Source organism: Bacillus sp. EU52 (genome assembly GCF_037964975.1).
In the GTDB taxonomy this organism is placed as follows: Bacteria; Bacillota; Bacilli; order Bacillales; family Bacillaceae; genus Bacillus; species Bacillus subtilis.
This window is the reverse complement of the sequence record NZ_CP150177.1, coordinates 1,017,107-1,073,920: the sequence shown is the minus strand read 5'-3', so window position 1 is coordinate 1,073,920 and position 56,814 is coordinate 1,017,107. Positions and strand designations below refer to the sequence as shown.

At 44.9% G+C, this 56,814-nt stretch carries 59 protein-coding genes and 1 pseudogene (2 of these 60 only partly in view); 27 read left to right on the top strand and 33 right to left on the bottom strand.

Going from position 1 to position 56,814, the window contains the following annotated elements; all coding sequences use genetic code 11:
- Both NSU05_RS05550 and NSU05_RS05545 read left to right on the top strand, forming a co-directional pair.
- On the top strand, positions 1-31 hold the end of the coding sequence (locus NSU05_RS05550; protein WP_003224377.1) for a DUF3311 domain-containing protein. The gene continues 170 nt to the left of window position 1, outside the view; only the last 31 of its 201 coding nucleotides appear in the window; its start codon lies beyond the left edge, outside the window; the stop codon is at positions 29-31.
- Entirely contained in the window at positions 28-1,497 is a 1,470-nt protein-coding gene (locus NSU05_RS05545) for a sodium:solute symporter (protein ID WP_029726292.1), read from the top strand. Before NSU05_RS05550 ends, NSU05_RS05545 begins: the two co-directional genes overlap by 4 nt.
- A gap of 43 nt (positions 1,498-1,540) precedes the next feature.
- On the opposite strand, the gene NSU05_RS05540 is transcribed toward NSU05_RS05545, so the two are convergent.
- The gene (locus tag NSU05_RS05540) at positions 1,541-1,810 is read right to left on the bottom strand and encodes an excalibur calcium-binding domain-containing protein (RefSeq protein ID WP_029726293.1); all 270 of its coding nucleotides are present in this window, start codon (positions 1,808-1,810) and stop codon (positions 1,541-1,543) included.
- Positions 1,811-2,026: 216 nt separating this feature from the next.
- On the opposite strand from NSU05_RS05540, the gene NSU05_RS05535 reads away from it, so the two are divergent.
- Entirely contained in the window at positions 2,027-2,926 is a 900-nt protein-coding gene (locus NSU05_RS05535) for an SDR family oxidoreductase (RefSeq protein WP_003245421.1), read from the top strand.
- A 46-nt stretch (positions 2,927-2,972) separates the two neighbouring features.
- On the opposite strand, the gene comK is transcribed toward NSU05_RS05535, so the two are convergent.
- Positions 2,973-3,551: a competence transcription factor ComK gene (gene comK, locus NSU05_RS05530; protein ID WP_029317573.1), complete on the bottom strand. Its 579-nt coding sequence runs from the start codon at positions 3,549-3,551 to the stop codon at positions 2,973-2,975.
- Between the two features lie 292 nt (positions 3,552-3,843).
- Here comK and NSU05_RS05525 point away from each other — a divergent pair, with 292 nt between their 5' ends.
- On the top strand, positions 3,844-4,077 hold the full coding sequence (locus tag NSU05_RS05525) for an IDEAL domain-containing protein (protein ID WP_003233142.1): 234 nt from the start codon (positions 3,844-3,846) through the stop codon (positions 4,075-4,077).
- A gap of 27 nt (positions 4,078-4,104) precedes the next feature.
- On the opposite strand, the gene NSU05_RS05520 is transcribed toward NSU05_RS05525, so the two are convergent.
- Entirely contained in the window at positions 4,105-4,962 is an 858-nt protein-coding gene (locus NSU05_RS05520) for an SDR family oxidoreductase (protein ID WP_003245662.1), read from the bottom strand.
- 111 nt (positions 4,963-5,073) lie between these two features.
- Between NSU05_RS05520 and NSU05_RS05515 the strand changes: the two genes are divergently transcribed.
- The 6 genes from NSU05_RS05515 (at position 5,074) to phoE (ending at position 11,924) form a co-directional block, all read left to right on the top strand.
- Positions 5,074-6,603: an FAD-dependent oxidoreductase gene (locus NSU05_RS05515; protein ID WP_038428744.1), complete on the top strand. Its 1,530-nt coding sequence runs from the start codon at positions 5,074-5,076 to the stop codon at positions 6,601-6,603.
- A gap of 138 nt (positions 6,604-6,741) precedes the next feature.
- Positions 6,742-8,040: a heme-based aerotactic transducer HemAT gene (hemAT, locus tag NSU05_RS05510; protein WP_003245216.1), complete on the top strand. Its 1,299-nt coding sequence runs from the start codon at positions 6,742-6,744 to the stop codon at positions 8,038-8,040.
- 134 nt (positions 8,041-8,174) lie between these two features.
- Positions 8,175-8,735 (top strand): biotin transporter BioY, encoded by a 561-nt coding sequence (locus tag NSU05_RS05505; RefSeq protein WP_052124598.1) that lies wholly within the window; start codon positions 8,175-8,177, stop codon positions 8,733-8,735.
- Between the two features lie 6 nt (positions 8,736-8,741).
- The gene (locus NSU05_RS05500; protein ID WP_038428743.1) at positions 8,742-10,181 is read left to right on the top strand and encodes an acyl-CoA synthetase; all 1,440 of its coding nucleotides are present in this window, start codon (positions 8,742-8,744) and stop codon (positions 10,179-10,181) included.
- Positions 10,178-11,272 carry an acetyl-CoA C-acyltransferase gene (locus NSU05_RS05495; RefSeq protein ID WP_038428741.1) on the top strand — a complete coding sequence of 365 codons (1,095 nt, stop codon included), beginning with the start codon at positions 10,178-10,180 and terminating at the stop codon, positions 11,270-11,272. The genes NSU05_RS05500 and NSU05_RS05495 overlap by 4 nt, the downstream gene beginning before the upstream one ends.
- 70 nt (positions 11,273-11,342) lie before the next feature.
- Positions 11,343-11,924 (top strand): phosphatase PhoE, encoded by a 582-nt coding sequence (gene phoE / locus NSU05_RS05490; protein WP_003233157.1) that lies wholly within the window; start codon positions 11,343-11,345, stop codon positions 11,922-11,924.
- A 31-nt stretch (positions 11,925-11,955) separates the two neighbouring features.
- Here phoE and NSU05_RS05485 read toward each other — a convergent pair whose 3' ends face one another.
- The 3 genes from NSU05_RS05485 to NSU05_RS05475 all read right to left on the bottom strand — a co-directional run bounded on the left by NSU05_RS05485 (position 11,956) and on the right by NSU05_RS05475 (position 14,658).
- Positions 11,956-12,927 carry an ABC transporter substrate-binding protein gene (locus NSU05_RS05485; RefSeq protein WP_003233159.1) on the bottom strand — a complete coding sequence of 324 codons (972 nt, stop codon included), beginning with the start codon at positions 12,925-12,927 and terminating at the stop codon, positions 11,956-11,958.
- A gap of 217 nt (positions 12,928-13,144) precedes the next feature.
- The gene (locus tag NSU05_RS05480; protein ID WP_003233163.1) at positions 13,145-14,137 is read right to left on the bottom strand and encodes an acryloyl-CoA reductase; all 993 of its coding nucleotides are present in this window, start codon (positions 14,135-14,137) and stop codon (positions 13,145-13,147) included.
- A 71-nt stretch (positions 14,138-14,208) separates the two neighbouring features.
- Complete coding sequence (locus NSU05_RS05475; protein ID WP_038428740.1) at positions 14,209-14,658, bottom strand: GNAT family N-acetyltransferase; 450 nt, start codon at positions 14,656-14,658, stop codon at positions 14,209-14,211.
- A gap of 433 nt (positions 14,659-15,091) precedes the next feature.
- Here NSU05_RS05475 and aprE point away from each other — a divergent pair, with 433 nt between their 5' ends.
- Positions 15,092-16,237 carry a subtilisin AprE gene (gene aprE, locus NSU05_RS05470; RefSeq protein ID WP_015715621.1) on the top strand — a complete coding sequence of 382 codons (1,146 nt, stop codon included), beginning with the start codon at positions 15,092-15,094 and terminating at the stop codon, positions 16,235-16,237.
- A gap of 38 nt (positions 16,238-16,275) precedes the next feature.
- On the opposite strand, the gene NSU05_RS05465 is transcribed toward aprE, so the two are convergent.
- On the bottom strand, positions 16,276-17,556 hold the full coding sequence (locus NSU05_RS05465) for a M48 family metallopeptidase (RefSeq protein WP_038428738.1): 1,281 nt from the start codon (positions 17,554-17,556) through the stop codon (positions 16,276-16,278).
- 148 nt (positions 17,557-17,704) lie between these two features.
- Here NSU05_RS05465 and NSU05_RS05460 point away from each other — a divergent pair, with 148 nt between their 5' ends.
- Positions 17,705-18,100, top strand: coding sequence for a hypothetical protein (locus tag NSU05_RS05460; RefSeq protein ID WP_003245187.1), 396 nt, complete (start codon positions 17,705-17,707; stop codon positions 18,098-18,100).
- Between the two features lie 38 nt (positions 18,101-18,138).
- Here NSU05_RS05460 and lcfB read toward each other — a convergent pair whose 3' ends face one another.
- From lcfB to NSU05_RS05440, 4 genes are all read right to left on the bottom strand, one after another.
- Positions 18,139-19,680, bottom strand: a complete 1,542-nt coding sequence (lcfB, locus tag NSU05_RS05455) for a long-chain-fatty-acid--CoA ligase LcfB (protein ID WP_038428737.1) — start codon at positions 19,678-19,680, stop codon at positions 18,139-18,141.
- A gap of 116 nt (positions 19,681-19,796) precedes the next feature.
- Positions 19,797-20,441, bottom strand: coding sequence for an SDR family oxidoreductase (locus tag NSU05_RS05450; protein ID WP_038428735.1), 645 nt, complete (start codon positions 20,439-20,441; stop codon positions 19,797-19,799).
- A 64-nt stretch (positions 20,442-20,505) separates the two neighbouring features.
- Positions 20,506-21,501 carry a lipoate--protein ligase LplJ gene (gene lplJ, locus NSU05_RS05445; RefSeq protein WP_038428734.1) on the bottom strand — a complete coding sequence of 332 codons (996 nt, stop codon included), beginning with the start codon at positions 21,499-21,501 and terminating at the stop codon, positions 20,506-20,508.
- Positions 21,502-21,513: 12 nt separating this feature from the next.
- Positions 21,514-22,248, bottom strand: coding sequence for an MBL fold metallo-hydrolase (locus tag NSU05_RS05440; RefSeq protein ID WP_003233185.1), 735 nt, complete (start codon positions 22,246-22,248; stop codon positions 21,514-21,516).
- Between the two features lie 157 nt (positions 22,249-22,405).
- Between NSU05_RS05440 and yhfH the strand changes: the two genes are divergently transcribed.
- Positions 22,406-22,540: a protein YhfH gene (gene yhfH / locus NSU05_RS05435; RefSeq protein WP_003244802.1), complete on the top strand. Its 135-nt coding sequence runs from the start codon at positions 22,406-22,408 to the stop codon at positions 22,538-22,540.
- A gap of 270 nt (positions 22,541-22,810) precedes the next feature.
- Complete coding sequence (gene gltT / locus NSU05_RS05430) at positions 22,811-24,100, top strand: glutamate/proton symporter GltT (protein WP_003245579.1); 1,290 nt, start codon at positions 22,811-22,813, stop codon at positions 24,098-24,100.
- A gap of 36 nt (positions 24,101-24,136) precedes the next feature.
- Here the strand turns inward: gltT and NSU05_RS05425 are convergent, their stop codons facing one another.
- The 4 genes from NSU05_RS05425 to NSU05_RS05410 form a co-directional block, all read right to left on the bottom strand.
- Positions 24,137-24,544: an ASCH domain-containing protein gene (locus NSU05_RS05425; RefSeq protein WP_003233192.1), complete on the bottom strand. Its 408-nt coding sequence runs from the start codon at positions 24,542-24,544 to the stop codon at positions 24,137-24,139.
- A gap of 11 nt (positions 24,545-24,555) precedes the next feature.
- On the bottom strand, positions 24,556-25,596 hold the full coding sequence (locus NSU05_RS05420) for a M42 family metallopeptidase (protein ID WP_038428732.1): 1,041 nt from the start codon (positions 25,594-25,596) through the stop codon (positions 24,556-24,558).
- A 133-nt stretch (positions 25,597-25,729) separates the two neighbouring features.
- Positions 25,730-25,948 carry a hypothetical protein gene (locus NSU05_RS05415; RefSeq protein WP_170948348.1) on the bottom strand — a complete coding sequence of 73 codons (219 nt, stop codon included), beginning with the start codon at positions 25,946-25,948 and terminating at the stop codon, positions 25,730-25,732.
- Between the two features lie 59 nt (positions 25,949-26,007).
- Positions 26,008-26,784, bottom strand: a complete 777-nt coding sequence (locus NSU05_RS05410) for a YhfC family intramembrane metalloprotease (RefSeq protein WP_038428730.1) — start codon at positions 26,782-26,784, stop codon at positions 26,008-26,010.
- Positions 26,785-26,912: 128 nt separating this feature from the next.
- Between NSU05_RS05410 and fabHB the strand changes: the two genes are divergently transcribed.
- A complete protein-coding gene (gene fabHB, locus NSU05_RS05405) occupies positions 26,913-27,890 on the top strand; it encodes a beta-ketoacyl-ACP synthase III FabHB (RefSeq protein WP_038428729.1) in 978 nt (325 codons plus the stop codon).
- A gap of 41 nt (positions 27,891-27,931) precedes the next feature.
- Here the strand turns inward: fabHB and NSU05_RS05400 are convergent, their stop codons facing one another.
- From NSU05_RS05400 to NSU05_RS05375, 6 genes are all read right to left on the bottom strand, one after another.
- Entirely contained in the window at positions 27,932-30,259 is a 2,328-nt protein-coding gene (locus NSU05_RS05400; protein WP_038428727.1) for a YhgE/Pip domain-containing protein, read from the bottom strand.
- Between the two features lie 70 nt (positions 30,260-30,329).
- Complete coding sequence (locus NSU05_RS05395; protein ID WP_038428726.1) at positions 30,330-30,905, bottom strand: TetR/AcrR family transcriptional regulator; 576 nt, start codon at positions 30,903-30,905, stop codon at positions 30,330-30,332.
- Between the two features lie 146 nt (positions 30,906-31,051).
- Entirely contained in the window at positions 31,052-32,464 is a 1,413-nt protein-coding gene (gene hemY / locus NSU05_RS05390; protein ID WP_038428725.1) for a protoporphyrinogen oxidase, read from the bottom strand.
- A 14-nt stretch (positions 32,465-32,478) separates the two neighbouring features.
- Positions 32,479-33,411 (bottom strand): ferrochelatase, encoded by a 933-nt coding sequence (gene hemH / locus NSU05_RS05385; protein ID WP_339204535.1) that lies wholly within the window; start codon positions 33,409-33,411, stop codon positions 32,479-32,481.
- Positions 33,412-33,482: 71 nt separating this feature from the next.
- On the bottom strand, positions 33,483-34,544 hold the full coding sequence (gene hemE, locus NSU05_RS05380; RefSeq protein WP_038428723.1) for a uroporphyrinogen decarboxylase: 1,062 nt from the start codon (positions 34,542-34,544) through the stop codon (positions 33,483-33,485).
- A 121-nt stretch (positions 34,545-34,665) separates the two neighbouring features.
- Entirely contained in the window at positions 34,666-36,810 is a 2,145-nt protein-coding gene (locus NSU05_RS05375) for a transglycosylase domain-containing protein (protein WP_038428721.1), read from the bottom strand.
- A 121-nt stretch (positions 36,811-36,931) separates the two neighbouring features.
- Here NSU05_RS05375 and hmoB point away from each other — a divergent pair, with 121 nt between their 5' ends.
- The 4 genes and pseudogenes from hmoB (at position 36,932) to sndC (ending at position 40,514) form a co-directional block, all read left to right on the top strand.
- Positions 36,932-37,432 carry a heme-degrading oxygenase HmoB gene (hmoB, locus tag NSU05_RS05370; protein WP_038428720.1) on the top strand — a complete coding sequence of 167 codons (501 nt, stop codon included), beginning with the start codon at positions 36,932-36,934 and terminating at the stop codon, positions 37,430-37,432.
- 44 nt (positions 37,433-37,476) lie between these two features.
- A pseudogene (locus NSU05_RS05365) lies at positions 37,477-37,794 on the top strand (hypothetical protein).
- Positions 37,795-37,859: 65 nt separating this feature from the next.
- Positions 37,860-39,251 (top strand): hypothetical protein, encoded by a 1,392-nt coding sequence (locus NSU05_RS05360; RefSeq protein ID WP_082200937.1) that lies wholly within the window; start codon positions 37,860-37,862, stop codon positions 39,249-39,251.
- Between the two features lie 72 nt (positions 39,252-39,323).
- Entirely contained in the window at positions 39,324-40,514 is a 1,191-nt protein-coding gene (sndC, locus tag NSU05_RS05355) for an N-acetyl amino acid acetylase SndC (RefSeq protein ID WP_038428715.1), read from the top strand.
- A 17-nt stretch (positions 40,515-40,531) separates the two neighbouring features.
- On the opposite strand, the gene NSU05_RS05350 is transcribed toward sndC, so the two are convergent.
- From NSU05_RS05350 to ecsA, 3 genes are read right to left on the bottom strand one after another with little or no spacing between them, the layout of a single operon-like run.
- Positions 40,532-41,242 carry an EcsC family protein gene (locus tag NSU05_RS05350; RefSeq protein WP_038428713.1) on the bottom strand — a complete coding sequence of 237 codons (711 nt, stop codon included), beginning with the start codon at positions 41,240-41,242 and terminating at the stop codon, positions 40,532-40,534.
- 19 nt (positions 41,243-41,261) lie between these two features.
- Positions 41,262-42,488: an ABC transporter permease EcsB gene (ecsB, locus tag NSU05_RS05345; RefSeq protein WP_017695369.1), complete on the bottom strand. Its 1,227-nt coding sequence runs from the start codon at positions 42,486-42,488 to the stop codon at positions 41,262-41,264.
- Positions 42,481-43,224 (bottom strand): ABC transporter ATP-binding protein EcsA, encoded by a 744-nt coding sequence (gene ecsA, locus NSU05_RS05340; protein WP_038428711.1) that lies wholly within the window; start codon positions 43,222-43,224, stop codon positions 42,481-42,483. Before ecsA ends, ecsB begins: the two co-directional genes overlap by 8 nt.
- 487 nt (positions 43,225-43,711) lie before the next feature.
- Between ecsA and NSU05_RS05335 the strand changes: the two genes are divergently transcribed.
- The 3 genes from NSU05_RS05335 (at position 43,712) to trpP (ending at position 46,018) form a co-directional block, all read left to right on the top strand.
- On the top strand, positions 43,712-44,149 hold the full coding sequence (locus NSU05_RS05335; RefSeq protein WP_003233231.1) for an HIT family protein: 438 nt from the start codon (positions 43,712-43,714) through the stop codon (positions 44,147-44,149).
- A 146-nt stretch (positions 44,150-44,295) separates the two neighbouring features.
- Positions 44,296-45,375: a 3-phosphoserine/phosphohydroxythreonine transaminase gene (gene serC / locus NSU05_RS05330; RefSeq protein ID WP_038428710.1), complete on the top strand. Its 1,080-nt coding sequence runs from the start codon at positions 44,296-44,298 to the stop codon at positions 45,373-45,375.
- A gap of 124 nt (positions 45,376-45,499) precedes the next feature.
- Positions 45,500-46,018 (top strand): tryptophan transporter TrpP, encoded by a 519-nt coding sequence (gene trpP / locus NSU05_RS05325; RefSeq protein ID WP_003233236.1) that lies wholly within the window; start codon positions 45,500-45,502, stop codon positions 46,016-46,018.
- A gap of 72 nt (positions 46,019-46,090) precedes the next feature.
- Here the strand turns inward: trpP and NSU05_RS05320 are convergent, their stop codons facing one another.
- Positions 46,091-46,282 carry a hypothetical protein gene (locus NSU05_RS05320; protein WP_014476318.1) on the bottom strand — a complete coding sequence of 64 codons (192 nt, stop codon included), beginning with the start codon at positions 46,280-46,282 and terminating at the stop codon, positions 46,091-46,093.
- 129 nt (positions 46,283-46,411) lie between these two features.
- Between NSU05_RS05320 and NSU05_RS05315 the strand changes: the two genes are divergently transcribed.
- Both NSU05_RS05315 and NSU05_RS05310 read left to right on the top strand, forming a co-directional pair.
- On the top strand, positions 46,412-46,768 hold the full coding sequence (locus NSU05_RS05315) for a YtxH domain-containing protein (protein ID WP_003245875.1): 357 nt from the start codon (positions 46,412-46,414) through the stop codon (positions 46,766-46,768).
- A gap of 177 nt (positions 46,769-46,945) precedes the next feature.
- Positions 46,946-47,557 (top strand): HTH-type transcriptional regulator Hpr, encoded by a 612-nt coding sequence (locus NSU05_RS05310; protein WP_003239501.1) that lies wholly within the window; start codon positions 46,946-46,948, stop codon positions 47,555-47,557.
- Here the strand turns inward: NSU05_RS05310 and NSU05_RS05305 are convergent.
- A complete protein-coding gene (locus tag NSU05_RS05305; protein WP_009966921.1) occupies positions 47,554-47,895 on the bottom strand; it encodes a YhaI family protein in 342 nt (113 codons plus the stop codon). The two genes, NSU05_RS05310 and NSU05_RS05305, sit on opposite strands and share 4 nt — an antisense overlap.
- Before the next feature lie 207 nt (positions 47,896-48,102).
- Here NSU05_RS05305 and NSU05_RS05300 point away from each other — a divergent pair, with 207 nt between their 5' ends.
- Together NSU05_RS05300 and NSU05_RS05295 are read left to right on the top strand one after the other, a co-directional pair.
- On the top strand, positions 48,103-48,621 hold the full coding sequence (locus tag NSU05_RS05300; RefSeq protein ID WP_003245590.1) for a DUF3267 domain-containing protein: 519 nt from the start codon (positions 48,103-48,105) through the stop codon (positions 48,619-48,621).
- Positions 48,622-48,728: 107 nt separating this feature from the next.
- On the top strand, positions 48,729-48,911 hold the full coding sequence (locus tag NSU05_RS05295) for a hypothetical protein (protein WP_024571667.1): 183 nt from the start codon (positions 48,729-48,731) through the stop codon (positions 48,909-48,911).
- Positions 48,912-48,963: 52 nt separating this feature from the next.
- On the opposite strand, the gene yhzE2 is transcribed toward NSU05_RS05295, so the two are convergent.
- The gene (yhzE2, locus tag NSU05_RS05290; RefSeq protein WP_003155248.1) at positions 48,964-49,050 is read right to left on the bottom strand and encodes a sporulation protein YhzE2; all 87 of its coding nucleotides are present in this window, start codon (positions 49,048-49,050) and stop codon (positions 48,964-48,966) included.
- Positions 49,051-49,174: 124 nt separating this feature from the next.
- Positions 49,175-49,261, bottom strand: coding sequence for a sporulation protein YhzE1 (gene yhzE1, locus NSU05_RS05285; RefSeq protein WP_003327753.1), 87 nt, complete (start codon positions 49,259-49,261; stop codon positions 49,175-49,177).
- A gap of 159 nt (positions 49,262-49,420) precedes the next feature.
- Here yhzE1 and prsA point away from each other — a divergent pair, with 159 nt between their 5' ends.
- Entirely contained in the window at positions 49,421-50,296 is an 876-nt protein-coding gene (prsA, locus tag NSU05_RS05280; protein WP_038428708.1) for a peptidylprolyl isomerase PrsA, read from the top strand.
- 41 nt (positions 50,297-50,337) lie between these two features.
- Here prsA and yhaL read toward each other — a convergent pair whose 3' ends face one another.
- From yhaL to NSU05_RS05255, 5 genes are all read right to left on the bottom strand, one after another.
- Positions 50,338-50,550, bottom strand: a complete 213-nt coding sequence (gene yhaL / locus NSU05_RS05275; protein ID WP_003233252.1) for a sporulation protein YhaL — start codon at positions 50,548-50,550, stop codon at positions 50,338-50,340.
- A 124-nt stretch (positions 50,551-50,674) separates the two neighbouring features.
- A complete protein-coding gene (gene yhaM / locus NSU05_RS05270; protein WP_003245698.1) occupies positions 50,675-51,619 on the bottom strand; it encodes a 3'-5' exoribonuclease YhaM in 945 nt (314 codons plus the stop codon).
- 73 nt (positions 51,620-51,692) lie between these two features.
- Positions 51,693-54,584, bottom strand: coding sequence for a DNA repair/recombination ATPase SbcE (gene sbcE, locus NSU05_RS05265; protein WP_082200999.1), 2,892 nt, complete (start codon positions 54,582-54,584; stop codon positions 51,693-51,695).
- A gap of 4 nt (positions 54,585-54,588) precedes the next feature.
- Entirely contained in the window at positions 54,589-55,815 is a 1,227-nt protein-coding gene (locus NSU05_RS05260; RefSeq protein ID WP_038428705.1) for an exonuclease SbcCD subunit D, read from the bottom strand.
- Positions 55,816-55,921: 106 nt separating this feature from the next.
- Positions 55,922-56,814: the 3' portion of an ABC transporter permease gene (locus NSU05_RS05255; protein ID WP_003244912.1), read on the bottom strand. Its footprint extends 367 nt past the window's final position; 893 of the gene's 1,260 nt are visible here — the last part of the coding sequence; its start codon lies off the right edge, out of view — the gene reads right to left on this strand; its stop codon occupies positions 55,922-55,924.

Here is a 56,814-nt window from a genome sequence, read left to right as displayed (position 1 = left end):
CAAGGAAAATAAAAAGGAGGAAGCAGAATGAATGCAGCTCTCATCATCATTTTCGGTGTCCTGCTCTTGAGTATTTTTCTCGGTATACGCGCCCAAAAAGGAAAAGACATGAACCTGGAGCAGTGGACGGTCGGAGGGCGCGGCTTCGGAACTGTTTTCGTCTTCCTTTTGATGGCAGGCGAAATTTATACTACTTTTACGTTTCTCGGCGGCAGCGGCTGGGCCTACGGAAAGGGCGGTCCAGCCTTTTATATCATCGCCTACGGATGTCTGGCCTACATCCTTTCTTACTGGCTTCTTCCAGCAGTTTGGACGTACGCGAAACAGCATAAACTAATGTCGCAGTCTGATTTTTTCACAAAAAAATACAACAGTCCGCTGCTTGGCATTCTCGTTTCACTGGTCGGCATCGCCGCACTCATTCCCTATCTTGTACTGCAGCTGAAAGGCCTCGGGCTGATTGTATCGGAAACCTCGTACGGCAAAATCACCCCGACCGCTGCCATCTGGATCGGCGCTGTTTCCATCACGGTTTATGTTATGGTTTCAGGCATTCACGGGTCTGCCTGGATATCGGTTGTGAAGGACATCATGATTCTGGTTGTCGTTCTGTTTTTAGGTGTGTATTTGCCAATTCATTACTACGGCGGATTTCAAGACATGTTTCAGCAGATTGAAACGGCAAAGCCTGGCTTTCTTACGCTCCCCGAATCGGGACAAAGTGTGGCCTGGTTCAGTTCAACCGTACTCTTGACAGCGCTTGGTTTTTACATGTGGCCTCACACGTTTTCCGCTTCGTATTCAGCCGAAAACCCAAAAGTCTTTCGTAAAAACGCCATCATCATGCCTTTGTACCAGCTGGTCCTGCTCTTTGTCCTTTTCGTCGGCTTCGCGGCTATCCTGCAAGTTCCAGATCTGAATGGCGCAGACGGGGATTTGTCGCTTTTGAGACTGTCTCTGCAAGCATTTGACCCTTGGTTTGTCGGAATTATCGGTGCTGCCGGACTGCTGACAGCACTTGTGCCAGGGTCTATGATCTTAATGTCCGCCTCCACACTGTTTGCAAAAAATGTGTACAAGGTAATCGCGCCCCGCACGACAGAACAGCAAGTATCGGCTCTTGCTAAGTTTTTAGTGCCGGTGATTGCGTTGATTTCGGTGTATTTTACCTTCAAAGGCGGGAATACCATCGTTACGCTGCTTTTGATGGGCTACAGCCTTGTCACACAGCTTTTCCCCGCCCTTTTGTTCAGCCTGTTCAAGCATAATATGGTGACAAAGCAAGGAGCCTTCGCCGGCATTATTGCAGGTGTCGGAGCAGTTACTTATATTACAATGACGGAAACGACGATCGGCACTTTATTTCCGGCTCTGCCGCAATCCGCAAAAGACTTGAATGTCGGCATCGTCGCCCTGCTTTTGAATATCACGGTCATGATGGCAGTCAGCCTTATGACAAGGAAGGCGAAAAGTGCTGCGGCCGATCAGGCGGCTTAAGCAATAGAAAAAGCAATCTGGTCATCAGATTGCTTTTTCTTGTTTACCGTTCACAGGCGATAAGATCTTTATCGCGGTCTTTATTTTTATTGGCATCATAAAGGTCCTTAGAGACGTAAGGCTTGTACTTCGTTTTTCCGCCTTTGTTTTTCACCTTCGATGTGCGGGCCACTCCGCCTTTGTATACTTTGTTTAACTCCTTGCAGTTCTTATAGACCTTCACCTTTGTTTTGGCTTCCGCCACATGGTCAGCTCCGCATGAAAAACCGAAAACGAGACCGAGTGACAGCAAAACCGCCGCCGCTTTTTTCATGACGATTCACTCCCCCAACACCCAATATTTAGTTGATTTATAGCTCGAATTTATCATAATTCATATAGTCTTATTTGACAAGATAAATATGGAAGAAGGCTTTGTTTTTTCTTGTTTTCTTTTTCCTTCACTATTCAAACTGCCAAAACATGTTTTTCTGCTTATGCTCAGGGGTACACATACGAATGTACACCAAACAGAAAAGGAGCGTTGCTGATGTCTGATTCAAATCTTACGAATCCTATAAAAGCATTTTTTCATGATGAATTTCCCGAACAATATCAAGAACCGCCAGGCCTGCAAAAGAACATGAAGCCTGTCCCTGATTGCGGAGAAAAAAGCTACAAAGGATCAGGTAAACTAACGGGTCGAAAAGCGCTTGTCACGGGCGGCGATTCCGGTATCGGCCGCGCTGCCGCGATTGCTTACGCCAGAGAAGGTGCCGATGTGGCCATTAACTACTTGCCCGAGGAACAGCCAGATGCTGAAGAGGTAAAAGAGCTAATTGAAGCAGAAGGCCGAAAAGCAGTGCTGATCCCCGGAGATTTGAGCGACGAATCCTTTTGCCAAGATCTAGTCAAACAGTCGCATCACGAACTCGGCGGACTTGATGTGCTAGCGCTCGTTGCAGGCAAACAGCAAGCGGTCGAAAACATCGAAGATCTGCCTACTGAACAAATCTATAAAACATTTGAAGTGAACGTCTTTTCCCTTTACTGGGTTGTAAAAGCGGCGCTTCCGTATTTGCCGGAGGGAGCTTCAATTATCACAACTACCTCAGTTGAAGGCTATAATCCAAGCCCGATGCTGTTAGATTACGCAGCAACGAAAAACGCCATTATCGGCTTTACCGTCGGACTGGGAAAACAGCTTGCTTCCAAAGGCATCAGAGTAAATTCAGTTGCGCCCGGACCAATTTGGACACCGCTGCAAATTTCCGGCGGACAGCCGACGGAAAACATCCCGAAATTCGGACAAGGCACGCCGCCAGCTCCATTAAATCGCGCTGGACAGCCAGTGGAATTGGCCGATGTTTATGTATTTCTAGCTTCAGAGAATTCAAGCTATGTGACATCTCAGGTATATGGAATCACCGGAGGAATTCCGACGGCATAGGTTTATGAAAGGAGCTGCCCTGTTCGGTCAGCTCCTTCCTATTTTTCTAATACCGTTCCCCGAGCTCACGCAAAATAAAATCATAAATCATCTTCGTCCGCTCTTCTTTCGGGTACAGCATAAATTCCTGTCTTTTCGGCACGCGGTGGTCGATTCTGTCTTGGAATTTGGTTCTGAGCCACGCTGTTCGGTATACCTGGTTCTCGAACGAATTATAAGAGATCGGCAGCTCCATCGTTTTCCCATTTGAAAACGTCACTTCCGTATCGTCAAATTCAGTCGCTTTGAATTCTTTTACATGCACATGGGAAATCCAGCCGCATTGGGGTCTTGTCGAAGAAAGTGTAGGGAATAAAAAGATTTGGTTCGAAGGGTCCACCATGATCGGCGGCTTGTGTGAAATTTTTGTCACTTCATAAGTTCCTGCTTTTCTTCCCGCATAGCTTGATCCAAAAAATCGGCAGCTTCTGTCGACAATTTGCAGCGGCTTCATGTTTACATAAAACACGCAATCTTTTTCAATAATTCTGGAACAGATTTTGCCGTCTATTTCTTCTGGCAGCACGGCAATTGTTGCGCCGTTCACTTCATACGATTCTAAAGGTGCGTCTGTTTTCTGACTCATATTATGGCCTCCATCCTTTTTCTGCAAAATTTATACTAATAATCTATCATCTGTTTTTGTAAAACGACAGGTTTTTTTAACATTTAAGATAAAATCATCTTTTAATGATATTTAATGGTACTAAATAACTAGTAATAAACCGATTTTACTTTCATAAGACTTGCCGGTTTACGGCATTTTGCAGGATATGTCGATAGATTGCCAAGTATTAGTTGTCTAAAAATTATAAAAATTTATTGATTTTTTCGACCGTTATCCATATACTATAAAAAAGGCATTGGGGGGATTCTTTATGAAAGAGAAAAAATCGTACACTGAGCTCATGAAGTCCCGCAACACGCAAAAAACAAAAGAATTCGATGTCACAATGACGGATATTTACATTCAAATGGTGCTCGATGAATCCTTGTATAACCGTCGGCTTGCCATGCTGACGGACCAAATTAACAAAGCCTTGGACGAAAAAGATAAAGATGCGTTTCTTACGCTCTCTAAAGAATATGCAGCGCTCAAGCAGAGCGAATAAGCCAATCCTTCAAGGATTGGCTTTTTATTATCCGTTCACAATTGTTCCGCCATTGACGTGAATCGTCTGCCCTGTGACGTATGTGGAATCGTCGCTGGCAAGGTATAGATAGCTTGGCGCCACTTCGACCGGCTGTCCCGGGCGTTCCATCGGCACGTCTGAACCAAACACTTCCACGTCTTTTGCGGCAAAGCTGGCCGGGATAAGCGGTGTCCAAATGGGACCCGGTGCCACTGCATTGACCCGTATGCCCTGCTGAACAAGCGACTGGGAAAGGGACCTTGTAAACGTAACGATCGCGCCTTTTGTCGCTGAATAATCGATCAGCGTTTTATTGCCTTTATAGGCGGTAATTGAAGCGGTATTAATAATAGAGCTCCCTTTTTTTAAATGAGGCAGCACTGCCTTTGTTAAGTAAAACATGGAAAAAATGTTTGTTTGGAAGGTTCTGATCAGCTGGTGGCTGGTGATTTTTTCAATGCTGGGCTGGACATGCTGCTCAGCTGCATTGTTAACCAATATATCAATGGATGGAAACACTTGGCTTGCCTGCCCGACCACATCATTGCAAAACGCTTCATCCCCAACATCTCCTGCAATCAGCAGGCATTTTACCCCTTCCTTTTCTACATACTGCTTTGTTTCCTCGGCGTCCTGATGTTCATTCAAATACACAATGACCACATTAGCTCCTTCTTTTGCGAATAACACCGAGACAGCGCGTCCAATCCCGCTGTCTCCTCCAGTAATAATAGCGGTTTTGCCCTCTAATTTTTTCGCTTTCTTCGGCTTATCAAAAACCGGACGCGGGTCCATCAGATATTCAAAACCAGGCTGCTGGTTCTGGTGCTGAGGCGGTAATGTTTTCTTTTTTTGATTCGCCAATGAAATCACTCCTTTTCAACCTTATTATGTTATGAACAATGCCTGCTTCCTATGTATGAAAAGATAGAATATGGAAAAATTAAGAATAAATCTGATTGGAGGTATAACGGCTTGGCTAATCAACATTTTGCAAAGGAAGCACCTGAAACATACTGGAAAACATCAACTGACCTGCCTTCTTTTCCTGCGCTTCAAGAGGACACTGAATGTGACGTCACCATTATCGGAGGCGGGATTACAGGAATCACAACGGCATATGAACTTACGAAGAGAGGCTTCCGTGTCGTTTTGATTGAAGCAAATCAGGTTCTTAACGGAACCACTGCGCATACAACTGCTAAAGTTACCGCACAGCATGACATGATATACGACGAATTTATCCGCCATTTCGGATTAAACCATGCGAGGCTTTATTATGAAGCAAACCAAAACGCAATTGATTACATAAAAGGCATTGTGGATGAACATCAAATTGATTGTGAATGGATCGAGCAAGACGCATATCTTTATACGGCAAATGAAAACGCTGTTCAAAAAATCCGCACCGAGCATGAGGCATACACAAAGCTCGGAATTGAAAGAGACCTTATCAAGGATCTTCCAATTCCCTTAGGTTCTAAGCTGGCGCTTGTCATGAAGAATCAAGCTCAATTTCATCCGCTTCAATACTTAAAAGCGCTTCTGGAGCAAATTGTTCAAAAAGGCAGCCGAATTTATGAAGAGACCGTTGCGCTTGATATCAAAAAAGGCGAAAGGCCCGAAGTGGTAACAAAAAGCCGGCACGCCATTAAGAGCCGCTTTATCATATGCTGTTCCCACTTCCCTTTTTATGACGGAGGCGGATTATATGCTGCGAGAATGTACTCCGACAGATCTTATGTCCTTGCCATCAAGCCGAAGATCGAGTATCCCGAGGGCATGTATTTGAGTATCGATCAGCCGTCAGTGGCGCTCCGCTATACGGTTGTAAACGGTGAAAAGCTGATTCTCTTCAGCGGAGTAAGCCATAAAACAGGCCAGGGAAAAGCCATGTCTACACATTATGAAACACTGAGACAACTGGCCGAAAGCACCATCGGCATCGAAAGCATTCCATATTATTGGTCCACACAAGATCTAGTGACGATCGACAAAATCCCGTTTATCGGACCGATGTCGGAAAATGAGGACAATATTCTAGTAGCGACCGGGTTCAAAAAATGGGGCATGACGTCCTCAGCAGTCGCAGCCACTCTATTGTCAGACCTTGTGGAGAAAAAAGACAATCCATACGAAAGCATTTTCACTCCGTCCCGTTTCCATCTGAATCCCGGGTTGCAGAAAGTGATTTCCTACAATGCCGATGTCGCCAAGCATTTGATTAAAGGAAAGCTTGAAAAGCCTGATGTCCAATTTGAAGACATTTCGCCAGGAGAAGGGAAAGCCGTCTCCATAAACGGCAGGCGAGCGGGAGCATTTCGGGATGAGACAGGCTGCCTCCATCTCGTTGATACGACTTGTACCCATTTAGGCTGCGAGGTCGAGTGGAACGACAGTGAGCATACGTGGGATTGTCCGTGCCACGGATCACGCTTTAAGCCATCTGGCGAAGTTGTAGAGGGTCCGGCCATTAAACCATTAAAACAAATAGATCTCGATTAAACCGTTCATTTTAATGAACGGTTTTTCAAATATTTTTCATCTGCAGCTTCATTCATGTTTCTCTTGGCCGATAAAAAAGAAAAAGGCTTAAAAAGCCAAAAAGTAAAAATTATATTTTTCCCAAGGGGGATCATTGTATTGTTATTTAAAAAAGACAGAAAACAAGAAACAGCTTACTTTTCAGATTCAAACGGACAGCAAAAAAACCGCATTCAGCTCACAAACAAACATGCAGATGTCAAAAAACAGCTCAAAATGGTCAGGTTGGGAGATGCTGAGCTTTACGTGTTAGAGCAGCTTCAGCCACTCATTCAAGAAAATATCGTAAATATCGTTGATGCGTTTTATAAAAACCTTGACCATGAAAGCTCATTGATGGATATCATTAATGATCACAGCTCAGTTGACCGCTTAAAACAAACGTTAAAACGGCATATTCAGGAAATGTTTGCAGGCGTTATCGATGATGAATTTATTGAAAAGCGTAACCGAATCGCCTCCATCCATTTAAGAATCGGCCTTTTGCCAAAATGGTATATGGGTGCGTTTCAAGAGCTTCTTTTGTCAATGATTGACATTTATGAAGCGTCAATTACAAATCAGCAAGAACTGCTAAAAGCCATTAAAGCAACAACAAAAATCTTGAACTTAGAACAGCAGCTTGTCCTTGAAGCGTTTCAAAGCGAGTACAACCAGACCCGTGATGAACAAGAAGAAAAGAAAAACCTTCTTCATCAGAAAATTCAAGAAACCTCTGGATCGATTGCCAATCTGTTTTCAGAAACAAGCAGATCAGTTCAAGAGCTTGTGGACAAATCTGAAGGCATTTCTCAAGCATCCAAAGCCGGCACTGTAACATCCAGCACTGTTGAAGAAAAGTCGATCGGCGGAAAAAAAGAGCTAGAAGTCCAGCAAAAACAGATGAACAAAATTGACACAAGCCTTGTCCAAATCGAAAAAGAAATGGTCAAGCTGGATGAAATCGCGCAGCAAATTGAAAAAATCTTCGGCATCGTCACAGGCATAGCTGAACAAACAAACCTTCTCTCGCTCAATGCATCTATTGAATCCGCCCGCGCCGGAGAACACGGCAAAGGCTTTGCTGTCGTGGCAAATGAAGTGCGGAAGCTTTCTGAGGATACGAAAAAAACCGTCTCTACTGTTTCTGAGCTTGTGAACAATACGAATACACAAATCAACATTGTATCCAAGCATATCAAAGACGTGAATGAGCTAGTCAGCGAAAGTAAAGAAAAAATGACGCAAATTAACCGCTTATTCGATGAAATCGTCCACAGCATGAAAATCAGCAAAGAGCAATCAGGCAAAATCGACGTCGATCTGCAAGCCTTTCTTGGAGGGCTTCAGGAAGTCAGCCGCGCCGTTTCCCATGTGGCCGCTTCCGTTGATTCGCTTGTCATCCTGACAGAAGAATAACCATCAAAAACCGGTCTGCCATACGGCCGGTTTTTTTGCGTTCATTATGTAAACTTAAATTAAAAATCAGTTGACATAATAATTGCCTGCATTTATTGTATAACCATATTTGATTACTGTTTGGAGGATTTCACATGCTGAAATTAATCGACATGATGCATATTGCGATTTTCACCGCGCTGATGGCAGTGCTCGGCTTTATGCCCCCTCTCTTCTTATCCTTTACACCCGTTCCGATTACATTGCAAACGCTTGGTGTCATGTTGGCAGGCAGCATTCTCAGGCCAAAGTCTGCTTTCTTAAGCCAGCTTGTCTTTTTGCTGCTCGTCGCCTTCGGAGCGCCGCTGTTGCCCGGCGGACGAGGCGGTTTTGGTGTGTTTTTCGGACCGAGCGCAAGCTTTTTGATTGCTTATCCCCTCGCTTCATGGCTGATCAGTTTAGCCGCTAACAGGCTGCGGAAGGTGACAGTATTGCGTCTCTTTTTCACTCATATCGTATTCGGCATCATCTTTATTTATCTGCTTGGTATACCGGTACAAGCTTTTATCATGCATATTGATTTGTCACAGGCCGCCTTCATGAGCCTTGCATATGTGCCTGGTGATTTGATAAAAGCGGCTGTATCTGCATTTCTGGCGATAAAAATCACTCAAGCCTTGTCTCTTTCTGATACGATGTTTACAAAAGGAGGATGACACTACATGACAATTACCCATACCTATTCATCTACCGCCGAAACATCGCCCGGCCGTGTAGCGATCCAGACTGAATCGGAGCAAATCACGTACCAAGATTGGGATCGGCTTGTCTTTCAAACCGCAAATTGGCTGCGGTCACAGCCGAGCATGCCGAATCGTGTGGCGATCCTGCTCCCAAATAGTCTGGCGTTTTTACAGCTGTTTGCCGGAGCCGCAGCGGCTGGATGTACGGCAATTCCCATCGACACACGCTGGAGCGCGGCAGAATGTAAGGAGCGGCTGTCCATAAGCAATGCGGATCTTGTGGTTACTTTAGCCTTTTTCAAAAACAAACTGACAGATAGCCAGACACCTGTTGTATTGCTGGATAACTGTATGGCAGATATTTCTGAGGCAGCCGCTGATCCCTTGCCTACCATTGATCCGGAGCACCCTTTTTATATGGGATTTACGTCGGGCTCGACAGGAAAACCGAAGGCCTTTACGCGATCTCACCGCTCATGGATGGAGAGCTTTACCTGTACGGAAACAGATTTTTCGATTTCATCAGATGATAAGGTTCTGATTCCCGGAGCGTTAATGTCCTCTCACTTCCTATATGGGGCTGTCAGCACCTTGTTTCTCGGAGGAACCGTTTGTTTGCTGAAAAAGTTTTCTCCTGCCAAAACGAAGGAATGGCTGAGCCGTGAATCCATCAGTGTTCTCTATACCGTACCGACGATGACAGACGCCCTCACAAGGATTGAGGGTTTTCCCGACAGTCCCGTCAAAATCATTTCATCCGGCGCAGACTGGCCGGCAGAATCCAAGGAGAAGCTTGCCGCTGCATGGCCTCATCTCAAGCTGTACGATTTTTACGGCACATCAGAGCTAAGTTTTGTTACGTTTTCTTCACCGGAAGACAGCAAACGGAAGCCTCATTCAGCGGGCCGCCCTTTTCATAATGCCCGGATCGAAATCCGCAACGCTGGAGGAGAACGCTGTCAGCCAGGGGAAGTCGGAAAAATATTTGTCAAAAGCCCGATGCGGTTTTCCGGCTATGTGAACGGCAGCACACCAGATGAATGGATAACAGTGGATGATATGGGCTATGTTGATGAAGAGGGCTTTCTATACATATCAGGAAGAGAAAACGGGATGATCGTGTACGGAGGATTAAATATTTTCCCAGAAGAAATTGAACGTGTGCTTCTCGCCTGCCCAGAGGTTGAAAGCGCGGCTGTCGTTGGCATTCCCGACGAGTATTGGGGAGAAATCGCTGTAGCTGTCATTCATGGAAACGCTAATGCCAGAACACTGAAAGCCTTGTGTAAACAGAAATTAGCCTCCTACAAAATCCCGAAAAAATGGGTGTTTGCAGACAGCTTGCCGGAAACGAGCAGCGGAAAAATTGCCCGTTCCAGAGTGAAAAAATGGCTGGAAGAGAGTATACAGTATAAATGAATGCGGTTATTGTTGATGCAAAACGAACGATCTTTGGAAATCAAAACGGACTGCTGAAGCCCTTCCTGCCGGAGGATTTGTCAGCTCCCATCATCCGCTGTCTCAGCCAAAAGCTAGAGGATCAAGTTGACGAGGTCATTCTCGGAAACGCTACCGGCAGAGGCGGCAACCTCGCCAGACTGTCAGCCCTTCAAGCCGGACTGCCTTTATCGGTTCCCGGAATGACAATTGACAGACAGTGCGGCTCCGGCCTTGAAGCTGTGCGCTATGCCTGCAGCCTTATTCAAGTGGGAGCCGGCACGATGTATATCGCGGGCGGCTCAGAAAGCGGCAGCCAATCCCCTTTTTCAGAACGGGCCCGCTTTTCTCCAGATGCCATCGGCGATCCAGACATGGGCATTGCGGCAGAATATACGGCTGCACGCTATTCCATCAGCAGAAGCATGCAGGATGAGTACGCCCTTCTCAGCCATCAACGCAGCAGGAACGCGCATGATGGAGGATTTTACCGTGAAGAAATTGTTCCTCTCGGGGAATTGGAGACGGACGAAGCATTTTTGAAAACGCGGCCAATAGAAGCGATTATTCCCCGTGCAAAGCCGGTTTTCGACACCAGCTCCGGAACAGTCACAGCAGCCAACAGCAGCGGCATAGCAGACGGAGCAGCGGCTCTTTTGGTAATAGAAGAAGAAAAAGCGGCAGCCCTGGGACTTAAGCCTGTGCTCCGGTTTATCGGCAGCGCAGTCAGTGGGATTCACCCCAACTTTCCGCCCGCGGCACCGGTTGATGCGATCCGTAACCTCTTACATACACACGATGTAACACCTGAGGATATCGGTTTATTTGAAATCAATGAAGCCTTTGCCGTCAAAATTTGTGTCTGCTCGCAAGAACTCGGCATTCCCTTTTCAAAAATCAATGTGCGCGGCGGTGCCTTAGCTCTTGGCCATCCGTACGGTGCATCAGGTGCAGCTCTGGTAACCAGATTGTTTTATGAAGCGAAAAGACGGACAGACTGTCAATATGTGGTTGCAGCCATCGGAAGCGGCGGCGGAATTGGACTTGCTTTATTATTTGAAGTTCTTGCATAGGCTTTTTCATAGGACACACGCTTTCGATTTAGTATAATAGCGATATGAATAAAGTCAGGAAGGGGATTTTATGACAGCCGTTTGTTTAGTAAGACATGGAGAAACCGATTGGAACCTGCAGCAAAAATGCCAAGGCAAAACCGATATTCCGCTAAACGCAACAGGTGAACGCCAAGCAAGAGAAACCGGAGAATATGTAAAGGACTTTTCTTGGGATATTATTGTGACGAGCCCGCTGAAAAGAGCGAAAAGAACCGCGGAAATTATTAATGAATATCTGCATCTTCCGATAGTCGAGATGGATGATTTTAAGGAACGCGATTACGGCGACGCGGAGGGCATGCCGCTGGAGGAACGGACAAAGCGCTATCCAGATAACATCTATCCGAATATGGAAACCTTAGAAGAACTCACTGACAGGCTGATGGGCGGTTTGGCAAAAGTGAACCAGGCGTATCCAAACAAGAAGGTGCTGATCGTGGCGCACGGTGCGGCAATTCACGCCCTGCTGACGGAAATATCCGGCGGTGACCCGGAGCTTCAAAGCACCCGTCTCGTCAACGCCTGCCTCAGCAACATTGAATTTGCAGAAGAAAAATGGCGGATAAAAGACTATAATATTAACAGCCACTTATCCGGCTTTATCAAATAAGAAAAAGACAGGCGTTTGCCTGTCTTTTCTTTTATTTCTTAGCAGCCGGCATCTCTTTTTGAAGCTCGTCCAAAATGGCATTCGCCCCGTCTACACTGCGGCGTAGAGACCACACCGCACGATCCACGTGGTATACATGCCCGTTTTTCACTGCCTTCAGTTTTTTCCAAAGGACATTCTTTTCGATCGGGCGTTTACCGTCGGCGTCGAGGTCATCTGTTTTTCCTGTCATCAGGATGATCACATCCGGATCTGTTTTCAGCAGCTGCTCCAGTGTCATTTTCATATTCACAGAGTCGCCGCCATTGCTTGAATCGCTATTACCTGACGTACTGATTGCATATCGATAGCCGACCTGTGTTAAAAGTCTTGATGTAAAGAAGTTTTCATCCCTGGCCATAATCGTATCATTTGTATTTCCGATCAAAAGCACGGACTGGCTGTTCGCGCTGATTTTCTGCTTTGTCTCGCTAAGCTTTTCTTCATGCGCCGTCAGCTTTTTCTCCATTTCCTTCTCCTTGCCGACTGCTTTTGCAATCGTAAGTGAAGCGTCAATTGTATCCTGATAATCAGCATTTAAATTATTAAGCGCAATCGTCGGCGCTATTTTTTTCAGCTGATCGTACACCTTCTTATGCCGGGTCGTGTCAGCAATAATTAAATCGGGTTTTAATGAAGCGATTTTTTCCATGCTTGGCTGTGAGCGAGTGCCGACAGATGTGTAGCCGTCAATTTTCTTCAGCACATCCTTGTTGATCAGCTGCTTCGCTTTGTTGTCATCGGCAACCCCGACAGGCGTAATGCCGAGATCAAGCAGTGTATCAATAAAACCAAGCTCAAGAACAACAACCCGCTTCGGATGCTCAGGCACATTTGTCTTCCCTAAATCATGTGTTACCGCCACTTTATGTTCTTTACTGTTTTGATTGCCGCTTGAAGACGAGCAAGCAGCCGTTAAGACAGAAAGAAGTAAAACTGTAAGAATAATCAGTGTTTTTTTCATATGTTCCAGTCTCTCCTGTTGGTAGTTTCTATGGTTAAGATGTCCAAGAGTAGTATAACACGGAATGAGAATCATTATCACCAATTATTTTTTAAAATGAGAAGAGAAAGTTCCGCTTACATGAAAATCTTGTTTCGCGACACAGCAGTCCAGCAGCTGATCATCCTGTCCACAAAAAAGCTTGCAGAAAAATAACATTCTCTGCAAGCTGATCCTGTTAAAGCTTCACAATCACTCTTCCTTGAATGCGATTTTGCAAAATATCTTTTAACGCACCCGGCGTTTCTTCCAATGATACTTCCCTGTCCACGATGGTCAGCAGCTGATCAGGCTTGAGATCAGAAGACATGCGCTCCCAAACAGCGGCTCTGACGTCCATCGGACAGTATACTGAATCGATTCCGAGCAGGCTTACTCCGCGAAGAATAAAGGGATACACCGTTGCCGGAACTTCTCCTCCGCCGGTTAAGCCGCTCACTGCGACAGATCCACCGTATTGAATTTTGCTTAAAAGCGAGGCAAGCTGTTTTCCGCCGACTGGATCAACCGCTCCCTGCCATTGCTGCTTGGACAGCGCCTTAAGCGTTCCGTCATAGACATCTTCCCTGCTGATTACTTCGCTTGCACCGAGCTGTTTCAAATAATCAGCCGCCTCCCGGTTTCCGGTGCTTGCCACCACATCATAGCCCCGCTTGTTCAGCATCGAAACCGCAATTCCGCCGACACCGCCGGTTGCTCCTGTGACTAGCACGCTGCCTTTTTCCGGAGACAGACCGTTCTGTTCAAGCCGATGCACTGATAACGCCGCAGTAAATCCCGCCGTTCCGTACACCATCGCTTCTTTTAACGAAAGATTCTGTGGCAAAGGCACCAGCCAGTCACCAGGCACCGAAGCGTATTCACTTAATCCGCCATCACGGGAGACACCGAGCTCATAGCTTGTCGCGATCACCTCATCCCCCTCCGCAAAACGCGGATCATTGGAAGAGACGACCGTACCCGCAGCATCAATGCCTAAAATAAGCGGATACTCTCTGACGATATTGCCTCCTGCTTTTCCGGCCAGACCATCTTTGTAATTAATGCCGGAATAAGCAACTTTAATCAGGACACCATCCTTCGGCAAATCCTCTGTTGATATGGTTTTCACATGGACTGAAACATCATCGGCATTTTTTTCTGCCTGCAATGCTTGAAATAACGTTGACATTCGGCACACTCCTTTTCATTTATATCGTAACCGAAGAACGTTCAAAAAACCAAATCATCAAGCCGCCATTTTCACTTCGCCGGCACATTGAGAGAATAATGGACAAATGCGGTATCCTCTTCATAGCCGTTTTGCTCATACAAGCTTCTTGCCTTCCGGTTGTGGTGCTCAGTCTGAAGCGTTAAACATTTTGCCCCGTTTTCCCCTGCATAATCCTTTGCGGCAGAAAGCAGCCGGCCGCCGGCTCCCTTTGTACGCGCATGAGGAACGACAAATAAGTCATTTAATATGTAGATCCTTTTCATTGACACAGAAGAAAACGTTGGATAGAGCTGGGTAAAGCCTATGAATTCTCCATTTTCTTCTGCTAAAAAAATAACAGACTCGTGATTTTCCAAACGAGCTTTCAAAAAAGCCTCCGCCCCTTGCAAATCGGATGCCTGTCTATAAAATTTCCGATATTGATTAAACAACGGCGCAATGGCGGCCGCATCTGATGTCTTTGCTTGGCGAATGTTCATCTTATTTCTTCCTCCCTCTCAATAATTTTTTCATTCTATCCCTTTTCTGTAAAGTTTATTTTTCAGAATACTTTTATCATCATGCTTTGAAAAAATATCACGATAATATCCATTGTTCTCACGGAAGCACACGCAGGTCATTCGAACGAATTTTTTCGACAGGAATTTGCCGGGACTCAGGAGCATTTAACCTAAAAAAGCATGACATTTCAGCATAATGAACATTTACTCATGTCTATTTTCGTTCTTTTCTGTATGAAAATAGTTATTTCGAGTCTCTACGGAAATAGCGAGAGATGATATACCTAAATAGAGATAAAATCATCTCAAAAAAATGGGTCTACTAAAATATTATTCCATCTATTACAATAAATTCACAGAATAGTCTTTTAAGTAAGTCTACTCTGAATTTTTTAAAAGGAGAGGGTAAAGAGTGAGAAGCAAAAAATTGTGGATCAGCTTGTTGTTTGCGTTAACGTTAATCTTTACGATGGCGTTCAGCAACATGTCTGCGCAGGCTGCCGGAAAAAGCAGTACAGAAAAGAAATACATTGTCGGATTTAAGCAGACAATGAGTGCCATGAGTTCCGCCAAGAAAAAGGATGTTATTTCTGAAAAAGGCGGAAAGGTTCAAAAGCAATTTAAGTATGTTAACGCGGCCGCAGCAACATTGGATGAAAAAGCAGTAAAAGAATTGAAAAAAGATCCGAGCGTTGCATATGTGGAAGAAGATCATATTGCACATGAATATGCACAATCTGTTCCTTATGGCATTTCTCAAATTAAAGCGCCGGCTCTTCACTCTCAAGGCTACACAGGCTCTAACGTAAAAGTAGCTGTTATCGACAGCGGAATTGACTCTTCTCATCCTGACTTAAACGTCAGAGGCGGAGCAAGCTTCGTACCTTCTGAAACAAACCCATACCAGGACGGCAGTTCTCACGGTACGCATGTAGCCGGTACGATTGCCGCTCTTAATAACTCAATCGGTGTTCTGGGCGTAGCGCCAAGCGCATCATTATATGCAGTAAAAGTGCTTGATTCAACAGGAAGCGGCCAATATAGCTGGATTATTAACGGCATTGAATGGGCCATTTCCAACAATATGGATGTTATTAACATGAGCCTTGGCGGACCTTCTGGTTCTACAGCGCTGAAAACAGTCGTTGATAAAGCCGTTTCCAGCGGTATCGTCGTTGCTGCCGCTGCCGGAAACGAAGGTTCGTCCGGAAGCTCAAGCACAGTCGGCTACCCTGCAAAATATCCTTCTACTATTGCGGTAGGTGCGGTAAACAGCAGCAACCAAAGAGCTTCATTCTCAAGCGCAGGTTCTGAGCTTGATGTGATGGCTCCTGGCGTATCCATCCAAAGCACACTTCCTGGAGGCACTTACGGTGCTTACAACGGCACGTCCATGGCGACTCCTCACGTTGCCGGAGCAGCAGCGTTAATTCTTTCTAAGCACCCGACTTGGACAAACGCGCAAGTCCGTGATCGTTTAGAAAGCACTGCAACATATCTTGGAAACTCTTTCTACTATGGAAAAGGGTTAATCAACGTACAAGCAGCTGCACAATAATAGTAAAAAGAAGCAGGTTCCTCCATACCTGCTTCTTTTTATTTGTCAGCATCCTGATGTTCCGGCGCATTCTCTTCTTTCTCCGCATGTTGAATCCGTTCCATGATCGACGGATGGCTGCCTCTGAAAATCTTCACAAGCACCGGAGGATCAACCTGGCTCAGCCCCGTCACGGCCAAATCCTGAAACGTTTTAACAGCGGCTTCTCTGTTCTCTGTCAACTCGATCCCATACTGGTCAGCCTTATTCTCCTGATAACGTGAGACAGCATTAGAAAAAGGCGTCACCGCAAAGCTCAAAACAGAAAACAAAAGCAATAACAGCGGAAGTGCCGCAAGATCATGCCGCCCTTCTAAATGAAACATGCTGCGGGTTAGGCGAACCGTCCGCTTGTAAAGCTTATCAATGACATAAAATCCGGCGAGCGACACGAGCAAATAGCCAGCCAGACCGATGTAAACGTGCTTCATGACATAATGGCCCATTTCGTGGCCCATAATAAACAGAATTTCTGAATCGTCAAGTTTGTTCAGCGTCGTATCCCACAATACAATCCGTTTGTTGGCCCCGATTCCTGTAACATAGGCATTCAGCGCATTTGTTTTTTCTGACATGTTCACTTCATATACATGGTCAGCCGGAATATTGGCTTCATCTGCCAGCTCTAAAATTTTGCTTTCAAGCTCTTTGTTTTTCAGCGGATAAAAATCATTGTATAAAGGATCGATAATGACCGGCTGAATAAAAAACAGAAACAGCGAAAACGGCACTGTTAACAGCCAGGCGTATAACCACCATTTTTTTTCATGCCTTTTGATCAGCCAATAAAATACGAGAACGCAAAGCGTAAAGATTGGAAAGCTGATCCAAAAGCTGATAACCTGATCCTTAGCCCAGCTGGCCGTAGTCTGTGTGGAAATGTTATAGTCAAGCGATACTTGATAGCCTATCCAATCTAAAGGCAGCGTCACCAATGTTGTAATCAGCGAAAGCACAAACACAAAACCAACGGTCTGCAAAAAGCGAAAAGGCACGGCCGCTTCCATCCATTTCTTGATTTTCTTTGAAACACCGCTGACCAGCAGAATAAAAAACAGAAACCAATCAAGTGGTACCCCGATAAAAAATAAAAAATTCTTGACATTCGAATACTGCTCGGCCACTGCCAACTCAGACGGCTTCATGAAAGAAGCCGGATCAGCCTGCGTCCCTTTCACGGCTTCCGGTATTGCAGAATCACCCGACAGGAAAAAATACCAATAAAAAAACAGCCCGTACAGCACGTAAGCAAGTCCTGCTGCCGCAATCCACTTGCGCATAACGCCTCACTCCTCACATCAACCCGTTACTTCTATTGTAATCATAAATTCAAATTCTTAGAACCAAGCTGTGTTCCGCACTTTTCCATCCTTTTAAGCATGGAAAGCCCGATCGCTGGGAAAACTAACAATGTTTGGAGTGATGCAAATGAAAAAAATAGTGGCAGCCATCGTGGTAATCGGTCTTGTGTTTATAGCATTTTTTTATCTTTACAGCCGATCAGGCGATGTGTATCAATCAGTAGACGCGGATTTGATCACACTGTCTTCAAGCGGCCAGGAAGATATCGAGATTGAAAAAAGACAGCACGTCAAAGATATGCTGGATATTATGAATCAGGGAAAACAGGTGAAGACAGAAAAAACATCAGCCCCTGATTACGAAGGGACAATCAAGTTTCATAAAGACCGGTATGACTCATTCAGACTATGGATTGACGGCAGCCAGCAAGCCGTTTTTTTGAAGGATGGCACATACTACAAATTAAGCAAAAATGATACAAAGGCGCTGCTAAATATTATTAAAAAAGAAGCAAAGGATTGAAAATGAAAAAGCGAAGCTAACCGCTTCGCTTTTTCATTTTATTGGGGCAAAATATCTCTCAGTGCCCGTCTGAGCATTTTCCCCGTCGCATTTTTCGGAATATTGTCAAGAAACGTAATGGCGGCAGGCCGCTTGTATTTTGCCAGATGCTTTTCGCAGTGCTGCATGATGTCCTCCTCTGTTACCCCAGAGCGTTTCGGCACCACATATCCCTTTACCGCTTCCCCGCTTTGGGGGTCCGGCACGCCGATGACAACCGCCTCCTTGACGTCCGGATGGCTGTACAGCACCTCTTCCACCTCCCGCGGATACACATTGTATCCTCCTACAATGATCATGTCTTTTTTCCGGTCAACAATGTAAAAATAGCCGTCCTCATCCCGTCTTGCCAAGTCCCCCGTATAAAGCCACCCGTCTTTTAATGCATGCTCTGTTTCCATCGGCATTTTATAATAGCCCTTCATCACATTGGGGCCTTTCACGATCAATTCGCCTACCTGGTGAGCGGGCAGCTCGCGTCCGAGCGGATCTACGACCTTGTTTTCGACATGTAAGATACTTGTCCCGATGGAGCCCGGCTTTCTGCCCCTGTCAAACGGGTTAAAGCACGTGACGGGTGATGCTTCCGAGAGCCCGTAGCCTTCCAAAATGGTAACACCGAATTTTTCTTCAAACGCCGTCAGCAACGCGACTGGCATGGCCGCTCCTCCCGAAATGCACAGCCTGATCGAAGAAAAATCATCTTTCTTTCCGTTTTCATGCTGAAACAAGTAGTTATACATTGTAGGCACACCGGCAAAAATGGTCGCCTGCTGCTGCTTAACAAGCTTAAAAACAGATGCCGGACTGAATTGAGGCTCAATCAAGACAGTTGCGCCGCTCATCAGCGGTGCATTCATGCAGACGGTTAAACAAAACACGTGAAACATGGGAAGAGCGCAGACCACATTGTCCCTCTCATCCATTCCCAAATAGCCTGCGACATCGTTGGCATTGCTGTACAAATTCTGATGAGTCAGCATCGCGCCTTTCGGTTTTCCAGTCGTTCCTGACGTATATAGAATAACCGCGGTATCATCAGGGACAAGTTCTTGGTTTTGTTTAGCGGCAGATGTCGGCCGCAATATTTTTGCAAACGTTGTCATTTTCATCCTGACCTCTGGGTCCGCAGCTTCCGGCTCGGCCTCCCCCGTCTGGCATAAAATGACGAGCTCAACCTTTGGCAGCGATTCATGCATGCTCTCATAAAGCGGCAAAAGCTGGCTAACGCCCACGATTGCCTTTACATCGCCATTTGTCAGCATATAACCAATTTCTGTCGGCGTGTACAACGGATTGATGGGAACAACTACGATCCCAGCTTTTAAAGCGCCAAAAAACGCGATGATAAAATCAGGCGAATTGCCAAGCAGCAAAGCTAAATGGTCCCCTTTCTCCATACCGGCTTCCTGAAGGCCGTCCGCAAATCGCTGAATATATTCATTCAGCTCTTGATACGTCATCATGTGATCTTTAAACCTGCATGCGATGCTGTCGGGCTTCTCAGATGCTGTTTCTTCCAATTTTGAAACAAGATTCATTCTCCCACCCCTTAAGTGAATGAATAGTCATTCATTATTGAAGCCAAGCTTTCTTCTCCATTATAGAGAAACAGAAAAAAACACTCAAGAGCAAAAAGCCCTGAGTGTCAGTACTGTCATAGTTTCTTCAATGCTTCGGCAATCGGCGTATCTCCTTCTGTCAGATCAAAGGCCCGATTTTCCGTATTCTTCTCATCTAAAGAGGCAATGACCGTTTTTGCAACGTCCTCACGGGAAATAAATCCCCGCTCCAGATCCTTCGCTGCTGAAACAGTTCCCGTTCCAGGCTCATTGCGAAGGCCTCCCGGACGGATAATCGTATAGGTTAAACCGCTCGCTTCCAGAATTTTATCAGCATAATGCTTGGCCACATAATAAGGCTTGAGTGCCTCATTCCAATTTTCACGGTTATGGGCTTGCAGGGCGCTGACCATAATAAACCGTTTGATTCCGGCAATGGCCGCAGCTTCAATGGCTTTTGCCGCTCCATCAAGATCCACCAGCAGTGTTTTATCATAGCCTGTGCTGCCGCCGGAACCGGCTGTGAAAATGATCGCGTCACAGCCTTTTGCCGCAGCGGCGATTTCTTCCGGGCTGCCCTCCAGATTCGCAAGCACAGCTTCTGCACCGGCAGCTTCAAGAGACGCTTTCTGTTCTTCTTTTCTGACCATCGCTCTGATGGAATGATCAGGATTATCTTGGAATAAAGAGACGAGTCTTTGCCCGATTTGTCCGTTCGCTCCGATTAAAAACACTTTCATGTGAATCCCTCCTGCCTCCATTATTTCAAAAACACAACCGCTCTTTCAAACGATGTGTTTTGCCTTAGTAAATCAGATCAAGGAAATCCTCTTTCGTAATGTTCCCAAAGTAATGCTTGAGATTCACACCTTCGAGCACATCAGCGATGACGCTGCGTTCGTATTGTTTTCCGACCAGCAGGTTTTCAATTTCAGATACATCACCGACACCGAAGAAATCTCCGAAGATTTTGCAGTCCTCGATTTTGCCTTTCTTGACTTCCAGGCGCAAATCGATCGATCCAACCGGATAACGCTTCGAATGATTAAGGTTAAATTTTGGTGAGCGGCCGTAGTTCCAATCCCAATTCTGATAGCGCTCTTTCGAAATTTGATGAATGGTCTCCCAATCTTTTTCCGTCAGCTTATACTCCGGCACGTTTCCAACGTCGTTTGTGTTAAAAATATGGCGAAGCAAATGGCTACGGAATTCTTCGGTGGTCATTTTATCATCGAGAAACTCACTGATGTTTGCCACTCGGCTTCTGATCGATTTGATGCCTTTTGATTCAATTTTATCCTTTTTCACCTTTAATGCTGATACAACATGATCAATGGCTGAATCAAACATGAGGGTGCCGTGGCTGAAAATACGGCCTTTCGTTGCAAACTGAGCGTTTCCGGATATTTTCCGGCCATCCACTACAATGTCGTTCCGGCCGCTTAATTCAGCTTCAACCCCAAGCTGATGTAACGCCTGAATCACCGGCTCAGTGAATTTTTTAAAGTTATGAAAGCTGTCCCCGTCATCCTTGGTAATAAAGCTGAAGTTCAAGTTCCCCAGATCATGGTACACAGCTCCCCCGCCTGATAAACGGCGGACGACGATAATCCCGTTTTCCTCTACATATTTTGTATTGATTTCTTCTATTGTATTTTGGTTTTTCCCAATGATAATAGACGGTTGATTCACATAAAAGAGCAAATATTGCTGTTCAGGGTCTAAATGCTTTACACAGTACTCCTCGATAGCAAGATTGATCCGCGGATCATTGATATTTTGATTATCTATAAATAACATGGTGCTCCTCCTTTATCCTTCCCACACAAAACCTGATTTCGCAATATTCACTTCTCCGTTAAAAACGGTTTTCGCTTCTTTGCGAAGATTGTCATGCACGCCAAAATGCGGCAAATGTGTCAGCAGCAGTTCTCCCGCTCCCGCTTCTTTTGCAATGCGCCCCGCTTCCAGGCTGTTCATATGGCCTGCACTTGTTCCGTCTTGATCGGCATAAAAATTGCATTCCGAGATCAATAAATCAGCATCTTTCGAAAACGGTATAAATGAATCCTGATAGCTGGAATCAGCAGTATAAACGACAGTGTGGCTGCCGTCAGTAATCCGCATGGCATAGCACGTCACCGGGTGAATCGTTTTTAAAAAGGTGATCGTAAACGGACCTGCAGTCAGCGGCTGATCCGGCTGATAGGCGATCCCTTTTGTATGTGTTTTATATGTAAGCTTTTGAAACTGTTCTATATCAGCATCATGTCCGTAAATCGGAAGCGTATGCTCTCCTTTGCCGAGAAACGAACCGACTTGCTTGGCAAATTGCAGCGGCCCGATATCAGCGATATGGTCATGGTGATAATGAGACAGAACGACTGCATCCAGCTTTTCCGCCGGCACATATCCGAACAGCTTAGACAAAACGGCACTGCCGCAATCAACAAGCAGAGAGTAATCACCTGACTGAAACAAATAGCCTGACGTCGCTTCATTTGCGGCCGGAAAACCGCCATAGCATCCGATAACTGTAACTTTCATAATGTCCTCCTATCTTTTCAAAAAAATTGATCCTCCTTCAATATACCCATTTTTCTTGAAAAAAGCATGTTTTAAACATTGTATCAAAACAGTTATTGATTTTTGTGATCTGTTATATTACAATGAAATCACTACAAAGGGGAAAGAGGGATTGGTTATGCTGGGGAAAATCACAGAATTTTTTAGAAACCTGCCTTCGAAAAAGTGTGCGGAATGCGGAAAAAAGATAGAAGAGCAGCATGAGTGCTATGGTAATATCTGCAATGACTGTATAAAAGTAAACGATTTGTAATGAGCGAAAATCCCGCGCCTTACGCGTGGGATTTTCTTATTTTTTCACATATCTCTTAATTTTGAAATAATAGTCAGGTTAGGTCAAAGCTCACCTGTTTTTAGATAATTCTGGTGATTATCATAATGTCATTGAATATTCTTTATTTTCGAAATATAATTTACTATAGACGAATTGATTTCTTATCTATTATAATTTGATCTAATAGTGAGATTAAATATATGTCTATTCATGATATATGTTGATACTTTGTTTTTTGGGAGGTAATCTATGAAAAGAATTAAGTTTGGATTAGCCACACAAATATTCGTTGGACTTATTCTAGGTGTCATTGTTGGCGTCATTTGGTATGGCAACCCAGCATTGCCTACTTACCTGCAGCCAATCGGGGATCTCTTTTTACGCTTAATCAAAATGATAGTGATTCCTATTGTTGTCTCCAGCTTAATCATCGGTGTAGCCGGTGCAGGAAATGGAAAGCAAGTCGGTAAATTAGGCTTCAGAACGATTCTGTACTTCGAGATCATCACGACTTTTGCCATTATTCTCGGACTAGCCCTTGCAAACATCTTCCATCCGGGTACAGGAGTTAATATACACGAAGCTCAAAAATCGGACATCAGTCAATATGTTGAAACTGAAAAAGAACAAAGTAATAAATCAGTGGCGGAAACGTTCCTCCATATTGTGCCGACAAACTTCTTCCAGTCATTGGTCGAAGGGGATCTTCTAGCCATCATCTGCTTTACAGTACTATTTGCATTGGGTATTTCCGCGATCGGTGAAAGAGGCAAGCCTGTATTAGCCTTTTTTGAAGGTGTATCCCATGCCATGTTCCACGTTGTAAACCTTGTGATGAAAGTGGCGCCATTCGGCGTTTTCGCTCTTATCGGAGTGACTGTGTCTAAATTCGGACTCGGTTCTCTTATCTCTCTCGGAAAGCTCGTCGGATTGGTTTATGTCGCGCTTGCTTTCTTCTTAATTGTTATTTTCGGGATTGTCGCAAAAATTGCCGGCATCAGCATCTTCAAGTTCCTTGCTTACATGAAGGACGAAATCTTACTGGCGTTCAGTACGTCCAGCTCTGAAACGGTTCTTCCGCGCATCATGGAAAAAATGGAGAAAATCGGATGTCCAAAAGGCATTGTTTCATTTGTCATTCCGATCGGTTACACGTTTAACTTAGACGGTTCCGTTCTCTATCAATCGATTGCCGCACTCTTTTTAGCACAGGTATATGGCATTGATTTGACGATTTGGCACCAAATTACGCTTGTGCTCGTCTTAATGGTGACATCCAAAGGGATGGCTGCCGTACCTGGTACTTCTTTTGTTGTCTTGCTTGCAACGCTTGGCACCATCGGCGTTCCGGCTGAAGGACTTGCCTTTATTGCCGGCGTAGACCGCATCATGGATATGGCACGTACAGTTGTCAACCTGACTGGTAACGCGCTTGCTGCCGTTGTGATGTCTAAATGGGAAGGCATGTTTAATCCTGCGAAAGCAGAAACTGTTATGTCCCAATCGAAAACAGAACAAAACGCAACCATTTCTGGTTAATGAAAAGCCTGCGGGGGTCTTGCCCCGCAGGCTTTTTTAATCTTTAACAAGCACAAACAGTTCTGTAATCAAAACAGTATCCTCATTCAGCTCCAGTTCACCGCTTTTGATCAGTTCCGCCCATGCCATCCGATGATCCTCTTGAAACTCCTCAATTCGGTCTCCATTGCCCTCTCCTTTGACTAACCTCATATCAGGCGCACCAAAGGTGGTTTCAAAGACATCTGTCACTTTTATATTGCATCTTGGATTGTCATGTTTATCATAAACGGTAACAAGCTGACCCGCTGTTTGATAAACGTCCCTCAATTCATCTTTTGAATACAATGATTTCGGCGCGCACGTGGCGGTTTTTTCTCCGGCAAGGATCTGCTGAATCAGCTGTTCTCCCAACCCGTCATCACCTTCCCAACCGAATGTGCTTTTCAGCTTATAAATCTTCATTGGTCCCCCCCTTATACCATTGGTGACTGTACATAGTAATACAGAAGCTTAGCGGTATGGCGAAGAGATGATTTATGGGTGCGTTCAAATGCATGGGAAGCGTCAATTCCCGGCCCTATGAGGCCATGCACAATATCATGCCCGGATTTGATCGCTGCTGACGCATCAGACCCGTAGTACGGATATATATCAAGCTTATAGTCGATATGATGCTTCTCGGCTAATTGAACTAAATGCTTTCTGAGCTGATAATGATACGGCCCGCTCGCATCCTTCACACAGATTGATACTGAATATTCATCAGTCGCCTGCCCGTCACCGATAGCCCCCATATCAACCGCCAAATATTCAACTGTTTCTGGAGGAATATTCGAATTCCCGCCGTATCCGATTTCTTCATTATTGGAAATAAGAAAATGGGTTGTATACGGCAGCTCAATGTCTTCCGTTTGAATTTGATGAATTAAGCGGAGCAATAAGGCGACGCTTGCTTTGTCATCCAAATGGCGCGATTTAATAAATCCGCTTGATGTGATCTCGACACGTGGATCAAACGACACAAAATCTCCGACACCAATGCCAAGCTCCTCCGTATCTTTTCGGCAGTGAACAGGTTCATCTAGGCGGATCTCCATATTCTCTTGATTCCGCTCAGCCTTTCCCGCGTCTTTGTATACGTGCACAGACGTTTGATGCATTAAAATGGTGCCTGTGTACGTTTTTCCCGAGGCGGTTTCAATTTGGCAATACTCTCCCTCAATCGAGTTGTAGCGAAACCCGCCGATTAAGTCGATTTTCAGCCGGCCGTCCGCTTTAATCTCCTTCACCATAGCGCCGAGGGTGTCAACGTGCGCTGTCAGCATGCGATGCCGGGATGTGTCGCGTCCTGGAAGCGTTGCAATTAAGCCGCCCTTGTGGTTCCGAACCGTTTCTACCTTCCATTCTTTTAAAAGGCTTTCAATATAATTGATCACCTCATATGTATTTCCTGTCGGGCTTGGGATCGATACAAGTTCTTTAATGAGCTCCATCGTTTTACGTACGGACGTCATAGGGCATTCCTCCTTTTATTTTCTACTTAAAATATACTCTTTTCCCGAGGGACCCGTCCAATCTTTTCCTATCAATCTCTCATATGCTGTAGAGAGCATGGGAAGAGGAGGGATTTCTATGTGCTGTCGTCATTCACATGAACAGAAATGTCGTTGTCACGATTGGTTCGATGATTTTTGGTTCTTTGACGAGTGGTTCGATAAAGATTTCCACGACCATTGCAAGAAAAAGAAAGAATGCCATGACCCTTGCGAGAAGAAGAAAAAGAAACACCATTGTTTCTCTTGTAAAAAACACAGACATTCTTGCTGTCATTGTAAAGACTGAATCAGAAATATTCTGATGACCCATGCTTAATGAATATTTCCATTCACATTTTTCCAAGCGGGCATTGCTGCTGCTTGGACCTTTTATTGAAACACCCTTTTTGCTTTTACAATCCAATAAACTGATAAAGCCGCTATAAGAGCAACAATGATTTCAACAGCTGCAGCATGCTCTATGATTCCTCTCTGATATAAAACCGCCGGTACATTAAACAGTGCATGTAAAAGAATAGAATACAACAAAAACAGCGGCCGACGGCTTTTAACAGCGTACAAAACAAGCAGAGACAGACCAATCTGGACGGCAATGGCACTGATTCTTTCTATTCCGCCCAGCATCCATTCATACGAAGGAGTATGCAGCAGCTGCTCCTGTATCGGCAAAAGCGCCTGTTTGACGTCGCCATTGACCAAAAGCTGTTCAAACGTCCCGCTATTGATTGCAAATGCATATACAATAAGTGAGATAGAGGACAAGCCTGTAATCAAGATGGCTTCAAGCCCGCCATGGCCTGCCCCGAAAGCCAGACCATCTGCCCAAGTATGATGGCGCTTCATAAAAAATCGCATCATCATATACCTTCCGCACTCCTCAAAAATGCCGGCCATCAAGCAGCCGTAAATGCCATACCATAATGAATGCTGCATCGCTTCTTTCGTCATTTCATTCACTTGCAGTACATAAACATGAACGCCGCCTTCCAGCAGCTGAGCGAAGACAAAAAACGTGAGAGCGCCAATAAAAAACACTTTAAGCGAGGCGCCATACTTTCGCTTAAACCATACAATCAGCCCGATTGGCAACAGAAACGCAATAGCCCCGGATAATGCCAAAAAGACTACTGTTTCTTGACTGACCATTTTTCAGCCTCCTTTTTCTTTTTCATAGATTCCCTATTCTACACTTCTCTTTTTTTGTAAAAAAACCTTCTTTTTAGTACCAGATGCTAATATCTAGTGTTATAATCTGACCATAAGGAGTGATTCATATGTCAAAAGCAAAAATTACAGCTATCGGCACCTATGCGCCGAGCAGACGTTTAACCAATGCAGATTTAGAAAAGATCGTTGATACCTCTGATGAATGGATCGTTCAGCGCACAGGAATGAGAGAACGCCGGATTGCGGATGAACATCAATTTACCTCTGATTTATGCATCGAAGCGGTGAAGAATCTCAAGAGCCGTTATAAAGGAACACTTGATGATGTCGATATGATCCTCGTTGCCACAACCACATCCGATTACGCCTTTCCGAGTACGGCATGCCGCGTACAGGAATATTTCGGCTGGGAAAGCACCGGCGCGCTGGATATTAATGCGACATGCGCCGGGCTGACTTACGGCCTCCATTTGGCAAATGGATTGATCACATCTGGCCTTCATCAAAAAATTCTCGTGATCGCCGGAGAGACGTTATCAAAGGTAACGGATTATACCGATCGAACGACATGCGTTCTGTTCGGCGATGCCGCTGGTGCGCTGTTAGTGGAACGAGATGAAGAGACGCCGGGATTTCTTGCGTCTGTACAAGGAACAAGCGGGAACGGCGGCGATATTTTGTATCGTGCCGGACTGCGAAATGAAATAAACGGTGTGCAGCTTGTCGGTTCTGGAAAAATGGTGCAAAACGGACGCGAGGTATATAAATGGGCCGCAAGAACCGTCCCTGGCGAATTTGAACGGCTTTTACATAAAGCAGGACTCAGCTCTGATCATCTCGATTGGTTTGTTCCTCACAGCGCCAACTTGCGCATGATCGAGTCAATTTGTGAAAAAACACCGTTCCCGATTGAAAAAACGCTCACTAGTGTTGAGCACTACGGAAACACGTCTTCGGTTTCAATTGTTTTAGCGCTTGATCTCGCAGTGAAAGCCGGGAAGCTGAAAAAAGATCAAATTGTTTTGCTTTTCGGGTTTGGCGGCGGATTAACCTATACAGGATTGCTTATTAAATGGGGAATGTAACAAAAAAAGAACTTGTTTCCAAGGAAACAAGTTCTTTTTCTTTATGAAGCCGGCTGTTCTTCTGATGTTTCTTCCTTCCGGCTTAACATTGTAAAGTAAGTAATGCTTAGTGCAATCATGACGAGGGCAATGCCGATTAAGACGCCGGCCATCTGCCACATGTAGCCAAAGTCACCGTTTGAAATGACTGCTCTGAATCCGTTAATGCTGTAGGTCATCGGCAATGCGCCGTGGATGACCTGATAGAAATTCGGAAGCAATTCAAGCGGGAAGGTTCCTCCGCTCGCTCCCAGCTGTAGCACTAAAATAATGACTGCGATAAATCGCCCCGGGTTGCCCATCGTGGTAGCCAAAAATTGAATCATCGCCAGGAAAGCGAGACTCGTAATGATCGTAAACACGTAAAATCTCCACGTGCTCTCTACCTCGAGACCAATTCCCAATAGAAGAACCGTCGACACAATCAATGATTGAATGATCCCTACAAGCATCATGACATTGAATTTGCTGAAGAACCACTCAAAACCGTTTCTCGGACGTCCTGACGCTTCCTTCAGCGGGAAGACAACCGTCAGCATGATGCCGCCGACATATAAGCCCATTGACAGGATATAAGGTGTCAGCCCTGTACCGTAGTTAGGAACGGAATGAATGGCATCATCTTTGGTTTTTACCGGATCCGCAAACATGCCATATGTTTGATCATCAGCATCGATATCTCCTGTTTGGTCTGCCGCATCCTTCAGCTTACTAGACAGCTCTCCTGTGCCGTCCAATAGCTTGCCTAAACCTGTATCAAGTGATGCAGATCCGTCTGCAAGTTTTGATGATCCGCTTTGGACCTGTTTAGACCCGTCTAACAGCTTAAACAATCCGCCGGATACTTGGCTGCTTCCTGTCACCAATTGCTCTGAGCCCGCTTTTGCCTTTGCGAACTGCTTATTATATTCACCGATGCCGGCTGTCAGTTTAGTTTGGCCATCTGTCACCTGCTGTGACGCATTGTATAATTTCTCAGATCCAGCAGTTAATTTGTCAATCGCGTCTTGAGTGGCTTTTGCGCCGTTATAAAGTTTAGAGGTAGCTTCCGGCAATGCCTTCACCTGGGCAACCTCCGCTTTCACATCTTCCAATGAGCTTTTTATCGTTGCGATGTCAGGCAGCTGATCAGCTGTAGGTAGCTGGCTTAATATTTGATCAAAATCAGGCGCATCAACTTGCGGAAGCTTTTTCTCAACAGAATTAATCAGCTGGCTTTTTTGCTCCGCTGTTAAGAAGTCACTCGAATTGATGAGATTTTTAAATGCCTGATCACGGTTTTTCAAACTGTTTTCAAAGTCAGTCAGCTGTTTTTTAAATTCCTTCATCGCTGTTTCTGACTTTTCCAGATTGTTCACAGCTGTTTCAAGCTGTGTTAAATCGAGCGCATTTATGAGTTTTTCCGCTTTTGCTGCTTTTTCCGACTCTTCTTGCGCTTTACTGTTGAGCTGATCCAGCCCGTTTGTCAGATTAGGCAAGCCCTGCTGCACCTTTTGAAGGCCGGCATTCAGTTCATTTAGCTTGCCCGTTATCTTGTCTGATCCTGCTGCAAGCTGACCAGATTTATCATAAATCTGGTTGCTGCTGTCTTGGAATTTACCGAGCGAGCTGTCAAGCGATTGGATGCCGCTCGTCACCTGAGCCGCTCCATCTGCAAGCTGCGCTGTTTTGTCACTGATGGTAGCGGTGCTTTCCTTCAGCTTCGCCAGATTTTCTTTCAGCTGGGCGCTTCCGTTTTTCGCATCCTTTGTGCCGTCATCAATTTTTTTCGCGCCGCTGCTCGCATCGCTCAACCCTTTTGCAATATCTTTAAAGTTATCAAAAATAACTTTCGTATATTGCTCTGTCACTTCTTTAGAAACAGAGGCTTTCAGTTTATCAATCGCTTTTTCGCCGATCGTTGCCCCTACATAGTTGGAACCGGCATTTGTATGGTATTTCAGATCCAATTTTTTCGGATTTTTGTCTAATACAGTGCTGGCATTCTTAGAAAAATCCTCAGGAATCTCGACAACTAAATAATATTTTTGATTCAATAAGTCCTTTAACGATTGGTCGAGATCATTGGAAAAATGCCAATCAAAGTTGTTATTATCCTTTAATTCTTTGACCAGATCATCACCGATTTGAAGTTTTTCTCCTTCATACGTTGCTCCCTTGTCTTGGTTGACGACAACGACAGGCAGCTGGTCAACTGTGCCATACGGGTCCCAATAAGCCTTTAAGAATACGCCGCTGTAAATAAGCGGGACAAACAAAATGGCAATGATGGGAATCAATAATTTTTTACTTGTTACGATGTCTTTCCACTGACTTCGTATTGTGTTCATCCTGATGCCTCCATTCTAAAACTGACTCATCATGAAAAATGGTCATTTTCTTGCAAAGAGAAAGGATTATCTAGTTTGCTGACAATCCTTTGACAACATACAATTCAAGCAGTCCCGCAATTGTCTCTTTATCAAGCGGGGGGTGTTGTTTTTCCCAGTCAAAAATGAGCGCGATATAAAGCTTCAGCATCACAAAGGCTGTCAGTTCAGGGTCGCACGGCTTGATTGCGCCGCTTTTGATCCCCTCTTCAATCTTACTTTTGATATAAGACAGTATGGCTCGCTCCATTTTCTGGATCACTTCCTGAACAGCCATTGTACCAATCTCGGCATTCTCTTGGAAAATTTTAATCGTCAGCTGATGTGTTTTCCTGAACTCCAGAATGGCAAACAGCGCTCTGTGCACATTTTCATGGAACGGAAGGTTCGGCTCCATCGCTTCATCCGCTTTTTGCTTCATTTCCTTTAATAAAGTAGTGAAAATCTCGTCAAACAGCTCTTCTTTGTTTTTGAAAAAAGTATAAATGGTTCCCTTCCCCACGTTCGCAAGTTTTGCGACAAGATCCATTGTCGTCGCTTTATACCCGAACTGCGTGAAAGACTTTGTAGCCGCCTCCAAAATGAGCTTTTTTCGATCTATTGACATTGTATTCACCTCGAAACTGACCGTTTGAACATTTTAGTCATTAAGTACATATGCAAATGTATCATAACCTGCTGTTCAATTCAATCATTTTTTTACACAATATTGCCATTGCACATCAAAAAAACCTCCGCGATAAAGCGGAGGTTTTAGCTGAATAAATAGGTAAGCGCGTCAGACACGGCAGCTTTTCCTTGATCAATGCAGTCGGGAATGCCGACACCTTCGAAAGAAGCGCCTGTCATATAAACACCTGGATATGCAGATGCAAGTGCTTCACGCAGCTCCTTGATACGCTGCTTATGGCCGACATGGTACTGCGGCATGCTTTCATGCCATCGGGTGACACATGTCATTTCCGGCTCGCCGTTTATGTTCATGACTTTCTTTAAGTCTTCTAACACAATGTTGATAATGTCATTATCTGATAGATCGACAATGGATTCGTCTCCGGCTTTTCCAACATATGCCCGAAGCAGCGTTTTGCCTTCCGGCGCTGCGTGCGGCCATTTTTTATTCGTCCACGTACAGGCTGTGATCGCAAAGTCACTGTTTCTTGAAATGACAAAACCCGTGCCCTCATGCTCCATTTGGACGGAGCCTTCAGGGAAACCTAAAGCGACGTTTGCCACGGATGTGGAGTGCATATTTTTCAAATGAGAAATGGCAGGAAGCTCAGAAAGCATTCCCGCAGCCGCTTTATGCGGAGCAGTCACAATTACTGAATCAGCATCAAGTGTGACGCCGTTATCCAGTTCGAGCGAATAGCAAGAGCCGCTATGGCTGAGTTTGATCACTTTTGTGCCTTTATACACCTTCGTCAGCTTTAACTGCTTTTCGATCTCTTCTACAAGGGTCTGCAAACCGGTTGACAGAGTCTGGAACTGCCCTTGTTTTTTTGCCGTCAGCTGCTGGCCTGAGCCTTGAGGCCTTGTTTTTTTCATGCCGATAATTAGGCTTCTATGCTTTTGTTCCGTCTGGTAAAATTGCGGGAATGTCGACATCAGGCTGAGCTTGTCAATGTCGCCTGCGTAGATCCCTGATAGAAGCGGCTCGATTAAGTTCTCGACCACTTCATCTCCGACACGTCTGCGGAAGAATTCTCCCAATGACTGATCATCCTTTGTTTTGCTTGCAGGCAGGATGAAATCCATAGCAGCTCTCGCCTTCCCGGACAAGGAAAACAGACCCGTAGAAACAAACGGCGCAATTTTTGTCGGTATCCCCATTACAGCGCCCTTCGGCATTGGATGCAGGGTGCGGTTTACAAGCACATAGGATTGTCCGGTCGCATTGTTGACAAGCAAATGCTCAAGACCTAAGTCTTTAACAAGCTGCGGGGCGCTTTTCTTTCGTTCCAGAAATGAGTCTGGCCCTCTTTCGATGATATAGCCGTCTTTCTTGACAGTCTGGATTTTCCCGCCGACTCTCGGACTTGCCTCAACAAGTGTCAGCTCAAGCGGCAGATTCTTTTCTTTGATTTCTTTTTCCATATAGAAGGCGGCGGCTAAACCGGTAATGCCGCCGCCGATGATGACTACATGTTTTTTGCCGTCACTCATGTTCATCGCCTTCTTTAACGTCCTAATTTTTTTAATACGACTGTTGCCAAAGCATCAATAAATTCAGGCTTGGCATTTGGCATTTCCGGCCGGTAATAGCTTGCGCCGATATCGTCAGTCACCACTTTGCATTCATAATCATTATCATAAAGCACTTCTAAGTGATCCGCGACAAATCCAACAGGAACATATACAAATGCTTGATAGCCTTTTTGTTCGAATAAATCACGTGTTAAATCCTGAACATCGGGTCCGAGCCAAGGATCAGGCGTGTTCCCTTCACTTTGCCAGCCGACAGCATATTCGGAAACGCCTGCGCCTTCAGCAATCAATTTCGCCGATTCATGCAGCTGGTCCGGGTACGGGTCTCCAAATTCTTTGATTTTTTCCGGCAGGCTGTGTGCGGATACGATGAGCATTGCGTTTTCTCTTTCATCCTCAGGCATTGACGCATATGTTTCCTTCACTCGGTCAACCCAATATTTCACGAACTTCGGTTCATCGTACCAGCTTTCAACTGACGTAATCGTTAAGCCGCCGAGTTTTTCAGCCTCTTCTTTGGCGCGTTTGTTGTAGGACTGAACGCTGAACGTGGAGAAATGCGGCGCCAGCACGATGCTGACTGCTTCTGTAATGCCATCCTTATGCATATCTGCTACGGCGTCTTCAATAAACGGCTCGATATGCTTCAGTCCGATATACGCTTTAAACGTAATCTCATCCTGAATTTCATTCAAGTGCTGTTCCAGATTATGCGCCTGCTCTTCTGTGATTTGGGCAAGCGGTGAAATGCCGCCAATCGCTTCGTATCTGTCTTTCAAATCTTGAAGCATTTCAGGTTCAGGCTTTCTGCCTCTTCTGATATGTGTATAATAACGTTCAATATCTTCTTCCTTATAAGGCGTGCCGTACGCCATCACGAGAAGCCCCATTTTCTTTCTACTCACTGTTTACACCCTCTTTAATGATCTGATACAAACATTTTGACAGGATATCATTAAGATACCAAAAGATATGCTTAGGAATATTGACCCATTTTTTTGTTTTGTGAATATTCATGGACAAATGCTGTCAGCTTTTTCAAAACCTCGGGACTGACATCAGGAAATACCCCATGGCCAAGATTGAAAATGAAGCCGTCTGACTCCATACCCTGATCAAGTATTTCCTTCGTTTTCTGCTCAATGACTTCCCATGGCGCAAGCAAAATGGACGGGTCCAGGTTGCCCTGCACTGTTTTAGTAATTCCTTTTGATCTGGCTTCAGCAATGCCGAGTCTCCAGTCAAGCCCGACAACATCGAGAGGAAGGTCATGCCAATCACCTGCAAGATGGCTTGCGCCAACGCCAAACATGATCAGCGGCACATTCTCCTTTGCGAGCTCTGAAAAAATCCGGTTCATTACGGGTTTGATGTATGTTCTGTAATCTGCCTGATTCAATGCGCCGACCCACGAATCAAAGATTTGAATCGCTTTTGCGCCTGCCTTAATCTGCGCTTTCACGTACACGATGATCATGTCGGCAAGCTTGGACATCAGCAGATTCCATGCATCCGGCATGCTGTACATGAAGGCTTTTGTTTTATTGTAGTTTTTCGATGGGCCGCCTTCGATCATATAGCTTGCAAGCGTAAAAGGCGCACCTGAGAAACCGATGAGCGGGACGTTCAGCTGCTCATTGACAAGCAGTTTAATCGTCTCAAGCACGTACGGCACGTCCTGTTCCGGATCAATCTGGCCGAGTTTTTCAATGTCCGCCAGAGACCGGATTGGCTGATCAATCACAGGACCGACCCCGTTTTTGATTTCAACATCCACACCGATTGACGGCAGCGGCGTCATGATATCTTTATAAAGGATTGCAGCATCGACTCCGTATTGCTCAACCGGCAGTCTTGTGACATACGCACAAAGTTCGGGCTGATGTGTGATCTCAAACAATCCGTACTTTTCCTTCAGCTTGCGGTATTCCGGCTGTGAGCGCCCTGCTTGCCTCATATACCACACAGGCGTGTGATCCGCTTTTTCTCCCCGCGCAGCTTTTAAAAACGTCTCGTTAAACGTTTCTCGTTTACTCATCTGATTTCCACCTTTCATACGGCAACCATACGTTCGTATTTCTTGACTTATTACACTATACCTTGTTTTAGGCAAATGGTATAGAAATGTAGCTCAAAGTTCAAAAAATCGCCGAATTCCATTAAGAGGAAAACAATTTTGGCTGAACGTAATCGGTTCCTTCCCCTTCTCTTTTTGTCTGTGTATTATAAGGCACAATTTTATAAGACGCGCCCGAAAATAAATTGGCATAAGGAATTTCATAGCTTCCCTTCCCTTCAACCGAATCAAGAAGCGACTCCTCGCCGTCCTTGTTTACATAAATTCTGTATACGGCCCGATCATCCTCTTGAGCGTCCCACTTTAATTCAATAGTAAAGAGCCCCGCTGCTTTAAATGTGTAATCAGCTGTGAGTGTTTTGACCGGCTTCAGCTCAATCGGGCTTTCCAGTTCTTTAACGTTTTTAAGCTTTGTGAACACATGACCGGTTTCTCCTGCCTGTGTCAAAATATCCTTAAACAGCCGCGTCGGGTATGAGCTCCCGGCTTTCAAATAATGGTTTTGATCCGTTTTGTCATAGCCCATCCAGACTGCCCCGGTTATTTTCGGCGTATAGCCTGCAAACCAGGCGTCCTTTGTCGCGCCGGAGACGCCTGTATAAGATGTAGAACCTGTTTTTCCCGCCAGGTCGCCGTGATAGGTGCCGGACGTGGCCGTTCCCTTTTTGACTACCTGCTGCAGCATTCTCGTCATATTCCAAGACGTCTGCTTGTTGAAAACCCGCTTTCCTTCTTCTTTATGATCGGCTATTGTTTCTCCGTCTTCATCTATTATGCTCGAGATAAAGAAGGGTTCAGTATACGTTCCATTCGCGGCAAATGTATGAAACGCGCCGGCAAGCTGGAGCGGCGAAACGCCTTTTTCCAAGCCTCCTAGAGCGAGAGCAAGGCCTTCATCAGGGATATCAATGCCGTTTGCTTTCAAATAAGATTTTCCTGTTTCGACGCCGATCTCATTCAGCGTCCAGACTGCCGGCGCGTTTTTGCTGTACGTAATGGCGTCAGACATAGTGACTTCGCCCTCATACCGGCTGTCGTAGTTTTTCGGCGTATAATCTCCGTAGGACTGCAACTCATCCTTCAATAGGGAATATGGCTTAAATTTCTTTTCCTGCATCGCCGGTCCGTATACAGCAAGCGGCTTAAATGTGGAACCCGGCTGGCGGACAGCTGTGACACGGTTATATCCTTTGGATGTGTAATCCCTTCCGCCGATGGCCGCTTCTACACCGCCTGTCTTGTTATTAATAAAGACCGCGCTTCCCTCGGCATTCTGATCTGTTCCGGGATAGTAGCTTCCCTCTTTCATCACCTGGTAAGCCGTCTTCTGCAGCTTCGAATCGAGCGGCACCTTGATCGTGTATCCGCCTTGAAGAAGCTGCTCTCCGGAAATGGAATACTTGTCTTCCGCCTCTTTGATCACAAGGTCAATGTAGCTGTCAAACCAAGGTGTTTCCGACTGTTTCTTCACGTGCAGTCCAAGCGTTCGGCCCTGTGCGGTGACAGCCTCTTTCGCACTGATATAGCCTTGGTCATTCATCATACCTAGAATTGTATCACGCCGCTCCTTATTTTTATCAGGATGCAAAATTGGAGAGTACGTAGAAGGCGCCTTCGGAATAGCGGCCAAAACAGCGCCTTCAGATACAGTCAAATCTTTTACTTCTTTATTAAAATAATAGTGGGACGCCGCTTGTATGCCGTAAACCCCATGTCCGAAGTAAAGCTGATTTAAATACATTTCAAGCAGCTTGTCCTTGCTGTAATCCCGTTCAAGATTGATCGCAATGATCACTTCTTTTGTTTTTCTTAGAAACGTTTTGTCATGTGTCAGAAAAATATTTTTGGCAAGCTGCTGGGTGATCGTGCTTCCGCCTTCCACCTTTCCGCCTGCTAATATATCGCGATACACTGCCCTTCCGACAGATTTTGCATCAATGCCGTGATGCTCATAGAACCTTTTATCCTCAACAGCGATAAACGCTTCTCTGACCTGCTTTGGAATCTCATTGATCGAGACCGGCTCACGATTTTCTGTATACAGGCTTGCAACCTCATCTCCGTTTTGATCAACAATTTTTGAAGAAGCATGAAGTATCAGCTTCTTTTCATCTATGACATAATGGCCGAGAAAAATAATTGAAATATATCCTATTAAAGCGAGAAAAGCAGTTAACACTAAAATAATGATAGGTATAAAAAGTTTCTTTTTCTTTATCTTAAACATGAACTCACCTCGCCTTTCTAAAGGTAGTATGGGAAAAATTGTTTGGAATTATGTTCGAAGCACTCGCCAATAGAAACTTATACCATTGTTTTGATATACTAGCAAGCAGGAGGTGGCTGATATGAAGGTTTATATTACATATGGGACAGCCGATTTTTTAAAAACGATCGTAGAGAAGCATCCCTCAGAAAATATCCTTTTGATGCAGGGGCAGGAAAACGCCATTTTAATTCATGAAACAAACGGAGATACCGTTTTCCATGCACCACACGCTTATGAAGTCATTGACCAAGTCGGAGAGATCAAACATCCCGGTTTTGCAGTATTGAACAATATTGCCGTCACTCAGGAAGGGCGTCCGCTGTTTGAAAACAGATTTAAAAACAGAGCGGGAAAAGTCGAAAACGAGCCTGGCTTTGAAGCAATTCGAGTGCTCCGTCCGATCGACAGTGACACCTATGTCATTCTGACCTTGTGGGAAACGGAAAGCGCCTTTCAAGACTGGCAGCAGTCCGGTTCTTACAAAGAAGCCCACAAAAAACGCGATACATCTGCCGGAATTGACACAACGTCGATCTTCTCCCGGCCTTCCTATGTCACCACATATTTCGCTGTCGAATAGCTGCCGGCATGTCCGGCAGCTTATTTTATTGGGAGGAAAGCAAAATGAAGCATACTTGCCCAGTCTGCGGGTTTAAGGGATTGGCTGAACCGCCATATGATCATGAAGGCAATCATTCTCATGAAATCTGCCCGTGCTGCGGTTTTCAGTTCGGATTTGATGATTACAAGATGCAGCACGAGGATGATTCATATTTAGAGCCATCGGAAAGCATCATCGCCTATAGAAAAAACTGGCTTGCTGAAGGGTGCGTCATTTTTTCTCCTGAATGCTTCCCAAAACATCTGCAAAAAGCGAATAGAGTATTAAGGCATCATCTGATTGAGCAGCTGAAACAGATCAATGTTCATCTTCCATCATAACCCTCCCCTCTGTCCCGGCACCTTCCGCCCGCCTATGAATAATCTGTAAGCGGAAGGAGTGATCGATGATGGAAGTCGGGATTTTGTCTGTCCATGTTCTGTATGTGTTTTTTATTGGTGCAATTATCCTATTTATGCTGCTGAGAAAAGACACGACATTTATTTCTCTATTCGGCATTTTTATCATATCGCTATGGGCCAGCCATTCACTTTCAGCTTCTGTCAGCAGTTTATTCCACAGCTTTATCTATGCGGCCGGCGAACTGCTGCCCACGATTTTCATCATTTGCTTTATCGTTTCAATGAGTGATTTGTTAACAAAAACAGGGATAAATGAAGCGATGATTTCTCCCTTTGCAAGCCTTGTGAGAGGGCCTGTGACTGCCTATTGGCTGATTGGAGGCCTGATGTTCGCCATTTCTCTCTTCTTCTGGCCTTCTCCGGGTGTCGCTTTGATCGGCGCCGTCCTGCTCCCCGCAGCCGCACGTGCCGGTTTGACGCCTCTTGCCGCGGCCATGGCCATGAACTTATTCGGACACGGTTTTGCCCTCTCAGGAGACTTTGTCATTCAGGCGGCGCCAAAGCTGACTGCAGATGCAGCAGGCATTCCAGTCGGTGATGTCGTCTCGGCCAGCATTCCGCTTGTGCTGATTATGGGTGTGACTACAACAACCGCTGCCTTTATCATGATTCAGCGCGAACGCAAAAAAAAGGAGCATCCCGCTTCTTTTCCCCCCGTTCTTTCCGGCGAACAAGACAACTCGCTGTACTTGCCAAAACGCCTGCGGTCCATACTGGCTTTTTTGATTCCGCTTGCCTTTCTTGCAGATATCGCCTGCATGCTCTTGTTTAACCTACAAGGAAATGATGCAACCGCGTTAATTGGCGGGTCTGCAATTTGTATCCTCTTTACCGTTCATTTTTTCGTGTATAAGCATAAAGGGCTTGAAAAAATCACCGGCTATTTTATTGACGGATTTAAGTTCGGTTTTAAGGTTTTCGGCCCCGTCATCCCGATTGCCGCTTTCTTTTATCTTGGCGACTCAGGCTATGAAAGCATACTGGGCACTTCACTCCCTAAAGGTTCCCACGGCATTGTCAACGATCTTGGCATTGCTTTATCCCATATGATGCCTATGTCAAAGGAGATTGCCGCCGCTGCATTAACTGCCGCTGGAGCCATAACAGGCCTTGACGGCTCAGGATTTTCTGGCATTTCTCTCGCCGGCTCCATCGCAAAGCTCTTTTCGTCCGCTCTCCATGCCGATCCCGCCGTTCTGACCGCGCTCGGACAAATCTCTGCCATCTGGGTGGGCGGAGGAACACTGGTCCCATGGGCGTTGATTCCCGCCGCGGCCATTTGCAAAGTTGATCCTTTTGAGCTTGCCAGAAAAAACTTCATTCCCGTCGCGATTGGCCTTTTGGTGACAACTCTCGCAGCTGTGATGATGCTTTAAAACAGCATGAGTTGAAATATTCAGACTTTTTCTATACAATCATGGAAAAGCATAGAAAAGGGGGAAGCGGCTTTGTCCATATCCACACTGCAGAAAGAGATAAACAAACAGCTCGACGGCTGTTTTGAAGAAATGGTTGAGATCAGGCGCCATTTTCATATGTATCCTGAGCTCTCATTTCAAGAAGAAAAAACCGCCGCATTTATTGCTTCCTATTATGAATCGTTAGGAGTCCCAATCCGCACAAACGTTGGCGGCAAAGGGGTTTTAGCATATATAGAAGGAAGCGAACCCGGCCCTACAGTCGCTTTGAGGGCCGACTTTGACGCTCTCCCCATTCAAGATGAAAAAGATGTCCCTTACGCCTCCAAAGTGCCTGGTGTCATGCATGCATGCGGCCACGACGGCCACACCGCAGCTCTTCTCGCAGTGGCCAAAGTCCTTCACCAAAACAGACATGAACTGAAGGGAACATTTGTGATGATCCACCAGCATGCAGAAGAATATTATCCGGGAGGCGCAAAGCCAATGATTGATGACGGCTGTCTCGAAAACGCGGATGTGATATTCGGCACTCATCTTTGGGCAACTGAGCCGCTCGGAACTATTCTTTGCCGCCCCGGCGCCGTCATGGCGGCGGCGGACCGATTTACGATTAAAGTTTTCGGAAAGGGCGGCCACGGCGCTCATCCGCATGATACAAAAGACGCCGTCCTGATCGGTTCGCAAATCGTTTCCTCTTTGCAGCACATTGTCAGCCGCAAAGTCAATCCGATTCAATCCGCCGTCATTTCGACAGGCTCCTTCATCGCCGACAATCCGTTTAATGTCATCGCAGACCAAGCAGTACTCATCGGCACAGCGCGTTCTTTTGATGAAAATGTCCGGGACATTCTGGAGAAAGAAATTGAAGCGGTTGTAAAAGGAATATGCAGCATGCACGGCGCGTCCTATGAGTACACCTATGAACAGGGTTATCCAGCGGTTGTGAACCATCCTGCAGAAACGAACCACTTGGTGAGCACCGCAAAGAATACCGAGGGCGTTCAGCAGGTCATTGACGGTGAACCGCAAATGGGCGGCGAGGATTTTGCTTATTACCTACAAAACGTGAAAGGCACTTTTTTCTTTACAGGTGCCGCTCCCGAACAGCCAGACCGAGTTTATTCCCACCACCATCCGAAATTTGATATCAACGAAAAAGCCATGCTGACAGCGGCCAAGGTCCTTGCCGGCGCTGCGATCACCTATCATCAGCTATAAAAAAACAGCCGGAGTGTTTATTCTCCGGCTGTTTCCTTTAATATCCTCAGATGAAAAACATGTCTTGCCGTTTCTCCAAGCTGAGCAAGCAGCTTATAATTGGCAATTCCGCCGACTGCCGCTCCTACGCCCGGCAAAAGCTGAAAAAGCTTCACGACGTCGATATAATCGCGATATTCCTGCTGGAACATTCTCCAGTCGATGCTCTTTTTCTCCGTCTCCCAATTTTCGATGACAGAAAAAAGCGATTTACGGCCATCGTCACTCGAAAATGCAAGCTGAAACACGAGCAGCAAAAACATCCTTTCTTGTGCATCCTTCACATCAAAGCCGTAAATGGAAGACAAGGTAAATAAACACTTCATCTTAATTGAAAGCAGCAGCGGAAAATCAGCAATGCCTAAAAAAATGCCGCCCGCTCCGGTGCCGACTCCCTCAGCAGCTGCCACTTTCTGATAAGAAACAATCGTTTTTTTCGCCAATTCGTTTTTTTCACTGAGCGACAGTGCACTTGTATCCTTTTTATAAGTAATGATATTGGAGCCGGCCATTGTCGCTTCTACCATTTTTTTCACACTCTCGGTGACGACCGTATGGATTTTTTCAGGAATCCGTTCATTCACCTTCGTCTGGACACGCTTCGAAAAGCGTTCAAACATGGAATCCTTTCGCAAAAAATGCATTTTCCATTCCAAAGCTTCCTGCATCAGCAGCTGATTATCTGTCATTTGATTACCTCTTTTCAGTTCACAGCTTTCCGTGCTTTTTCAGCCTGGTTGTCATATAAGCAGGCAAAACAACAAAAATCAGAACGGCAGAACCGATCAGCGCGTACAGAAAACCGGTCAAGCCGGCTGCATAGGCAGATGCAACAGACATCAGCAGCGCTTGAATACTAAGTGCAGTTTTTAATAGAGAGAAATAGCTTTTCAGCTTTGTTTCTTTTTTCACAGGGTACAGCTCTTGAAGCGCCAGATGGTCAAAGTGGCCGAAGAGCGGCAGAAGCTGAATGCCCGTAATGAAAATGGCAAACACAGTCAAAACCGCTGCAATCAGCGGGCTGGCTGAGACATACATAATGATCAGCGCGAAAACGATCGTTAATCTGACAAGAATGCCCAAATAATCGCTCGAACGCAAAAAGGCGCGGGTGAACATATAGGCAAATGTTTTGCGCTGTTCAAACGGCACAAGCCGCAGCAAAAAGTCGAGATAAGCTCTGCGTTTGGCTTGCTTTCGCAAATGCGGCACATCAGTAAACAGGTTGGCAATCCGATAGAAACGCTGCTTTCGTCTCAATTCGGACTCAATATGGCTCTCCCATTTAAATGTTTTCCGTTTTGCTGCGGAAGACATATACAGATAAAGAACAGCCATAATGACATAGACGAGAAGCGCATACATATAAACAGATTGGAAAACAAAATAAAGAACGAGTGTATTCGCCGCAAAGCGAATGATGACGTCCATCCGTTTCATGCTGCGGTCGTTTTGGAAAGTCGTTCGCCATTCCATTACCTGATTCCACGCTTTCAGCAGCAACAGTTGGACAAAGACCGCGGCATACGATACGAGCGAAGCTCCCGGAGTGACTGCGAAATAAAGCGGCATCGCAACGATGCTCAGCGCAATCAGCGGAAACAGCTGAGACACATAGCTGTAGACAAACGCCTGCTTCAAGTAAGGCTCCATTTTTGCTTCAAGAGGCAATAAGAAAACAAGGTCAGCCTCCTTCAAAAGCGTTCGCACATAAGAGCTTGTCAACACGAGCGAAAACAGCACGGCCATCACCCAAAAGGACGGAAAGTGAGCGGGAATGTCCCGTATCCATTTGCTGTACCAGCTTGCAGCGCCCGCTAGAAAAAAAATCAAAACAATGACGAGGTGATCATTGAGCATATATTTCATGTATGTTCTTGTTTCTTTGATATGCTCCTGCAGCCGCGACTGCCAAATATCAAGCATATTATTCATGGCCAGCGTCTTCCTTTGTAAGCTCAAGATACAAATCGTCCAGCGCCGCGTCCTTCATTCCAAACTGCTCTCTGAGCTCTGACAGCGTGCCGCGCGCCCGCACCTCGCCGTTATGTAAAATTATAAACGAATCGCAATAGCGTTCTGCCGTTGCCAAAATGTGTGTTGACATCAGCACGCTCGCCCCGCCTTTTTTCGCTTCATTCATCCGTTCAAGCAGCGCGTTAATGGCAAGCGGATCAAGCCCTAGAAAAGGCTCATCAATAATGTAGAGCGCAGGCTCTGCCAAAAATGCGCACATAATCATAACCTTCTGCTTCATTCCTTTAGAAAAATGGGCCGGGAACCACTTCAGCCTCTTTTCCATTCGGAATTCCTTTAGTAGCGGAGGCAGCCTTTTCTCCATCGTTTCTTTTGACAGTCCATATGCCATGGCTGTTAGTTCAAGATGCTCCATCAGCGTCAATTCTTCGTATAAAACAGGTGTTTCAGGTATATAGGTAAATTGTGAACGGTAGCCTTCCGGATCCTCAGCAAACGTTTTACCGTTTAATGCGATTGAACCTTTATGCGGGTCCATCAGCCCGATGATGTGTCTGATTGTTGTACTTTTGCCAGCACCATTCAGCCCGATTAATCCGACAATTTGATTCGGTTCAAGGGTGAATGATACGTTTTTTAAAACCGGATTCCTTGTATATCCGCCGGTCAAGTCTTTTACCGATAGCAGAGACATAGTTTCTCCCCTTATAGTGTTTTTCTTCATAGTACCAAAAACAAGGCCTGATTTGAAACAATTCCCTTTTAACAAATGATGAATTTGCTGTCATAAAGAGACAGGGTTCTGGACATCATAATAGTTGTAGAGGAAAAGCATATCAACTGAAAAATGAGGTGTTTGTCAAAGACGTCTTAGAAACAGTTGGATAGAAAATAAACATGTCCAATGCTCAAACCATTTCTCTTCACTGAATTGATGAATTCTTCATGTATGAAGCAAATTGTCAAATGAGGTGTTTATCGCAGGAATCGTTAGGCATTAAACAAGTCTTCATTTTATTGACAAATGAGGTGCTTACCAAAGGCATAACACATTTTCTTCATATAAGCTCTTCCTCTGCATTCAGGGTGAACGCTCGCCGTTCATCCTGTTTTCTATTTTCTGCATTTCTGTGGTACGATTAGTGTATACATACTAAACAATTTCATAAGGAGGAACCCTCATGCATTGTGCAGAAAATTGTATCTTTTGTAAAATTATCGCCGGCGACATTCCATCCGCGAAGGTGTATGAAGATGAACATGTACTTGCCTTTCTTGATATCAGCCAAGTGACAAAAGGCCATACGCTTGTCATTCCGAAAACACATATTGAGAATGTATATGAATTTACAGATGAATTAGCAAAACAATATTTCCATGCTGTTCCGAAAATCGCCCGCGCTATCCGGGATGAATTTGAACCGATCGGCTTAAATACGCTGAACAATAACGGCGAAAAAGCTGGACAATCTGTGTTCCACTACCATATGCATATTATCCCTCGCTACGGAAAAGGAGATGGATTCGGAGCGGTTTGGAAAACGCATGCTGATGATTATAAACCGGAGGATCTGCAGAACATCTCTTCCTCTATCGCAAAACGCCTGGCCTCATCATAAGATGAGGTTATTTTATTTTGTGAACATTTCGCAAACATCCGTCAATTTCTTTTGATAATTCTAATTTTTTATCAAAAAACTGAATTTTTGTGATAGGATAATTGTATTATTTTATACATTAACGTGGAAAACAGGGAGAGATCATAATGGAACGTACAACGAATTTTAACGCAGGTCCTGCAGCGCTTCCACTGGAAGTTCTGCAAAAAGCACAGAAAGAATTTATTGATTTTAACGAATCCGGCATGTCTGTTATGGAGCTTTCCCACCGCAGCAAAGAGTATGAAGCGGTGCACCAAAAAGCGAAAAGCCTCTTAATCGAACTGATGGGCATTCCGGAAGATTACGATATCTTGTTTCTTCAAGGCGGGGCAAGCCTTCAATTCTCAATGCTTCCGATGAACTTTTTAACACCTGAAAAAACCGCACATTTTGTCATGACAGGCGCTTGGTCTGAAAAAGCACTGGCAGAAACGAAATTGTTCGGGAACACGTCTATCACCGCTACAAGTGAAACAGACAATTACAGCTATATTCCTGAGGTTGACCTTACGGATGTAAAAGACGGCGCATATTTACATATCACATCCAACAATACAATTTTCGGCACTCAGTGGCAGGAGTTTCCGAATTCTCCAATTCCGCTCGTAGCCGACATGTCCAGCGATATTTTAAGCAGAAAAATCGATGTGTCTAAATTTGACGTGATCTACGGAGGCGCCCAAAAGAACCTCGGCCCTTCCGGCGTGACTGTAGTCATCATGAAAAAAAACTGGCTGAAAAATGAAAATGCGAACGTCCCAAAAATCCTGAAATATTCCACGCATGTCAAAGCGGACTCACTCTACAACACTCCGCCGACTTTTGCGATTTATATGCTGAGCCTTGTTCTGGAATGGCTCAAGGAAAACGGCGGTGTGGAAGCTGTTGAACAGCGCAATGAACAAAAAGCGCAGGTTCTCTACAACTGTATTGATGAAAGCAACGGCTTCTATAAAGGACATGCCAGAAAGGACAGCCGCTCACGCATGAATGTCACCTTCACGCTTCGGGATGACGAATTAACGAAAACATTCGTCCAGAAAGCAAAAGATGCGAAGATGATCGGCCTTGGCGGACACCGTTCGGTGGGAGGCTGCCGCGCTTCTATTTATAACGCGGTCTCTCTCGAAGACTGTGAAAAATTAGCTGCGTTCATGAAGAAATTCCAGCAGGAAAATGAGTAAAAAGTCTGGCTATGCAAACCGTCCGTTTGGTATACTGTTTGCATAACACATTCTGTAAAGCCTTCGCAATAAATGATGAGCATATTATTGGAGGGCAAAAAGCTTAGCAGAGGAGAGCATAGTTATGAAAACAAAAGAGTTAGTCATTATGGCTCTGTTTGCCGCAATCGGCGCAGCGCTTCATTCCATTATTCCGCCCTTTTTAGGCGGCATGAAACCAGATATGATGCTGATCATGATGTTCATGGGCATTCTGCTGTTCCCGCGGGTGCAAAATGTACTCGTCATCGGGATCGTGACCGGAATCATTTCCGCGCTTACAACCGCGTTTCCAGCTGGACAGATCCCTAACATCATTGATAAACCGGTATCAGCGTTTCTGTTCTTCTCCCTGTTTCTTTTGTTCAGAAAGAGCCGAAAAACAGGTGCAGCCGCTGTGCTGACAGTGATCGGGACCATCTTATCAGGAATTGTGTTTCTATCGTCAGCTTTATTGATCGTCGGTTTACCGGGCGGTTTCGCCGCATTGTTCGCGGCTGTTGTTCTGCCGGCCGCTGTGCTGAATACAATCTCAATGATCATTATTTATCCGATTGTGCAAACCATTTTAAGGCGTTCAAGCTTTATGGAAGCTGCTAAATAATTGTCACACAAAACCTCTTCCGCTTCCGGGAGAGGTTTTTTGAACAGAGCGTCCGCAGCATGTCAGCATGTTTTAAGCGAGGAGTTTTGTGAAAAAGATAAGACATAGTGTAAAGGCGGTTCCGGTTGAACAAACAAGCGCTTTCTGCCGGATGACTTTCTTGGGCGGATAAGAAGCAGCCTGGCTGAGAAGTCTGATATAGTAAACAGCGCCTGAAGCGAAGGCAAGGGTGATGCAAGATAACACAATCAAAAAGACAGACAACCTTCTCCCTCCTTTTCACTTAAAAAATATGCTAAAATAAAGCAAGCTATGTATAGAAGTTCAGGCTTTCAACAAAAATGAAAAATGCTGAATGAATCCTATTTTGAAGAAAAAGACGGGGTGATTGTAATGGCGAGCGGACGTTCTCTACTAACAGGACTATTCGTAGGCGGCATCATCGGAGGAGCAGCGGTTCTTCTTACTGCACCTTCCTCAGGAAAGCAGCTGCGTGAAAAAATGAAAACCAACTATGATTCTTTTGAAGAAACAATCAAACGCTTAAAGTCAGACGGGCTTGCATTAAAAGACCAGCTGATCAAAGCGGCAAAAGAAAGCACGGATGTTATTAAAGACGTGGGCGGCGAGCTCCAAACGTCAATTAAAAAATGGCAGGAAGAGATCAAGCCTCACCAGCAGGATCTGCAAAAAGAAATTGCCGATATCGAAGAGAAAATCAGACAGCTGGAGAAAACCTTACAAAACTAATATCCTATTCAAAAGAAAAAAATGCGGGCCAAAATTGGACCCGTATTTTTTTTGGTCGAAAAACCCTTTCGTCGCAATGGTTTGTGAATTTATTAAAAAATTCTTACATTTTCATCTTTATTAATCTTTATTTTATTGGCATAATAGAGAAAAAGAAAAAGAGAAGCAGGTGACGTAATGAATCGAGTGGAACCGCCCTATGATGTGAAAGAAGCTCTGGTTTTCACCCAGAAAATGGCTCAGCTTAGCAAGGCTCTTTGGAAATCGATCGAGAAGGATTGGCAGCAATGGCTCAAACCGTATGACCTGAATATTAATGAGCATCATATTTTATGGATTGCGTATCAATTGAATGGAGCTTCCATTTCTGAAATCGCGAAATTCGGGGTCATGCACGTATCAACCGCATTCAACTTTTCAAAAAAGCTGGAAGAACGGGGATATTTAAGGTTCTCCAAACGGCTGAATGATAAACGTAACACATATGTCCAATTGACTGAGGAAGGTACCGAGGTATTTTGGAGCTTGCTTGAGGAATTTGATCCGACACGCAACGCTGTTTTTAAAGGGTCACAGCCTTTGTATCATTTATTCGGAAAATTTCCTGAAGTGGCAGAAATGATGTGTATGATACGCCATATCTACGGCGATGATTTTATGGAAATTTTCGAAACGTCACTCACCAATATTGACAATGACTTTGAAAGCGTAAACGGAAAACTGAAGAAAAAAGCAAAGGACAGTGCGGCGGATGAACCGGCTGAAGAGCTTGAACCTGTAAACAGTTAATCAAAATGCTTCATGATGTCGATAAAGACTTCCATCAGCTCTTGATAAAGCCCCTGCTCATACAGGGCAAAAATCGTTTCATGAACATCTAATTTTTCATTCAGCTGTCCGGCAAAAAGCGCAAGGAGCTTATCAAAGGTTACAAATCCTTGCGCTTTTTGTGTTGCCAGCTCTTCCGACAATTCATCGCATATCCTCATAACCGCTTCCCCTTCTTCCTTGCTCAGCCCTTTGTCAATGAGAAGCGCATAGAAGGGGTACCTGTCCATATCTACTGTTTTCACTAATAATTGTATGTAATATTCTAATCGCTCAATGCGATGATCCATCGAATCCATCCACACCACTTCTTTCTATCTTTAATCTTATTTTAGCTGATAATTCACTGAGAAGAAAGTTCTAACCCCATATTTCGCAGTTTGTTTGCTTGTTTCAAAAAAATACCTGCCGGATGATATTTTTTCTTAAAAAAGCATTGATTTTTTCTCTTGGGAGGAGTAAATTATTTTGAGATTCTATTCAAGATGTATGGAAGGATGACTTTGATGAATTGCTGGAAGACCATAAATCTCATGAAGGATTATGGCGCCGTTCGCATAATATTAACTGCTGTATGTTTTATGATTTTGGTTTTTATATCTACCTTTTTAGCTTTTGAGCTGCTGCGGCCTGGCACAAGCTTAAGCGATGAATATGTATCTTTATTCGGCGGTTTGCTCGTCGTTATTTTATTTGTACATAAAGTCATCCATGTCCTGCCAATCATCTGCAAAAAAAGAAAAATAGAAAAAAAGTTTTACATATTGCGCATGCGCACATGGAAACGTATACCAAAAACAACAATGCTGATTTCACTCGTCAGCCCGTTCTTGCTGATTACACCGGTATTGTTTTACGCAGCACTGGCATTTCCGAATCATGCTCATTATTTTTGCATGATCTCGGGCATTCACGCCGGCTACTGTCTGCCTGATTTCCTGCTGGCTCTCAAGCTGATAAAAGCACCGAAAACCGCTTTTATTGATCAGGAAGCAGACGGCTTGGATATTCTTGTTGAAAAGTAGTCAAACCCCGGTGCTGGTGGCGATTTTTCAATTTGCATTCTATCTTTTTTAATAAATATTTGGTAATGTAATATGGGACAGTTCAGAGAGAGGGGGAATCTCCCATCATTTTATTCTATTTTATCGTGGCTGCCGTGTTTATTTTATATTTCATAAACAGGCTCACCAATACATTATGCCTTGTCAGAGAGATTCCTGAAGAGCGGCAAGATAAGGTATTCCGATTTATTAATGTATCTATATTAATTTTACTGATCTCTTCGTTTGTGGAGATCTCCTTTACAGTGTAAATACGAAAGAAAGCATAGCTGCTGATTAAGCAGCTATGCTTTTTTATGTTGATTAGTACAGCCAAGAAGCGCCGATGATAATCAATAAAATAAATAACACAACCAATAAAGCGAATCCGCCTGCAAATACTTCACCCATCTTAAAAAGCACCTCCTGTAATAAGCTTTATTTACCAATTACATGTTATGCAATTCATGTTTGAAACGATTAGGCGCTAGTGAAAATAAAGGATCGCTTATGTTGCAAGCGATCCTCGGGCTGCTTAGTAGATGTAAGCTGCACCTACGATGATAAGCAAAATGAACAGTACTACGAGCAACGCGAATCCGTTAGAGTATCCTCCGCTCATGTTACATACCTCCTTTTCTTGATCAATATATAAGTATGTCATCAGCAAAAGTTTGACTAGACGAATGCCCTTTATTTAAAATCTTTTTACAGAAAGCCACAATATGTTATGATACGCATAGGTAATTTAATTTGGAATGATTAGGAGTGTTTGAAAACAATGAAGAAAATCGCAATAGCAGCTATCACTGCTACAAGCATCCTCGCTCTCAGTGCTTGCAGCAGCGGCGACAAAGAAGTCATCGCAAAAACAGACGCAGGCGATGTAACAAAAGGCGAGCTTTACACAAACATGAAGAAAACAGCTGGCGCAAGCGTACTGACACAGCTAGTGCAAGAAAAAGTATTGGACAAGAAGTATAAAGTTTCGGATAAAGAAATTGACAACAAGCTGAAAGAATATAAAACGCAGCTTGGCGATCAATATACTGCCCTCGAAAAGCAATATGGCAAAGATTACCTGAAAGAACAAGTAAAATATGAATTGCTGACACAAAAAGCGGCTAAAGATAACATCAAAGTAACAGACGCCGATATCAAAGAGTACTGGGAAGGCTTAAAAGGCAAAATCCGTGCAAGCCACATCCTTGTTGCTGATAAAAAGACAGCTGAAGAAGTAGAGAAAAAGCTGAAAAAAGGCGAGAAGTTTGAAGACCTTGCGAAAGAATACTCAACAGACAGCTCTGCTTCAAAAGGCGGGGATCTTGGCTGGTTCGCAAAAGAAGGCCAAATGGACGAAACATTCAGCAAAGCTGCATTCAAATTAAAAACAGGTGAAGTCAGTGATCCTGTCAAAACGCAATACGGCTACCATATCATTAAAAAGACAGAAGAACGCGGCAAATATGATGATATGAAAAAAGAACTGAAATCTGAAGTGCTTGAACAAAAATTAAATGACAACGCAGCTGTTCAGGAAGCTGTTCAAAAAGTTATGAAGAAAGCTGACATCGAAGTAAAAGATAAAGATCTGAAAGACACATTTAATACATCTTCAACAAGCAACAGCACTTCTTCTTCAAGCAATTCTAAATAATAAAAAAAGCTGTGCAGGCTCATTGAGCCGCACAGCTTTTTTTATGCGATGGAATGGTTTTGATTTTCTTCTTCATGCTGCTGAGAACTGCGGCGTTCTCGCTCCTTTTCCATCCTCTCCATATAAATCTGCCCTTCTTTTTCAATAAAAGCCTGGTCTACTTTTTCTTCCTCTTTGGCTGCCGCCACAAGTTTATATGCGCTGAAAATGATCCCTACAATACAAAGATACACCCACCACGGAAAAAATAACACGGGCTCCTCCCCCTTTGCATAGATTCTTTATTCTTAACCATATGCGGGAATGAGACGAGTTATGTGCGAGAAAGACGCATCAAAAAGGACTGAGCTGAATATGTCAGCATCAGTCCTTTTTAAGTTATTTATGAAATGTCGGTTTATAAAAGGAACGGTTTTCCAGTGCGAATACACGTTCAGTATACTCGCCCGGCTTCACACGCTCAAGCGCTCTGTCCATCATATTCATTTTTGCATCCAGATTGTCTATATAGTGAAGAATTTCCGCTTCTTTCACCATAGGCGGTTTCGGGCTGCCCCATTCTGCTTTGCCGTGGTGACTCAAAATCAAATGCTGAAGAATTAACACCTCTTCAGAATCGATTTGAAGCTCCTCAGCCGCTTTTGAAAGCTCTGTCACCATGATGGAAATATGGCCGAGCAAATTGCCTTCAACCGTATATGAAGTGGAAACAGGGCCGGACAGCTCCTTCACTTTTCCAAGATCATGCAGGATAACACCGGCGTAAAGCAGATCACGATCAAGAGAAGGATATAAATCTGCTATTGCTTTCGCCAGGTTCAGCATAGAGACAACATGATACGCCAAACCTGAGACAAACTCATGGTGGTTTTTCGTAGCCGCCGGATAATCCATAAACTCAGCTTCGTGTTTTTTAACCAAAAACCTTGTGATTCGCTGGATATTCGGATTTTTCATTTCAAATATATATTGAGTGATGGTATCCATCATTTCATTTTTCGGAATCGGCGCGGTTTCTAAAAAATCATCAATATTGACGTTTTCTTGCTCGCTTACCGGTCTGATATTTCTTAGCTTCAGCTGGGTGCGTCCGCGATAATGGTGAACATCGCCGACGACCTTGACAATCGTCTGCGGCGCATAGGTCACTTCATCACTTTGCTTGGCATCCCACAGCTTCGCTTCAATATCGCCTGACTGGTCTTGCAGCATCAGCGTCAGAAACGGTTTTCCATTGCTTGCAATCCCTTTCGTCGAGGATTTAATCAATAGATACTGGTCCACCTGTTCGCCAACCTCATGTAGCATAATCCCTTTAGCCATTCTATTAAAGCTCCCTCCGTATCTTACATAATACCAGTATATCACATACCGATTTTCAGCTATAGAACCTCTTTTATGACACCAAATGGATGATTTGGCTGTTATGAAATGCATCTTTTACGTGCTCATGGCATGTAAAATACAAAATCTGCCTACCGCCTTCAGATAAATCATACAGAACATGTAATACACGTTTCAGCCTTTCCTGATCAAAATGAACAAAACTGTCGTCAAGCTGGAACGGAAGCTTTGACCCACCCTGGCGCGTAACGGCCAAAGCAAATCGGATCGCTGTATACAGCTGTTCACATGTCCCTTGTGACAGCTCTTCCGCATGATAGACAGTTCCATCGCGATGCATAACCATGATCGAATCGTCCGTTTCGGAAAAATAAATGGTTTGGTAGTTTCCGTCAGTCAGAGGGCGGAAAAATTCTCCTGCCGTCTCCAGAAGGCGCGGAAGCTCGATTTTTTTATGCCGCTCCAATTTGTTTTTGATCACCTGTTTGACCATTTGTATGGAGGCCCATTTTTTAGCCGTTTCTTTCACACGTTCTTTTTGCATTTCGGTTTGAAGCTTGAGGTCTGAGACCATTCCCGAAGCCTCTAATTGTTCCTGTTTGACTGAGAGCAGTGCGATTTGGCTGCGGAGCTGCTCGATCTCCTCAGTCAGCCGCTCTTTTCTTTCATTCTCAACAAATTGCTTATCTTTCAATTCAGAAAGCGTATTGGAATCCGCCAGTTCAAGTTCCTCCGGGTGCTCGCCTTGAAGCTGTGCGTTTACGTGATGAAGCTTGTTCTCCGTATCCTTCAATTGCCTGCTGATGTCGGCTATGGCAAAAAACGCATCTCTGTCTTTTGCAGCAGCCGCGGCAAATAACTGTTCAATCTGTGCGTGGAAATACTGTATTTCTTGCTCAAGTTCAAGCATCAGTTCCTTTGTATAATGAATATCTGTTTCAATTTCCTTTTTTTGCTTCTCAATTTCTTTTTCACGTTCAATGTTTTTCCGCAATGTGTGAAGGGCGTCCGAAATGGAGATATCCTGACTCTGATTCACGGGACGAAGCATACTGACGCGTTCTTCGAATGTTCTCCGGTGCTTTTTCAGCCTGCCTGCTTCAATGGTCAGCTCATGCTTTTTCTTCACTTCTTTTTTAACATCCTTCATTAAGCTGTATGCATCAAGCAAAAATGATGGATCTTCCTTAAATCCGAGCTCTTTCATAAAACGCTCAACCTGTGTAAAGGACGGCGCCATTTCGGCTTCCCACTGTTCAAACTGCTGGATGACCCTTTCATACGCCGCCTCTTTTTGCTGGAGCGCTGCACGCTGTGTGAGAAGGTGCTGCTTATTGCGGTCATCCTCCCATAACGCTTCTCTAAGCATTTCAGCTTCTGCTGGTGAAATATCCGTCATGGGCTGTCTTGTCTCTCGGCTGTTTCGAGAAGACGACTTTCCTGAAACAAGCCAATACACAATAAGTGCAGCGCCGAAACTTATGGCGGGAATCCATTGCTGCAGCAGAGAAAAGAGAACGATGAACAACATACCAGCTGCAATGACAGTCTTTTTCTGTTTAGCCTGCTGTCTTTCAAAAAACGTTAGCTGTTCTCTGAGCTTCGCTTGCTCTTGGTGCTGCCCCTGTGTTTCATCATATGCTCTAAGAGCTGCTTCTTTATCTTTTCTTTGGCTGTTTTCAAGAATCGCGGACGAAGCGGCACGAACGGCCTTTTCCGCGTCTTCCAGCTCTTGCCGGGCAAGTTCAAACGTCTCGTCAAGCTGCCGTTTTCTGTCTCTTGCCTGTACATATTGCTGCACCGCTTGCTGAAGCTGCCATTCATAATCATATGAGGTGTTCATATTCAGGAGCTCATTTTCATCCGTTTTATTGAGCTGTTCCAGCCCTGCCGCTGTCTGCGCAGACGTCTGGCGCAGCTGTGCCTGAATGGCTGCCAGCTGTTCTCCCCAGGATTGGTACATATGAAACGCTGCCGAAAGCTCTTGTATCAGCGTTTCTTTCGCCAATAGTTCTTTATCGGGGATAAGCTTTTGCCTCTGTTTGTCCAACTCCGCCATCTTCACCCGAAGCGCCTCAAGCTGTGCTGATTTCGGGTGAAGATGGGATTCATATTTTTCCAGCTGATGCAGTCCGTCAGCAGGAAATTGTCCTGCGTGTTCCGGAAATTCTGCAATCACCTGTTCGAGTGTCGCTTTTTCATTTAGCAGCGGCTTTCGCTCAATCGCTCCCTCAATCATTCGGATATGTCCCGCCGTCTCTTTCAATTCGGTTTCCGCGGCTGCAAGGCGGGCTTCAAGCGTTCGTTTTTCCTCGAGAAGCTGATGATAGCCCGCTTCCTCTGCTTCAGCCTGTTTTAGCTTAACTGCCAGCTGCTTAAGCGTTTCCAGCTCCTGATTCAATTGAGGGTTTCGCCCATTTGGTTTATAGAGCCTTTCGCTTTCCTTCGTCAGCCTTGAATCAAGCTTTGATACGGCTTCAGCACCAAACAAGCTGGAAAAGAGCAAAAATTCCCCTATCTTATCCCGATTAAAGGCGTGAATTTCCTGCAGCCCGAATACGTCAAACGAATATATGGCTTTGTACAACGACCTGTCTGTGCCCTGGAACAGCTGCTTTAAAACATCTCCCTGCTTTACTTCGCCCTTTTCTGTGTACACGCTTAGTTTTTCGGCAGTCCCTTTCGTCCGTTCGATCTTCAGCACCCCATATTCAGGATGTTCAGCTTCAAGAACACCGCCGTAGACACCGCCTGTTTTCGGTTCATATTTTTTTGTTTTTGGAAAACCGAACAGCATACTTTCAATAAATGACATCATCGTCGTTTTTCCTGCCTCATTTAATCCGTAAATTACTTGGACAGGAGAGGCGGAAAAGTGAAAGGTCCGATTGGAAAATTTCCCATATTGGTAGATATGTAAAGATATAATTCGCAAAGCTGTCACCGCCTCATGTATCAAGCACCTTAAGCTGTCTTTTCAATAAAATCTGTGCCTGCTCTTTTATTTCCTTTACTTCCTCTTGGCTAAACCGGTCCGCGTGCCTTCTATACACTGGATGCCGCTCAAGCCCTTCCAGCACGTCTGACAGATCACTGCGATCAATGTCTTCAAATAAACCGCCAAAAAAAGGATCAAGGTTTGTTAGGTTTGCTTCGTTTTCTGTCTCATCGTCCAATCTAAGAGGCCAAACGAAACGTTCCTCCTCCGCTTCTTGTTCCTGAAGAGCTTCAAGAAACTCATCCAAGGTGCCTTTTGGCGCCTCCAGCAGCCATTCCGGCGCCGTCCCTTGTAAAACAAGCCTTACACAAACAGGGCTCCCCTTTTTCCGCAGCCTCGAAAACGTGTTCTCCACCATTTGGAAGAGGGCGGTCATATTCTTTGCCTCCGTCACATCAACCGCCGCTTTTTCCCACAGGACATCATGCGCTCTCTGAAATTCATAAGATATATCTCCGTTTGTCACATGAACGAGATAATAGCCTTTATCTCCCGTCTCCTTCATATGGCGTGCTTGCGTGTTTCCCGGGTAAATGACTGCCGGATGCTCGGCAGATAGAACCTGGCGTTTATGTATATGGCCAAGCGCCCAATAATCCATCCCGCTTTTCACGAGGTCGTCATGTGTAAACGGGCAATACGGATCGTGTCCTTCAGATCCTGACAGCGTGCCATGGAGCATGCCGATATGAAACGGTGCGTCAGTTGATCTCCGATAGCGGGCGGCTTGGTTTTCCGTCACTGCTCTGGCTTGATAGCTGAAGCCGTAAATGCTTGCTATGCGCCTGCCTTCTTTAAAAAACGATTTTTCTTCTGGAACAGCGGACGAAAAAATATGGACATTCTCAGGCCATTCAATCGGCGTCCACTCCCCGCCAAGATGATCGTGATTCCCAAAGATGACGTATACCGAAATCCCGCACTCTCTGAGTCTTTCAAACTGTTTTTTCAAAAAGAGCTGAGCCTTTAAGCTTCGATTGGCTTCATCAAACAGATCTCCCGCCAGCAAAATGAAATCAACGTGCTCTCTCACTGCAGCGTCTATCATATGTCTCACGCTTGCAAACGTGCTTTCTTTAATCCGGGCAAAAATCGGCTCCGGCAGATGCGATATCCCGTAAAACGGGCTGTCAAGATGAAGATCTGCCGCATGAATAAAGGTTAGTTCAGTCAACATTCTGCTCCTTTCCAGGATGAAGTACCCTTATTTTAGCACCGAATTCTTGCGAATGCACGTTCTGTCAATAAAGAAACAGCCTGAGAATCCCCAGGCTGTTTTCCAATCAGTTTTTCGCTAAACGTAGCGCTTGTTTGATCGCTTTGAACGCGCTTGAATTGCCGTAAATTAATACACCGCCTTTATAAATTCTGGCGCCGATAACGGCCAGTATGACAATGGTGAGCAGTGTGATTCCGATTCCGACAGCCGCCTGCCAGAACGGAATATCAAGCATGCCGACGCGCAGGAACATAATCATTGGCGTAAAGAACGGAATAAACGAAGTTACCGTAATAAATCCTGCGTCAGGCGCATTCAAACCGAACATCGCGATCATAAAACCGGCGACAACCAAAAGCGTCATCGGCGTGATCGTTTGCTGCACGTCCTCTATTCTGCTGACGACACTGCCGAGAAACGCGGCAAGTGTCGCGTACAAAAAGTATCCGAGCAAAAAGAAAATGACAGCATAGATGACAGTGGTTGCAGATACGTCGGTCAAATTAAGGAACCCGCCGACAGATGAAGCCGTTTCGCTCTTTTGGTTCAGCTTAAGCGACAGAGAGCCGGCTCCTATAATAATAGCAAGCTGTGTGATCCCGACAAGCCCAATACCAAGCAGCTTTGCAAACATTTGCTGGATCGGCGGCATACTTGAGATCAGGATTTCCATAACTCGCGAAGATTTTTCTGTAGCGACCTCCATCGCAATCATGCTGGCATACATAATCACCGAAAAATAAATGACGAACAGCATAATGTAAACAAGCCCTACCGTCTGGCCAAGCTCTTCCTCAGACTTTGCCCCTTCTTTCAGCGCCTTCTGCCCCACAGTAACGGGCGCATAAAGGCTGCTGATCGTTTCTTGCGACACGCCGAGCTCCGCTGTTCCGACTGCTGTTTTGGTTTGCGTCAGCGCCTGTTGTAGCGTTTGATACGTGCTTTCATCAGAAATCG

Excerpts from the sequence above, each read along its gene's own strand:
- NSU05_RS05545 (WP_029726292.1), top strand. The coding sequence starts at position 28 with ATGAATGCAGCTCTCATCATCATTTTCGGTGTCCTGCTCTTGAGTATT.
- NSU05_RS05540 (WP_029726293.1), bottom strand. The coding sequence starts at position 1,810 with ATGAAAAAAGCGGCGGCGGTTTTGCTGTCACTCGGTCTCGTTTTCGGT.
- NSU05_RS05535 (WP_003245421.1), top strand. The coding sequence starts at position 2,027 with ATGTCTGATTCAAATCTTACGAATCCTATAAAAGCATTTTTTCATGAT.
- comK (WP_029317573.1), bottom strand. The coding sequence starts at position 3,551 with ATGAGTCAGAAAACAGACGCACCTTTAGAATCGTATGAAGTGAACGGC.
- NSU05_RS05525 (WP_003233142.1), top strand. The coding sequence starts at position 3,844 with ATGAAAGAGAAAAAATCGTACACTGAGCTCATGAAGTCCCGCAACACG.
- NSU05_RS05505 (WP_052124598.1), top strand. The coding sequence starts at position 8,175 with ATGCTGAAATTAATCGACATGATGCATATTGCGATTTTCACCGCGCTG.
- NSU05_RS05500 (WP_038428743.1), top strand. The coding sequence starts at position 8,742 with ATGACAATTACCCATACCTATTCATCTACCGCCGAAACATCGCCCGGC.
- NSU05_RS05495 (WP_038428741.1), top strand. The coding sequence starts at position 10,178 with ATGAATGCGGTTATTGTTGATGCAAAACGAACGATCTTTGGAAATCAA.
- phoE (WP_003233157.1), top strand. The coding sequence starts at position 11,343 with ATGACAGCCGTTTGTTTAGTAAGACATGGAGAAACCGATTGGAACCTG.
- NSU05_RS05485 (WP_003233159.1), bottom strand. The coding sequence starts at position 12,927 with ATGAAAAAAACACTGATTATTCTTACAGTTTTACTTCTTTCTGTCTTA.
- NSU05_RS05480 (WP_003233163.1), bottom strand. The coding sequence starts at position 14,137 with ATGTCAACGTTATTTCAAGCATTGCAGGCAGAAAAAAATGCCGATGAT.
- NSU05_RS05475 (WP_038428740.1), bottom strand. The coding sequence starts at position 14,658 with ATGAACATTCGCCAAGCAAAGACATCAGATGCGGCCGCCATTGCGCCG.
- NSU05_RS05465 (WP_038428738.1), bottom strand. The coding sequence starts at position 17,556 with ATGCGCAAGTGGATTGCGGCAGCAGGACTTGCTTACGTGCTGTACGGG.
- NSU05_RS05460 (WP_003245187.1), top strand. The coding sequence starts at position 17,705 with ATGAAAAAAATAGTGGCAGCCATCGTGGTAATCGGTCTTGTGTTTATA.
- lcfB (WP_038428737.1), bottom strand. The coding sequence starts at position 19,680 with ATGAATCTTGTTTCAAAATTGGAAGAAACAGCATCTGAGAAGCCCGAC.
- NSU05_RS05450 (WP_038428735.1), bottom strand. The coding sequence starts at position 20,441 with ATGAAAGTGTTTTTAATCGGAGCGAACGGACAAATCGGGCAAAGACTC.
- lplJ (WP_038428734.1), bottom strand. The coding sequence starts at position 21,501 with ATGTTATTTATAGATAATCAAAATATCAATGATCCGCGGATCAATCTT.
- NSU05_RS05440 (WP_003233185.1), bottom strand. The coding sequence starts at position 22,248 with ATGAAAGTTACAGTTATCGGATGCTATGGCGGTTTTCCGGCCGCAAAT.
- yhfH (WP_003244802.1), top strand. The coding sequence starts at position 22,406 with ATGCTGGGGAAAATCACAGAATTTTTTAGAAACCTGCCTTCGAAAAAG.
- gltT (WP_003245579.1), top strand. The coding sequence starts at position 22,811 with ATGAAAAGAATTAAGTTTGGATTAGCCACACAAATATTCGTTGGACTT.
- NSU05_RS05425 (WP_003233192.1), bottom strand. The coding sequence starts at position 24,544 with ATGAAGATTTATAAGCTGAAAAGCACATTCGGTTGGGAAGGTGATGAC.
- NSU05_RS05420 (WP_038428732.1), bottom strand. The coding sequence starts at position 25,596 with ATGACGTCCGTACGTAAAACGATGGAGCTCATTAAAGAACTTGTATCG.
- NSU05_RS05415 (WP_170948348.1), bottom strand. The coding sequence starts at position 25,948 with ATGGGTCATCAGAATATTTCTGATTCAGTCTTTACAATGACAGCAAGA.
- NSU05_RS05410 (WP_038428730.1), bottom strand. The coding sequence starts at position 26,784 with ATGGTCAGTCAAGAAACAGTAGTCTTTTTGGCATTATCCGGGGCTATT.
- fabHB (WP_038428729.1), top strand. The coding sequence starts at position 26,913 with ATGTCAAAAGCAAAAATTACAGCTATCGGCACCTATGCGCCGAGCAGA.
- NSU05_RS05400 (WP_038428727.1), bottom strand. The coding sequence starts at position 30,259 with ATGAACACAATACGAAGTCAGTGGAAAGACATCGTAACAAGTAAAAAA.
- NSU05_RS05395 (WP_038428726.1), bottom strand. The coding sequence starts at position 30,905 with ATGTCAATAGATCGAAAAAAGCTCATTTTGGAGGCGGCTACAAAGTCT.
- hemY (WP_038428725.1), bottom strand. The coding sequence starts at position 32,464 with ATGAGTGACGGCAAAAAACATGTAGTCATCATCGGCGGCGGCATTACC.
- hemE (WP_038428723.1), bottom strand. The coding sequence starts at position 34,544 with ATGAGTAAACGAGAAACGTTTAACGAGACGTTTTTAAAAGCTGCGCGG.
- NSU05_RS05375 (WP_038428721.1), bottom strand. The coding sequence starts at position 36,810 with ATGTTTAAGATAAAGAAAAAGAAACTTTTTATACCTATCATTATTTTA.
- hmoB (WP_038428720.1), top strand. The coding sequence starts at position 36,932 with ATGAAGGTTTATATTACATATGGGACAGCCGATTTTTTAAAAACGATC.
- NSU05_RS05360 (WP_082200937.1), top strand. The coding sequence starts at position 37,860 with ATGATGGAAGTCGGGATTTTGTCTGTCCATGTTCTGTATGTGTTTTTT.
- NSU05_RS05350 (WP_038428713.1), bottom strand. The coding sequence starts at position 41,242 with ATGACAGATAATCAGCTGCTGATGCAGGAAGCTTTGGAATGGAAAATG.
- ecsB (WP_017695369.1), bottom strand. The coding sequence starts at position 42,488 with ATGAATAATATGCTTGATATTTGGCAGTCGCGGCTGCAGGAGCATATC.
- ecsA (WP_038428711.1), bottom strand. The coding sequence starts at position 43,224 with ATGTCTCTGCTATCGGTAAAAGACTTGACCGGCGGATATACAAGGAAT.
- NSU05_RS05335 (WP_003233231.1), top strand. The coding sequence starts at position 43,712 with ATGCATTGTGCAGAAAATTGTATCTTTTGTAAAATTATCGCCGGCGAC.
- serC (WP_038428710.1), top strand. The coding sequence starts at position 44,296 with ATGGAACGTACAACGAATTTTAACGCAGGTCCTGCAGCGCTTCCACTG.
- trpP (WP_003233236.1), top strand. The coding sequence starts at position 45,500 with ATGAAAACAAAAGAGTTAGTCATTATGGCTCTGTTTGCCGCAATCGGC.
- NSU05_RS05315 (WP_003245875.1), top strand. The coding sequence starts at position 46,412 with ATGGCGAGCGGACGTTCTCTACTAACAGGACTATTCGTAGGCGGCATC.
- NSU05_RS05310 (WP_003239501.1), top strand. The coding sequence starts at position 46,946 with ATGAATCGAGTGGAACCGCCCTATGATGTGAAAGAAGCTCTGGTTTTC.
- NSU05_RS05305 (WP_009966921.1), bottom strand. The coding sequence starts at position 47,895 with ATGGATTCGATGGATCATCGCATTGAGCGATTAGAATATTACATACAA.
- NSU05_RS05300 (WP_003245590.1), top strand. The coding sequence starts at position 48,103 with ATGAATTGCTGGAAGACCATAAATCTCATGAAGGATTATGGCGCCGTT.
- yhzE2 (WP_003155248.1), bottom strand. The coding sequence starts at position 49,050 with ATGGGTGAAGTATTTGCAGGCGGATTCGCTTTATTGGTTGTGTTATTT.
- yhzE1 (WP_003327753.1), bottom strand. The coding sequence starts at position 49,261 with ATGAGCGGAGGATACTCTAACGGATTCGCGTTGCTCGTAGTACTGTTC.
- prsA (WP_038428708.1), top strand. The coding sequence starts at position 49,421 with ATGAAGAAAATCGCAATAGCAGCTATCACTGCTACAAGCATCCTCGCT.
- yhaM (WP_003245698.1), bottom strand. The coding sequence starts at position 51,619 with ATGGCTAAAGGGATTATGCTACATGAGGTTGGCGAACAGGTGGACCAG.
- NSU05_RS05260 (WP_038428705.1), bottom strand. The coding sequence starts at position 55,815 with ATGTTGACTGAACTAACCTTTATTCATGCGGCAGATCTTCATCTTGAC.